This window comes from Rossellomorea sp. DUT-2 (assembly GCF_052665285.1).
Window position 1 is genome coordinate 345,402 of record NZ_JBQPEO010000001.1, and the last position, 56,291, is coordinate 401,692.

At 40.1% G+C, this 56,291-nt stretch carries 62 protein-coding genes and 4 riboswitches (2 of these 66 cut by a window edge); of the genes, 47 read left to right on the forward strand and 15 right to left on the reverse strand.

Annotation, left to right across the window (positions count from 1 at the left end; all coding sequences use genetic code 11):
* From ACOSV2_RS01810 to ACOSV2_RS01830, 5 genes are all read left to right on the forward strand, one after another.
* Window positions 1-359, forward strand: the 3' portion of a protein-coding gene (locus ACOSV2_RS01810) for a hypothetical protein (RefSeq protein ID WP_324747893.1). Its footprint begins 103 nt before the window's first position; only the last 359 of its 462 coding nucleotides appear in the window; the start codon falls outside the window, past its left edge; its stop codon occupies window positions 357-359.
* 63 nt (window positions 360-422) lie between these two features.
* A riboswitch (yybP-ykoY riboswitch) is annotated at window positions 423-520 on the forward strand.
* A 98-nt stretch (window positions 521-618) separates the two neighbouring features.
* Window positions 619-1,407 carry a TerC family protein gene (locus ACOSV2_RS01815; RefSeq protein WP_397553817.1) on the forward strand — a complete coding sequence of 263 codons (789 nt, stop codon included), beginning with the start codon at window positions 619-621 and terminating at the stop codon, window positions 1,405-1,407.
* A 200-nt stretch (window positions 1,408-1,607) separates the two neighbouring features.
* On the forward strand, window positions 1,608-2,774 hold the full coding sequence (locus ACOSV2_RS01820) for a hypothetical protein (RefSeq protein WP_428973714.1): 1,167 nt from the start codon (window positions 1,608-1,610) through the stop codon (window positions 2,772-2,774).
* Between the two features lie 198 nt (window positions 2,775-2,972).
* Window positions 2,973-3,728 (forward strand): RNA polymerase sigma factor SigI, encoded by a 756-nt coding sequence (gene sigI / locus ACOSV2_RS01825; RefSeq protein ID WP_428973715.1) that lies wholly within the window; start codon window positions 2,973-2,975, stop codon window positions 3,726-3,728.
* Window positions 3,725-4,804 carry an anti-sigma factor domain-containing protein gene (locus ACOSV2_RS01830; RefSeq protein ID WP_428973716.1) on the forward strand — a complete coding sequence of 360 codons (1,080 nt, stop codon included), beginning with the start codon at window positions 3,725-3,727 and terminating at the stop codon, window positions 4,802-4,804. The genes sigI and ACOSV2_RS01830 overlap by 4 nt, the downstream gene beginning before the upstream one ends.
* Before the next feature lie 79 nt (window positions 4,805-4,883).
* Here ACOSV2_RS01830 and ACOSV2_RS01835 read toward each other — a convergent pair whose 3' ends face one another.
* Window positions 4,884-5,084 (reverse strand): alpha/beta-type small acid-soluble spore protein, encoded by a 201-nt coding sequence (locus ACOSV2_RS01835; RefSeq protein WP_044337619.1) that lies wholly within the window; start codon window positions 5,082-5,084, stop codon window positions 4,884-4,886.
* Window positions 5,085-5,350: 266 nt separating this feature from the next.
* Here ACOSV2_RS01835 and ACOSV2_RS01840 point away from each other — a divergent pair, with 266 nt between their 5' ends.
* Complete coding sequence (locus ACOSV2_RS01840; RefSeq protein ID WP_428973717.1) at window positions 5,351-6,703, forward strand: TrkH family potassium uptake protein; 1,353 nt, start codon at window positions 5,351-5,353, stop codon at window positions 6,701-6,703.
* 27 nt (window positions 6,704-6,730) lie between these two features.
* Here ACOSV2_RS01840 and ACOSV2_RS01845 read toward each other — a convergent pair whose 3' ends face one another.
* On the reverse strand, window positions 6,731-7,255 hold the full coding sequence (locus tag ACOSV2_RS01845) for a CBO0543 family protein (RefSeq protein ID WP_428973718.1): 525 nt from the start codon (window positions 7,253-7,255) through the stop codon (window positions 6,731-6,733).
* A 164-nt stretch (window positions 7,256-7,419) separates the two neighbouring features.
* Between ACOSV2_RS01845 and ACOSV2_RS01850 the strand changes: the two genes are divergently transcribed.
* On the forward strand, window positions 7,420-7,581 hold the full coding sequence (locus ACOSV2_RS01850) for a hypothetical protein (RefSeq protein WP_428973719.1): 162 nt from the start codon (window positions 7,420-7,422) through the stop codon (window positions 7,579-7,581).
* The gene (locus ACOSV2_RS01855) at window positions 7,581-7,706 is read left to right on the forward strand and encodes a hypothetical protein (protein ID WP_258549568.1); all 126 of its coding nucleotides are present in this window, start codon (window positions 7,581-7,583) and stop codon (window positions 7,704-7,706) included. The genes ACOSV2_RS01850 and ACOSV2_RS01855 overlap by 1 nt, the downstream gene beginning before the upstream one ends.
* Before the next feature lie 27 nt (window positions 7,707-7,733).
* On the opposite strand, the gene ACOSV2_RS01860 is transcribed toward ACOSV2_RS01855, so the two are convergent.
* Both ACOSV2_RS01860 and ACOSV2_RS01865 read right to left on the reverse strand, forming a co-directional pair.
* Window positions 7,734-9,464 carry a B12-binding domain-containing radical SAM protein gene (locus ACOSV2_RS01860; protein ID WP_428973720.1) on the reverse strand — a complete coding sequence of 577 codons (1,731 nt, stop codon included), beginning with the start codon at window positions 9,462-9,464 and terminating at the stop codon, window positions 7,734-7,736.
* Between the two features lie 339 nt (window positions 9,465-9,803).
* Entirely contained in the window at window positions 9,804-10,829 is a 1,026-nt protein-coding gene (locus tag ACOSV2_RS01865; RefSeq protein ID WP_428973721.1) for an acyltransferase family protein, read from the reverse strand.
* Between the two features lie 170 nt (window positions 10,830-10,999).
* Here ACOSV2_RS01865 and ACOSV2_RS01870 point away from each other — a divergent pair, with 170 nt between their 5' ends.
* The 3 genes from ACOSV2_RS01870 to ACOSV2_RS01880 all read left to right on the forward strand — a co-directional run bounded on the left by ACOSV2_RS01870 (window position 11,000) and on the right by ACOSV2_RS01880 (window position 14,337).
* Entirely contained in the window at window positions 11,000-13,153 is a 2,154-nt protein-coding gene (locus ACOSV2_RS01870; RefSeq protein ID WP_428973722.1) for a PAS domain S-box protein, read from the forward strand.
* Window positions 13,154-13,167: 14 nt separating this feature from the next.
* Window positions 13,168-13,629: a methylated-DNA--[protein]-cysteine S-methyltransferase gene (locus ACOSV2_RS01875; protein WP_428973723.1), complete on the forward strand. Its 462-nt coding sequence runs from the start codon at window positions 13,168-13,170 to the stop codon at window positions 13,627-13,629.
* 120 nt (window positions 13,630-13,749) lie between these two features.
* Window positions 13,750-14,337, forward strand: coding sequence for a DUF2087 domain-containing protein (locus tag ACOSV2_RS01880; protein WP_428973724.1), 588 nt, complete (start codon window positions 13,750-13,752; stop codon window positions 14,335-14,337).
* A 55-nt stretch (window positions 14,338-14,392) separates the two neighbouring features.
* On the opposite strand, the gene mtnA is transcribed toward ACOSV2_RS01880, so the two are convergent.
* The 3 genes from mtnA to ACOSV2_RS01895 form a co-directional block, all read right to left on the reverse strand.
* Window positions 14,393-15,448 (reverse strand): S-methyl-5-thioribose-1-phosphate isomerase, encoded by a 1,056-nt coding sequence (mtnA, locus tag ACOSV2_RS01885; RefSeq protein ID WP_428973725.1) that lies wholly within the window; start codon window positions 15,446-15,448, stop codon window positions 14,393-14,395.
* Between the two features lie 16 nt (window positions 15,449-15,464).
* Entirely contained in the window at window positions 15,465-16,649 is a 1,185-nt protein-coding gene (mtnK, locus tag ACOSV2_RS01890) for an S-methyl-5-thioribose kinase (RefSeq protein ID WP_428973726.1), read from the reverse strand.
* 116 nt (window positions 16,650-16,765) lie between these two features.
* Window positions 16,766-16,922: riboswitch (SAM riboswitch) on the reverse strand.
* A gap of 102 nt (window positions 16,923-17,024) precedes the next feature.
* Entirely contained in the window at window positions 17,025-17,807 is a 783-nt protein-coding gene (locus tag ACOSV2_RS01895) for a carbon-nitrogen family hydrolase (RefSeq protein ID WP_428973727.1), read from the reverse strand.
* Window positions 17,808-17,929: 122 nt separating this feature from the next.
* On the opposite strand from ACOSV2_RS01895, the gene ACOSV2_RS01900 reads away from it, so the two are divergent.
* The 10 genes from ACOSV2_RS01900 (at window position 17,930) to ACOSV2_RS01945 (ending at window position 26,823) form a co-directional block, all read left to right on the forward strand.
* A complete protein-coding gene (locus ACOSV2_RS01900) occupies window positions 17,930-19,114 on the forward strand; it encodes a pyridoxal phosphate-dependent aminotransferase (RefSeq protein WP_428973728.1) in 1,185 nt (394 codons plus the stop codon).
* 50 nt (window positions 19,115-19,164) lie between these two features.
* A riboswitch (SAM riboswitch) is annotated at window positions 19,165-19,267 on the forward strand.
* A 111-nt stretch (window positions 19,268-19,378) separates the two neighbouring features.
* Window positions 19,379-20,593 (forward strand): 2,3-diketo-5-methylthiopentyl-1-phosphate enolase, encoded by a 1,215-nt coding sequence (locus ACOSV2_RS01905; RefSeq protein WP_428973729.1) that lies wholly within the window; start codon window positions 19,379-19,381, stop codon window positions 20,591-20,593.
* Complete coding sequence (locus ACOSV2_RS01910; RefSeq protein ID WP_428973730.1) at window positions 20,593-21,255, forward strand: 2-hydroxy-3-keto-5-methylthiopentenyl-1-phosphate phosphatase; 663 nt, start codon at window positions 20,593-20,595, stop codon at window positions 21,253-21,255. The genes ACOSV2_RS01905 and ACOSV2_RS01910 overlap by 1 nt, the downstream gene beginning before the upstream one ends.
* Entirely contained in the window at window positions 21,252-21,899 is a 648-nt protein-coding gene (locus tag ACOSV2_RS01915; RefSeq protein WP_428973731.1) for a methylthioribulose 1-phosphate dehydratase, read from the forward strand. Before ACOSV2_RS01910 ends, ACOSV2_RS01915 begins: the two co-directional genes overlap by 4 nt.
* On the forward strand, window positions 21,896-22,408 hold the full coding sequence (locus ACOSV2_RS01920; RefSeq protein WP_428973732.1) for a 1,2-dihydroxy-3-keto-5-methylthiopentene dioxygenase: 513 nt from the start codon (window positions 21,896-21,898) through the stop codon (window positions 22,406-22,408). The genes ACOSV2_RS01915 and ACOSV2_RS01920 overlap by 4 nt, the downstream gene beginning before the upstream one ends.
* Window positions 22,409-22,622: 214 nt before the next feature.
* Complete coding sequence (locus ACOSV2_RS01925; protein WP_397553837.1) at window positions 22,623-22,868, forward strand: aspartyl-phosphate phosphatase Spo0E family protein; 246 nt, start codon at window positions 22,623-22,625, stop codon at window positions 22,866-22,868.
* Window positions 22,869-23,106: 238 nt separating this feature from the next.
* On the forward strand, window positions 23,107-23,565 hold the full coding sequence (locus tag ACOSV2_RS01930) for a MarR family winged helix-turn-helix transcriptional regulator (protein ID WP_397553838.1): 459 nt from the start codon (window positions 23,107-23,109) through the stop codon (window positions 23,563-23,565).
* 181 nt (window positions 23,566-23,746) lie between these two features.
* Window positions 23,747-25,441, forward strand: coding sequence for a M3 family oligoendopeptidase (locus ACOSV2_RS01935; RefSeq protein ID WP_428973733.1), 1,695 nt, complete (start codon window positions 23,747-23,749; stop codon window positions 25,439-25,441).
* Window positions 25,442-25,599: 158 nt separating this feature from the next.
* Window positions 25,600-26,631, forward strand: a complete 1,032-nt coding sequence (locus ACOSV2_RS01940; RefSeq protein ID WP_428973734.1) for a YkvI family membrane protein — start codon at window positions 25,600-25,602, stop codon at window positions 26,629-26,631.
* Window positions 26,632-26,703: 72 nt separating this feature from the next.
* Window positions 26,704-26,823 (forward strand): DUF6254 family protein, encoded by a 120-nt coding sequence (locus ACOSV2_RS01945; protein ID WP_220154054.1) that lies wholly within the window; start codon window positions 26,704-26,706, stop codon window positions 26,821-26,823.
* Window positions 26,824-26,866: 43 nt separating this feature from the next.
* On the opposite strand, the gene ACOSV2_RS01950 is transcribed toward ACOSV2_RS01945, so the two are convergent.
* On the reverse strand, window positions 26,867-28,252 hold the full coding sequence (locus ACOSV2_RS01950) for a DUF2254 domain-containing protein (protein WP_428973735.1): 1,386 nt from the start codon (window positions 28,250-28,252) through the stop codon (window positions 26,867-26,869).
* A 955-nt stretch (window positions 28,253-29,207) separates the two neighbouring features.
* On the reverse strand, window positions 29,208-29,387 hold the full coding sequence (locus ACOSV2_RS01955) for a YkvS family protein (RefSeq protein WP_113968422.1): 180 nt from the start codon (window positions 29,385-29,387) through the stop codon (window positions 29,208-29,210).
* A gap of 165 nt (window positions 29,388-29,552) precedes the next feature.
* Here ACOSV2_RS01955 and ACOSV2_RS01960 point away from each other — a divergent pair, with 165 nt between their 5' ends.
* From ACOSV2_RS01960 to ptsP, 12 genes are all read left to right on the forward strand, one after another.
* Complete coding sequence (locus ACOSV2_RS01960) at window positions 29,553-29,747, forward strand: hypothetical protein (RefSeq protein ID WP_428973736.1); 195 nt, start codon at window positions 29,553-29,555, stop codon at window positions 29,745-29,747.
* 177 nt (window positions 29,748-29,924) lie between these two features.
* Entirely contained in the window at window positions 29,925-30,515 is a 591-nt protein-coding gene (locus ACOSV2_RS01965; RefSeq protein WP_113968420.1) for a cell wall hydrolase, read from the forward strand.
* Between the two features lie 106 nt (window positions 30,516-30,621).
* A complete protein-coding gene (locus ACOSV2_RS01970) occupies window positions 30,622-30,801 on the forward strand; it encodes a Spo0E family sporulation regulatory protein-aspartic acid phosphatase (protein WP_428973737.1) in 180 nt (59 codons plus the stop codon).
* A gap of 153 nt (window positions 30,802-30,954) precedes the next feature.
* A complete protein-coding gene (locus ACOSV2_RS01975) occupies window positions 30,955-31,701 on the forward strand; it encodes an SDR family NAD(P)-dependent oxidoreductase (protein ID WP_428973738.1) in 747 nt (248 codons plus the stop codon).
* 224 nt (window positions 31,702-31,925) lie between these two features.
* Entirely contained in the window at window positions 31,926-32,867 is a 942-nt protein-coding gene (locus tag ACOSV2_RS01980) for an AAA family ATPase (protein ID WP_428973739.1), read from the forward strand.
* The gene (locus ACOSV2_RS01985; protein WP_428973740.1) at window positions 32,864-34,057 is read left to right on the forward strand and encodes a DUF58 domain-containing protein; all 1,194 of its coding nucleotides are present in this window, start codon (window positions 32,864-32,866) and stop codon (window positions 34,055-34,057) included. The genes ACOSV2_RS01980 and ACOSV2_RS01985 overlap by 4 nt, the downstream gene beginning before the upstream one ends.
* Window positions 34,027-35,289, forward strand: a complete 1,263-nt coding sequence (locus ACOSV2_RS01990) for a hypothetical protein (protein WP_428973741.1) — start codon at window positions 34,027-34,029, stop codon at window positions 35,287-35,289. Before ACOSV2_RS01985 ends, ACOSV2_RS01990 begins: the two co-directional genes overlap by 31 nt.
* A gap of 94 nt (window positions 35,290-35,383) precedes the next feature.
* Complete coding sequence (locus tag ACOSV2_RS01995; RefSeq protein ID WP_428973742.1) at window positions 35,384-35,998, forward strand: ABC transporter ATP-binding protein; 615 nt, start codon at window positions 35,384-35,386, stop codon at window positions 35,996-35,998.
* Between the two features lie 18 nt (window positions 35,999-36,016).
* The gene (locus ACOSV2_RS02000; protein ID WP_428973743.1) at window positions 36,017-36,799 is read left to right on the forward strand and encodes an ABC transporter permease; all 783 of its coding nucleotides are present in this window, start codon (window positions 36,017-36,019) and stop codon (window positions 36,797-36,799) included.
* An 86-nt stretch (window positions 36,800-36,885) separates the two neighbouring features.
* Window positions 36,886-37,149 (forward strand): hypothetical protein, encoded by a 264-nt coding sequence (locus ACOSV2_RS02005; RefSeq protein WP_428973744.1) that lies wholly within the window; start codon window positions 36,886-36,888, stop codon window positions 37,147-37,149.
* Window positions 37,150-37,448: 299 nt separating this feature from the next.
* Window positions 37,449-37,715, forward strand: a complete 267-nt coding sequence (locus tag ACOSV2_RS02010; RefSeq protein ID WP_098440935.1) for a phosphocarrier protein HPr — start codon at window positions 37,449-37,451, stop codon at window positions 37,713-37,715.
* Complete coding sequence (ptsP, locus tag ACOSV2_RS02015; protein WP_428973745.1) at window positions 37,715-39,436, forward strand: phosphoenolpyruvate--protein phosphotransferase; 1,722 nt, start codon at window positions 37,715-37,717, stop codon at window positions 39,434-39,436. Before ACOSV2_RS02010 ends, ptsP begins: the two co-directional genes overlap by 1 nt.
* 167 nt (window positions 39,437-39,603) lie before the next feature.
* Here ptsP and ACOSV2_RS02020 read toward each other — a convergent pair whose 3' ends face one another.
* The gene (locus ACOSV2_RS02020) at window positions 39,604-40,278 is read right to left on the reverse strand and encodes a GNAT family N-acetyltransferase (protein ID WP_428973746.1); all 675 of its coding nucleotides are present in this window, start codon (window positions 40,276-40,278) and stop codon (window positions 39,604-39,606) included.
* A 352-nt stretch (window positions 40,279-40,630) separates the two neighbouring features.
* Here ACOSV2_RS02020 and ACOSV2_RS02025 point away from each other — a divergent pair, with 352 nt between their 5' ends.
* Complete coding sequence (locus ACOSV2_RS02025; RefSeq protein ID WP_172655616.1) at window positions 40,631-40,807, forward strand: hypothetical protein; 177 nt, start codon at window positions 40,631-40,633, stop codon at window positions 40,805-40,807.
* Between the two features lie 44 nt (window positions 40,808-40,851).
* Here the strand turns inward: ACOSV2_RS02025 and ACOSV2_RS02030 are convergent, their stop codons facing one another.
* On the reverse strand, window positions 40,852-42,003 hold the full coding sequence (locus ACOSV2_RS02030) for an aminotransferase A (RefSeq protein WP_428973747.1): 1,152 nt from the start codon (window positions 42,001-42,003) through the stop codon (window positions 40,852-40,854).
* Between the two features lie 132 nt (window positions 42,004-42,135).
* Here ACOSV2_RS02030 and corA point away from each other — a divergent pair, with 132 nt between their 5' ends.
* The 4 genes from corA to queE all read left to right on the forward strand — a co-directional run bounded on the left by corA (window position 42,136) and on the right by queE (window position 45,268).
* Entirely contained in the window at window positions 42,136-43,131 is a 996-nt protein-coding gene (gene corA / locus ACOSV2_RS02035; RefSeq protein ID WP_428973748.1) for a magnesium/cobalt transporter CorA, read from the forward strand.
* A gap of 151 nt (window positions 43,132-43,282) precedes the next feature.
* Window positions 43,283-43,327: riboswitch (PreQ1 riboswitch) on the forward strand.
* A 125-nt stretch (window positions 43,328-43,452) separates the two neighbouring features.
* Window positions 43,453-44,118 carry a 7-cyano-7-deazaguanine synthase QueC gene (gene queC / locus ACOSV2_RS02040; protein ID WP_428973749.1) on the forward strand — a complete coding sequence of 222 codons (666 nt, stop codon included), beginning with the start codon at window positions 43,453-43,455 and terminating at the stop codon, window positions 44,116-44,118.
* Window positions 44,115-44,549, forward strand: coding sequence for a 6-pyruvoyl trahydropterin synthase family protein (locus ACOSV2_RS02045; protein WP_428973750.1), 435 nt, complete (start codon window positions 44,115-44,117; stop codon window positions 44,547-44,549). The genes queC and ACOSV2_RS02045 overlap by 4 nt, the downstream gene beginning before the upstream one ends.
* Window positions 44,543-45,268 (forward strand): 7-carboxy-7-deazaguanine synthase QueE, encoded by a 726-nt coding sequence (gene queE, locus ACOSV2_RS02050; protein WP_428974266.1) that lies wholly within the window; start codon window positions 44,543-44,545, stop codon window positions 45,266-45,268. Before ACOSV2_RS02045 ends, queE begins: the two co-directional genes overlap by 7 nt.
* A gap of 39 nt (window positions 45,269-45,307) precedes the next feature.
* Here queE and ACOSV2_RS02055 read toward each other — a convergent pair whose 3' ends face one another.
* On the reverse strand, window positions 45,308-45,508 hold the full coding sequence (locus tag ACOSV2_RS02055) for a hypothetical protein (RefSeq protein ID WP_428973751.1): 201 nt from the start codon (window positions 45,506-45,508) through the stop codon (window positions 45,308-45,310).
* Between the two features lie 206 nt (window positions 45,509-45,714).
* Between ACOSV2_RS02055 and ACOSV2_RS02060 the strand changes: the two genes are divergently transcribed.
* Window positions 45,715-46,617, forward strand: coding sequence for a chemotaxis protein (locus ACOSV2_RS02060; RefSeq protein WP_428973752.1), 903 nt, complete (start codon window positions 45,715-45,717; stop codon window positions 46,615-46,617).
* A 94-nt stretch (window positions 46,618-46,711) separates the two neighbouring features.
* Here ACOSV2_RS02060 and ACOSV2_RS02065 read toward each other — a convergent pair whose 3' ends face one another.
* Window positions 46,712-47,179: a YkyB family protein gene (locus ACOSV2_RS02065; protein WP_428973753.1), complete on the reverse strand. Its 468-nt coding sequence runs from the start codon at window positions 47,177-47,179 to the stop codon at window positions 46,712-46,714.
* 780 nt (window positions 47,180-47,959) lie between these two features.
* Here ACOSV2_RS02065 and ACOSV2_RS02070 point away from each other — a divergent pair.
* The 6 genes from ACOSV2_RS02070 (at window position 47,960) to ACOSV2_RS02095 (ending at window position 54,218) form a co-directional block, all read left to right on the forward strand.
* Window positions 47,960-50,053, forward strand: a complete 2,094-nt coding sequence (locus ACOSV2_RS02070) for a sensor domain-containing protein (RefSeq protein WP_428973754.1) — start codon at window positions 47,960-47,962, stop codon at window positions 50,051-50,053.
* A gap of 208 nt (window positions 50,054-50,261) precedes the next feature.
* A complete protein-coding gene (locus ACOSV2_RS02075) occupies window positions 50,262-50,480 on the forward strand; it encodes a hypothetical protein (RefSeq protein ID WP_428973755.1) in 219 nt (72 codons plus the stop codon).
* Window positions 50,481-50,614: 134 nt separating this feature from the next.
* Window positions 50,615-51,382, forward strand: coding sequence for a 2,4-dienoyl-CoA reductase (gene fadH, locus ACOSV2_RS02080; RefSeq protein WP_113968403.1), 768 nt, complete (start codon window positions 50,615-50,617; stop codon window positions 51,380-51,382).
* Window positions 51,383-51,532: 150 nt separating this feature from the next.
* Window positions 51,533-52,756 carry an EAL domain-containing protein gene (locus ACOSV2_RS02085; protein WP_428973756.1) on the forward strand — a complete coding sequence of 408 codons (1,224 nt, stop codon included), beginning with the start codon at window positions 51,533-51,535 and terminating at the stop codon, window positions 52,754-52,756.
* Window positions 52,757-52,980: 224 nt separating this feature from the next.
* Complete coding sequence (locus ACOSV2_RS02090) at window positions 52,981-53,223, forward strand: hypothetical protein (RefSeq protein WP_428973757.1); 243 nt, start codon at window positions 52,981-52,983, stop codon at window positions 53,221-53,223.
* A 494-nt stretch (window positions 53,224-53,717) separates the two neighbouring features.
* Entirely contained in the window at window positions 53,718-54,218 is a 501-nt protein-coding gene (locus ACOSV2_RS02095) for a DUF3993 domain-containing protein (RefSeq protein WP_428973758.1), read from the forward strand.
* Between the two features lie 61 nt (window positions 54,219-54,279).
* Here ACOSV2_RS02095 and ACOSV2_RS02100 read toward each other — a convergent pair whose 3' ends face one another.
* Together ACOSV2_RS02100 and ACOSV2_RS02105 are read right to left on the reverse strand one after the other, a co-directional pair.
* Window positions 54,280-54,513 (reverse strand): glutaredoxin family protein, encoded by a 234-nt coding sequence (locus ACOSV2_RS02100; protein WP_113968399.1) that lies wholly within the window; start codon window positions 54,511-54,513, stop codon window positions 54,280-54,282.
* A complete protein-coding gene (locus ACOSV2_RS02105; RefSeq protein WP_428973759.1) occupies window positions 54,510-55,466 on the reverse strand; it encodes an MBL fold metallo-hydrolase in 957 nt (318 codons plus the stop codon). Before ACOSV2_RS02105 ends, ACOSV2_RS02100 begins: the two co-directional genes overlap by 4 nt.
* Before the next feature lie 153 nt (window positions 55,467-55,619).
* Here ACOSV2_RS02105 and ACOSV2_RS02110 point away from each other — a divergent pair, with 153 nt between their 5' ends.
* Both ACOSV2_RS02110 and cbpB read left to right on the forward strand, forming a co-directional pair.
* On the forward strand, window positions 55,620-55,865 hold the full coding sequence (locus ACOSV2_RS02110; RefSeq protein ID WP_034756109.1) for a YkuJ family protein: 246 nt from the start codon (window positions 55,620-55,622) through the stop codon (window positions 55,863-55,865).
* 156 nt (window positions 55,866-56,021) lie between these two features.
* Window positions 56,022-56,291: the 5' portion of a cyclic-di-AMP-binding protein CbpB gene (gene cbpB, locus ACOSV2_RS02115; RefSeq protein ID WP_113968397.1), read on the forward strand. Its footprint extends 171 nt past the window's final position; 270 of the gene's 441 nt are visible here — the first part of the coding sequence; the start codon lies at window positions 56,022-56,024; its stop codon lies off the right edge, out of view.

The window sequence follows — 56,291 nt, forward strand, 5'->3', positions numbered from 1 at the left end:
TGCTTCTTGAGATTATCATCAATGTCCAAAGTAACTTTAATCAAGGGATTATGTATAGTTTTTTAGGAGAAACCCATAAAGCAGCTTCTGTCATCGATTATCAATGGTTGATGTTTTATCCATGTCTTTATATGTTTGCCATGTGGGATGCTTATAAGCTTGCTCAAACCAAGGAAGAACCTTATATATTTTTACCCTTTGTGTTGTCTGCTTATATGGTGACCGTTGGCTTGATGTACTCTCCGAAGGTATATTTATTTGGTGAATTTATCGGACCTATCTTTTTGCCGATGTTGTTTGTGATTCCCGGGGTGGTACTTGGGCTAATCATTCGATCAATCCTCATCAGAATCCATTAAGTTTTATCTCTTTACGAAACGTCCTTTATGAGGTAAGATATGGCTATACAACTTAAACGTTTTCTACCTGTCAAAGGGGAGTAGCTATAGGTGTCATACCTAAACAAAGTCGTCAGTTCATGGATTACTCCATCGGCTTTGTTGGCATATTGATTATGCTCAGCAAGACCTTTGCCTTTTTTAGGCAAGGGTCTTTTTATTTTATAAAAATCCTTGCCTATTGGAAAACTAACTGTGTAAATAGGAGGGACTTACATTAATGGATGCTTCAATGTTATTGGAATATGGTTGGGTGCTGCTCATCCTTGTTGGTCTTGAAGGAATTCTGGCTGCCGATAATGCAGTTGTTATGGCAGTCATGGTTAAACATCTGCCGGTAGAGCAAAGAAAGAAAGCACTCTTTTATGGTCTGCTGGGAGCTTTTGTCTTTAGATTTGCTGCACTATTCCTCATTTCGTTCTTAGTGAATGTATGGCAGGTTCAAGCCATCGGTGCCATTTATTTATTCTATGTGTCGATTCATCATTTTGTTAAAAAGAGGAAAGATACGGGAATTGTCGAGTCAGAGTCTAACAAGGGCTCAGGTTTCTGGACGACGGTATTGAAGGTAGAGCTTGCAGACATCGCCTTTGCAGTTGACTCCATGTTAGCTGCCGTAGCTTTAGCGGTTACTTTGCAGCCAACGGGATGGTTTGATGTCGGTGGAATTGATGGAGGTCAGTTTATCGTCATGTTCCTTGGTGGAATCATCGGCTTGGTGATCATGCGATTTGCTGCAACTTGGTTTGTGAAGCTATTGGAGAAATATCCTACACTGGAATCAGCGGCGTTTTTAATTGTTGGTTGGGTTGGGGTGAAGCTGGCTGTCTTTACGCTTGCTCATCCTGATGTGGCGATCCTGGATCATCATTTTCCTGAATCGAAGCCATGGAAGCTCGTCTTCTGGACCGTTTTAATCCTTTTATCAGTTGGAGGATATTTATTATCACGAAAGAAAGCAAAACAGGAAGAAGCCAAAGAAGAAGCCAAAGAAGCCAAAGCCGAATAAAGAAAAATCGAAAGCTAACGTGAGAAAAATTCACGTTAGCTTTTTTTCTATGAGGAAGCATATGTTTACCATCCCGCTCCTTTATGAGAACTTTTTCAATTTTTATTTGTATAAACCCCCTCAAAAAAAATTCTCTTAACGTAACTCCTTTAATAAGGCGATCGATCGACCAATAAAACTTTAACTTCCGAGGTGTACATATGACAAAACATTCCAAATTAATGAAATCATCTTTAGCTGTATTAGTAGCAGGATCTATTAGCTTTTCAGGTTCATTGGCTTATGCGAATAACGATGAAAAAACGTTCGACACGGTTACAATTGAGCAAAAGGCCAGTACAGGCGTTGCAGTGAATGACGAAGCCATGATTGATTCTGCTAAAAAAGAAATTGAAGAACTGGAAAAGACTGAAACCCCATCATTACTTCCTGGTGATTTCTTCTATTTTGCTAAGCTTGCTTTAGAGAAAGTGAAGCTTGCCTTTACGATGGATGATGCGAAAGAAGCAAAATTACTTGCAGAGTATGCAGCAGAAAGGCTTGCTGAAGTAGAAGCTTTATTTGAAGAAGGAAAAGAAGAGGAAGCCATCGAAGCAATCAATCATGCCATTGAAATGATTCAACGTTCTGGAGACGAATCATCACACGGTGAGAAAGAAGAAGCTTCTGAGGATGATTCAATGGAAGAGTCAGCGGACGAAACCACAGATGAATCGAATACCGAAGAGGAAAACATTGAAACGGAAGAAACTAAAGAAAGTAATAAAGAAGAAACGGTAGAAGAATCAGATTCCGAAGAAAAATCGGATGAAATGACGGAAATGGAAGAATTAATGTCACAAAATATCATTGCACTTCAAGCTAATCTGGAGAAAGTGAAGAACCCTAAAGCGAAAGCCGCCCTTCAAAAAAATATTGAAAAAAGTTATATGAAATTAGCCGAAAAGCTTGCAAAACTTGAAGAGAAATCGGCTAAAAAAGCAAATGCTCAAGAAGAAACAGAATCCGATGAATTGGTAGTGGAAGACCCTGAAACACCAGTTGAGGAATCAGCACCAACCGATACAACAAATGATGAGAATACAGCTGAAAAAACAACTCAGGAATCTCCTCAAGCAGTAAAGACTGCTCCAGTAAAAGTTAAGCATGTAGAAAAAGAAGCGAAAAAAGAACTAAAGCAACAACAAAAGCAAGAGAAAAATGAAGCAAAAGAAGTTCGTAAACAAATGAAAAACGAGGAAAAACAAGCTCGTCATGATGTTAAAGAAGAAAAGAAACACCATCAGCCAGCTTCAAAACAGAAGGAACAACAGGGTCATAACAGTAAAAGCGGAAAAGAAAACGGCAAGGGTCACAATAAAGACTAAGTATAGAGCAATAGCTTCAGGATAGGCTGAAACTAATGATTCGTCAGTCTTGAAGGGGATGCTGAACTTAAAGTAATACTTCATTTGCTGAGTTGAATGCATCTGTAAAGATTACTTAAGCAGTACCCCTTCCTCTCTATTATCCTTTTAATATCAACTTCATATGAGTATAATAGTGTGCAGGATGGAGTGAGACTGATGCTAAATGTATTACTAATTTTACTAGCCAAACAAAAGAAGAAACAAACGCTCGAAGACATGGCGATACGAATACAAAATGGTGATGAACAATTACTGAACATAGTTCTGGAAGACTATAAGCCATTTATAAAAAAGACGGTATCTTCAGTCTGCAAGCGGTATATCTATGAAAGTGATGATGAATTCAGCATCGGTCTTATTGCCTTTCATGACGCTATCTTAAAATATAATCATCAGCGAGGGTCATCCATCATTAGTTTTTCTGAAGTAATCATCAAACGGAAAGTAATTGATTATATCAGAAAAAATGGAAGGTATCAGGATGTGAGCATCGACATGAGTCTGGTTGAGGACGATGAAGAGACTCCGAATTTAACAATCGAGCAAATCGTTTCTGTTGAAGAATATGGAAAGCAGCAAGTAGGAAAGCAGAGGCGTGAAGAGATCATCTCTTTCCAAGAACATCTTTCTCACTTCAAATTATCCTTCCATGAGCTGGTCGAACAATCACCTAAGCATGAAGATGCCAGACTGAATGCCATTGACATTGCTAAAACGGTGGTGAATTCCAAGGAATTATTGGAGTACCTCCTTGAAAAGAAACGATTACCTATAAAAAAATTAGAGAAACAGGTAAACGTTAGTAGAAAAACAATTGAGAGAAATAGAAAATATATTATTGCCATTACTCTTATTCTTATTGGAGATTATGTGTATTTACGGGATTACTTAAAAGGGCGGTTAGAGATATGAAAAATGGGATTATTATGGAAATTAGACGTGATATCCTCGTTATGATGACGGCAGAAGGGGAATTTCTGACGGGAAGAAGGCAGCCCAATCAACATTATACAATAGGAGATGAAATTCCTTTCTTTCCTTTGCATCATGAAACTGCTATCGCCAAACCATCTATTAAATGGAATTGGAAAGTATCGACTGCCTTATTAACAACTATAATCATCATCCTCACCCTGTTTTCAAGTGGATTCTTACAGAATAACCAGGCATATGCCTATGTGTCTGTCGATATAAACCCAAGTATGGAATTGACACTGAATGAAAAACAACAGGTGATCAAGATTACCCCTTACAATCAAGATGCCAAAGTGCTTCTAAAAGAGTTAGTTGACTGGGAAAACATGGATGTAAGTGAAGTGACAGAGGAAATCTTCCTCTTATGTGAAGAAATGGGATATTTAAAAGAGAATCAGAATGTTCTCATCACCTCTTCATTTATTGAGGCTTCAAATGGTCAGCATGAAGGTGATTTGGTTGCCGAACTAAATAAGTTTGTTCAAGAGTATAGCTCAGACCACAACATGAACATTACGGTGAAAGAAACATCGCAGGAAATGAGAGAAGAAGCTTCTGATAAAGGAATGACTGCTGGGTCTTTATTACGGGAAACTGAAAAAGTTGAAACACCGAAACCAGCAAGGGATCCTGTAGAGGATAGTAAAGAGCAAGATGTGCTCAAAGAGGGAATGAAGAAAGAGGGGAATTCAAAGGTCGAGAGTCAAAATGTGGAGGTACCATCTGAAGAGAAGAAGCAGAAACCATCGAAACCTGAGAACCATCCAAAAAATAATAAACCTCTGTCAAATGAAAATAAGCCTCAAGAAAAACCTGCACAATCCCAGGGCAAAAATAATTCCTCTGACCACCACAAATGGAATGAGTCCAATGGGAAACACAATGGTTCTTCTAAACAGGGAGATAAAGATCAAACCAAAGGCAAAGAAAACCGTGATAATCACGAAAAGAATAACGAAGAAAAGAAAAATGATCATCAAGAAAAAAAAGAGAATAAAAAAGATAAAGACTAATAAACAGCGACCCATTTATTGAATGGGTCGTTCTCATTTATAAGGGGTAGCTGGTTAATCCAGCTACCCCAAGCCAATATTATTTAGTTTGTTGTCCGGAAAGTTGAGATTGAGCTTGTTTAACCAGTCGTTTTGTAATTTCTCCTCCAACGGATCCGTTAGAGCGAGCTACTGTATCTGATCCGAGTGTCACACCAAACTCTTGAGCGATTTCATATTTCACTTGATCAAGGTATTGTTCAACACCGGGAACGAGTAATTTATTACTGCTTCTAGCCATGGTTGTTTCCTCCTTAGTAGTAGACTTGAAACAATGATGTTTCTGTAGTACTATTATTTGTCTTATTTCTTCCGAACATGAATGGTAATATTTCGCCGAAATTGTATAGTTTGTATGGGAGGAAATGAATCACTGATACTTGATGGTTTAAGCTGCTTTCCTTAAAGAAAGAATAAACATATAGGAAATTACCCATTTTTCCTTTCATTCTTCGTACATATTCATTAAGATAGAAAAGGAAATAACCTTGAAAGGGAAAAACAGATATGTGGTATAAACTTAGATTAAATTTGAATAAATTGACTCCAGCTCAAGTCATTGTGACCTTTTACCTTATCGCTGTGACTGTGGCAACGATTCTTTTGAGCTTACCATTTGCCCATAAACCCGGGGCAGAGTGGAGTTTTATTGATGCTATTTTCACTTCTGTCAGTGCCGTGAGCGTAACCGGCTTGACGGTTGTTAGTACTGCGGATACGTTTAACACAGTAGGGATTTTCTTATTGATATTTGTTTTACAGTTCGGTGGAATTGGAATCATGACCCTTGGAACTTTTTTCTGGCTCTTGGTAGGAAAGAAAATTGGTTTGAAAGAACGACGATTGATTATGATGGATCAAAATCAATCCAACTTGTCGGGTCTTGTTCATCTATTGAAACAAATATTATTACTCATTATTGTGATTGAATTAGTCGGTGCGTTTATATTAGGGGGCTATTTCCTGAGTTACTATCCAAGCTGGCAGGAAGCATTTACACAAGGACTATTTGCCTCAGTAAGTGCGACGACTAACGCTGGTTTTGATATAACTGGTCAGTCACTCATACCTTTTAAAAATGACTATTTTGTCCAATTCATCACGATCATCCTACTCACTTTAGGAGCAATTGGATTTCCGGTATTAATCGAGACAAAAGACTTTTTATTGAACAAGCAAAGAAGCAAACATCATTTCTCATTATTCACTAAAATTACGACCATTACATTCGGTATATTATTAATATTCGGTACGTTGGTTATATGGTTGTTCGAGTATGATCGATTTTTTTCAGGTATGACTTGGCATGAATCTTTCTTTTACTCCCTCTTTCAATCTTCATCGACGAGGAGTGGAGGGCTTGCTACCATGAATGTAGCAGAGTTTTCAACTCCTACTTTACTGGTATTGAGTGCCTTAATGTTCATTGGGGCCTCTCCAAGCTCAGTGGGTGGGGGAATTAGGACAACGACCTTTGCCCTGAATATTTTGTTCTTATTCCACTTCGCCAGGGGCAATAAAACGATCAAGGTCTTTAGGAGAGAAGTGCACGAACAAGACATCATTAAGTCCCTGGTCGTTACGATGGTGGCCGTCCTTATGTGTTTTGTGTCGGTCGTTATACTAACGATTACAGAAGACCACAGTCTGATTGAAATAATATTTGAAGTAGCTTCAGCCTTTGGAACCACAGGTTTATCATTGGGAATCACTTCTGATCTTTCTACAATTGGAAAGAGCGTGATTATAGCACTCATGTTTATAGGACGTGTCGGTATTCTATCCTTCTTGTTTATGATAGGTGGAAAAGAAAAAACAACCAAATATCATTATCCAAAGGAAAGGGTCATTATTGGATAAAAAAACGATGCATGCCGCATCGTTTTTTTATTTGAGCACAGAATAGGGGACATCAAAGTAAATCCAAAGGAAGAGAATGATGGGGAAGGATATAATCCATCCTGCCAACGGGTTTTTATGATGAACAATGAGTACGGTGAACATCATGATATTAAATAGGATATCCCATCCCAAATGCCAGCCGTTGTGATAGGTCATCATTCCAAGTAAATGGGATAAGCCTTCCGACACACCATAAATACCCGTCCACAATAGTATCCAGGCTATTTTTCCCCGGTATGTCGAGGGGAGCCTGCCGATAAAGATGGAAATGGTTGAGGTGTATTGAACAACCATTTTACATAGGGAAATGATCGTATGATTCAGGCTGATGTGATCCCCGAGTGCTGTAATCGCATGGAATTTCCACATAGAGTAGTCATACAAAAGAAATTGTGAAAGTAGATCTCCAATAATAAAAAACAACAATGTTGGATAATAGCTGTAAAAATCTTTCCAATTCCCGAATTTCCATCCAAGTAAAGCGTAACAAAATAAGAAGACAAGTATCATGTTATATCCTCGTTTAGCATTTTTGCATAGTTTTTGGTTAAATGCTTCATTTATTCAGACTTTTTCTTCTAGTAATGGAATACCTTTCGCAGCCAAAATCATATTTCTATTGGAATGGAAAGAGTATCGGGTGGGGAAAGTAAGGTTACAAAGGAGATGAGTTAATGATGAAACGTAAAGCTAAGCATAATGCTGCTGAAAAGAACAATCAAACACCTTTAAAGAATAAGCAAGAGGCAGAATTCTCCGCTGAATTTTCACAAGGAGAAGATCCAGCTAAGGGAAAGAATAGAAACTCTTCTAAAGGGATGAAGGGTAGAAGCTGATGAAGGATAAAAAACAATCTTTCCGTGAAGAATTTGGTCAGGAATTTGGAGATGTTAATGCGGCTAAGATCCTGGAAGTGACACAAAAACAGCCAAAAGCAAAAGAAAACAAGAAAAAATGTTAAGCGGTTCGCTTAACATTTTTCTCTTGTTTATTGTGAAACAGATTGTCGGTCAAACTCAAATACGGTAGATTGACCTGAGGCTGGCTCAAAATAAGCTAATACAAACTGATCTTGTCCATCCTTCGATTGAATCGTTTCAAGGAGTGTATGCTTATACATTTCCTTTTCATTTAAGTTTAGCCGAGCGAAAGATTCACCTGCGATAGATGGTTGTGACAGCAAGGTTTGATAAATTGCAGACCTTTCTTCTTTCGTCAATTCATGTGTCCACCAAGGCTTTCTTGGTTTGTACTTCTGATTCTCCAAATAATCCAGTTTCATTAGACCTTCAATAATCGAAATGTTGTAGTTTGTCTCTGTAAATAAGAACTCATGCAACCTTTTAAACAAATCCTCCAGTTGATGTCCGATTCTTGACCAACCACGATTTTCCCAGTAAGAGCCGAATAGTTGGAAGAAATCAAATGGTGTTTCAAAGCATTCGGTCACCAGATATTCGATCGTCCGGTCCATACGATGATCGTTCCAATACTTTTCTAATACATCTTCAACCTGTTTGATTCTAACGATATCATCAAAGGATAAAACATTGTTGCCGAGGATTTCATAAGGTGAATGGTCCATGTACGTATATTGATGATCGTTGGCACGAATCCTTAAGCCTGTACCGCGAAGCATCTTCAGGAATCCTAATTGAAGTTCCTCTGGACGCAGTTCAAATACATCATTGAAGGTTTTCCGGAATGAATTGTAATCCTCTTCAGGCAGACCGGCAATCAAATCCAGATGCTGATCGATCTTTCCTCCATCCTTGACCATCGTAACGGTTCTAGTCAGTTTCGAGTAATTTTGTTTTCTCATCACAAGATCATTCGTTTCGTCATTTGTTGATTGGATTCCAATTTCAAAGCGAAATAACCCTGCTGGGGCATTTTCGTTCAGGAATTCAATGACTTCGGGTCTCATGATATCGGCTGTGATTTCAAATTGAAAGACGGTTCCAGGTAAGTGTTCGTCGATTAGAAATTGAAACATTTCCATGGCATAGCTACGGCTGATATTGAATGTACGATCCACAAATTTAATGGTTTTTGCGCCATTTTTCATTAAGAATCGAATGTCATCTTTTACCTTTTCTCTGTCAAAGTAACGAACACCTACTTCGATCGAAGAGAGACAGAATTGACAACGAAATGGACAACCCCTGCTTGTCTCGATATACGTCACCCTTTTACCCAATTGAGGCAGGTCTTCTTGAAAGCGAAACGGTGAAGGTACTTCCCTTAGATCAATTTTATTCTGCTGTGGCTTGATGACCTGCTTTCCATCTGCTAAGTAAGCCACTCCATGGACCTTAGAAAAGTCCCTGTCACCATTCAGTTCATCCAATAACTGCTTAAAGGATTCTTCCCCTTCACCGATCACGATAAAGTCAACGTCTTCCAGCCGCTCCAACCAGTAGGGAACATCATATGTGACTTCCGGACCTCCCAGGACAATGGTTACCTCAGGCAGGATTTTACGAAGGATCTTAATCACTTTGATCGTCTCTTCGATATTCCAAATGTAACAGCTGAATCCTATAATATCAGGTTTTTTCGAGAACAAGTCACTAGCGATGTTAAGGGTGGGATCCTTAATGGTGTATTCAGCCAATTCTATCTCATGTTCGGGCTCTGCAAAGGCCTTCAGACAACGAATGGCCAGATTGGTGTGAATATATTTTGCATTTAACGTACTTAAAACGACTTTCTTCATAAATAAGCTCCTTTTATACTAACCTCACATGGATGAGCCATGTGAACCATTGTAAACCATATTTTCCAACATATACGAGATGTTCGTACATCTAATACAAACCGTACTGATTATCATTTTATCTAAGGAAGAGAGAAAGCTCAATGTTTGTCTGGAATGAAATTAAATTTATTGTAAGTATTAGAAGGAATTTAAGGAAAAGTTACGAATAGTATAATAAAATAGTTAGTTTTTTGAAAATTGTGTAGAAGGATGATCGATGTATACCTTAAGAGAATAGATACTCATGAAAAGGGACTGACCCGTGTCTGCTATTGGGTCAGCCCTTTCTAGTGAGGTTTATCTTGTTTTCATTTCTCTTTTTGAAAGAAGTTTCTGGAGTTTGGTTGATTTAAACTCCACTATCGGTTGCGTTAGGCTTGTGAATAGCTTTGTCGAGAAAATCATTGTCAGAACCAATGACACACCGAGTAAGACTAATAAACTCGTAGTGGGATCAATGGTATCCTTCAGCTGGCTTTCCCTGAATAATCGGATAAGAAAGCCGTGGAGCAAGTATACATAGAGCGTATTTTTGCCCCATTTAGTGAAGAACCTTCTTTTCGTAGGGACAAAGGTAAAGAAGCTAAAGACCATCACAACGTTCAGCAGGTAAACAAATGCCCTGACCGCTAAACTAATGGTGTTGTTCCCTTCGAAGTCTCCATACGGCTTAGAGCCAAGTAACCATTTATCGGAGAATTCAGGGATGAAATACATTCCCAAAAATACGAGAACAAATAATGTACCTGCCACTATACGAGCTTTACTCGTTTTAAAATATTCGAAGTGCTCCTTATCCAAATAATAGCCCATCAGGAAAATCGGAAAGAAAACAAATGTTCTGGACAGACTTAGATAGTTTGAAATTACATCAGCAAATCCTACAAGCAGCCCGATGGAAAAAGCGATTGTCAGACCGACGGCGGGCTTGAACTTAAACCACTTGATGAAAACATACAATAATGCGTTCCAACAGAATAAACTGATGAGAAACCATAATGACCAGTGCGGATTAAGTGGATCCACTTCAAATGTTGATTTCTGATAAAGAAAGTAGTAATACACCGTGTAAATCAATTGAAACGCAATGTAAGGAAGTATTAACTTTTTCGCCAGTTTTTGAATATATCCCTTTTTATAAAATCCTTTTGCGAAAAACCCTGCCACAAGAATGAAGGCTGGCATGTGGAAGGTGTAAAGCGTTTTGTACAGAGAAAGGATAAAGGGATCGCTTTCTATATAGGACCGGATCAAATGTCCAAATACAACCAGGAAGATCAAAATGAATTTGGCATTATCGAAGTAATAGTCACGCTGTTTCATATCTTCACCATCTCTTAGAAAAGATTTATCCTAATTCATTCTTACCCTAGGATACAATGAGTAAAACATGAATTTCACTGTTAATTATCACCAAAAGTATGGGAAGCTATGCGAACTCTATAATGACCTGAGCCAATAGTTGTCTTTTAAAATAGTAGGGGGATGAAGAAATGACTAATAGTAGTGAATTGGAGAAAGAGCTGAATAAGGAAGAATGTCATCCCGTCGATAGGGAAATTTGCTTAGCATCACCCATGCCGATGTTCGTGATCAATAAAGAGTTGAAAATAGTCTTTGCCAATGAAGAAGCATGTCAAACGCTCGAGACCTCAAAGGAAAGGATTGCAGGCACGCTGTTCAGTAACTTTTTTTCTTCAGTTCCTGCCCCGATTGTGGCTCATTATCAGGAAGTAATGGAATCAGGAAAGAACCTTGAAGATGAAACTTTGATGAATATTAGTGATAAGAAAATCATCCATATTGAACTATTACTTAAAAAATCGACCATTTCCCCTAATGCCTATCTGTATTTCAAGGATGTAACGGCACTAAAGGAAAAAGAGCGGAAAGATCATATGAATGTCCATTTGTTATCGAATATCTTTCAGAATGCATCAGAAGGAATCGTTCTCTTTGATATTGAAGGAAATATTAACGACGTGAATCAGGCGTTCAGTTCACAGGTCGGATTGGAAAAGGATGAAATCACAAACAGGAACATAAGCTCATTTATCCCTGAAAATGCCCATTATAAAGTTGAAAAGATAAAAGAACTGATTGCTCAAAACAAAAAAGCCCGTGGGGAAATTCCAATAAAGAAATCACACAGCATTTCAATTGTTGAATTTACGACAAGTCCGTATGTGCATCACAAGCTTCATATGGCCATTCTTAGGGATGTAACCGAGAAGAGGCAGATGGAGATTCAATTAAAACGGAACGAAGAGTTGTTTAAAGGTTTATTTGAAGAAGCGATTGATGCGATCGTGTTATGGGATCAGGATGGCAGAGTACTTAAAGCTAACACTTCTGCCTTGAAGATCTTTGAATGCTCCCTTTCAGAGCTTCTTTCCAAAAGGATTCGTGACTTTGTTTATCCTCTTGAAAGCCAAAAGTTTGATTTGGTCATGGAGCAGTTAAACAGGAGCGGTGCTGTAAGGGATGAGGTATTGTTTCTAATGCCTAACAATCAGTTGAAGCATTTGGAATTCACTTCTAAGCTTCATTCTGTTGATGGGTATAATATGACGATCTTCCGAAATGTCAGTGAGCGTTATCAAATGGAGAAGGAATTACGGGAAAGCGAGGAGAGGTTCAGGAAGATCTTCGAAGGTTCACTGGACGGCCTGATTCTTACCAATCACAATTATGTTGTCGTAGACGCAAATCCTGAAGTGAGTAAGATCATTGATATCGAGAAAGATCACTTAATTGGTAAAGATGTACGTGAAATATTGAATATAGAACCCGGTGAAGAATCATATGATGAATACTTACAACAATTGAAAGAAGACGGGCAGGCGACATTTTTAAAAACATTGACTTCTCATAGGGATAAGGTTCAATACATTGAGCTGTCATCCAAGTACAATTTGCTCTCTAATTTAAACTTAACGATCATTCGTGACATTACAGAACAAATTGAAATGCAAGAGCAATTGAGAAAGTCAGATACATTGAGTGTGGTTGGGGAGCTTGCTGCAGGGATTGCCCATGAAATCAGAAATCCGATGACCGCCCTTAAAGGCTTTATTCAATTGTTGGAAAATAGTGTGGGTCAAGATCATGAGATGTACTTTAATGTGATTACTTCTGAGTTTCAGAGAATTGAATCCATCATAACTGAGTTTCTGGTATTAGCAAAGCCACAGGCAATTCAATATCAAGAAACGAATTTAATCAGGATCATGAAAGATACCGTTGAACTATTAAGTGCTCAGGCAGTCATGCATAACGTTCAGTACGAGGAGAGCTACCAAGCGGACCTCCCGACCATCATCGCAGAGCCCAATCAGTTAAAGCAGGTATTCATTAATGTCATCAAGAATGCGATTGAAGTCATGACGGACGGTGGGTTCATTTCCATCCAGATCCAAGAGACGGATGATGAAATGATTCACATTCGCATAAAAGACCAGGGCGGCGGGATATCAAAGGATAAGATTAAAAAGCTTGGTGAACCTTTTTACACAACGAAGGAACGGGGAACTGGACTTGGTCTGATGGTAAGCTTTAAAATTATTAAAGAGCATAAAGGAATCGTTCAGGTTGAGAGTATCGTCGGGGAAGGAACCATCTTCCACATTTATCTACCTAAATCTTAAAGGAGTCCTGTAAAATGTCATTTCATGCAATTGTGATGGAGAGCCCGATTGGGAAATTAGAGCTTCATGCAGATCAGAGCCATCTTATTTCGGTACAATTTGTAGAAGATGAAGGGAAAGCGAATTCTGACACGGATCATCCGATATTAAAGGTTGCACAAGAACAAATCAGCCAATTCTTTAAAGGAGAGAGAAAAGAATTTGATCTTCCTTTAAAGATAGAAGGAACAGCTTTTCAGAAAGAAGTATGGAACATCCTGCAGGAGATTCCTTTTGGTGAAACCTGGTCTTACCAGGATGTAGCCCTAGCGATTCAAAGACCAAAAGCTGTAAGGGCAGTGGGACAAGCGAATAAAGCCAATCGATTTCCCATCATCATCCCATGTCACCGTGTCATCGGAAAGAATAACACACTGACAGGCTATGCCGGTAAGCAGGTGGATAAGAAACAAACCTTACTGTTGTTAGAAAAATAGATTCAGTTACAGGCATTTTCCATAAGGAGAAGGCCTGTTTTTTTATTAGTGATTGATTTTTCCCGCTATTTAGATTAGTATCTAATTAGATACTAATCTAAATAGAAAGGGGGGGACCTGTTGCAATTAAGTAAGCAGGTAGCTTTTCATAAAACGATGGGGGACCCGACCCGGATCAAGATTGTCTATTTATTGGCATCAGAAAGACTGCACGTAGGAGCGATTGCGGGAAAACTAGGACTCACCGCCCCTACAATATCCCATCATCTAACGAAACTCAAAGAGTGCAATCTTGTTTATTCACGAAGAGAGAAGAACACGGTTTACTACTATTTGAATAAAAAGGTACTGAGTCATCATGGGAGTGTTCTTCATCAGTTCGCTCATGATGAGAAAGGGGACAGTATGATGGAAGAAAAACGAATGAAAGAAAAGCAGAAGGTGATGAATAATTTCCTGGAGAAAAATGGGCGAATTAAAAATATTCCTTCGCAACAAAAAAAGAAATTATACATCCTCGAGCATATGGTGGAAGGATTAAAAGTGGGAGAAAAATATAAGGAGAAAAATTTGAATGAATATATTCAGCAATTTCATGAAGACTTTGCAACCTTAAGAAGAGAATTTATCATTCATCAGTTTATGTATCGGGAAAATAGCATTTATGAAGTGAATCCTAGGGAAATGTGGGCCTCGACAAAGTTATAGGGGTAATAATATGAAAGTCAAAAGAAGAGCAGGAATCTCGTGCTCTTCTTTTCGGCTATTGTTCAATACCTATGGTTTGTTGGATACTATCCTCGAAGCAAGGATACAGGACACCTTTTTCCGTGATGATGCCGGTAATCAGTTCATGAGGTGTAACATCGAATGCAGGATTATAAACATGAACGTTCTCTGGAGCGATCAACGTCCCGGCGATCATTGTGATTTCTTCCCGGTTACGCTCTTCTATGGGAATATCGTCTCCGTCTAAGCTGGAAAGATCGAAAGTAGAAGAAGGAGCAGCGACATAAAAGGGTATATTAAAATGTTTACATAAAATGGCAAGCGTGGACGTTCCGATTTTATTTGCCGTATCCCCGTTTGCAGAAATCCGGTCAGCCCCGACAATGACGGCCTCTACACCTTTTTCCTTCATTGTATGGGCAGCCATGCTATCTGTGATGAGGGTGACATCTACCCCTGATTGCTGTAACTCCCAAGCGGTCAGGCGGGCTCCCTGCAGAACGGGCCGTGTCTCACATGCATAAACCTGAAATGCTTTTCCTTTTTCTCTTCCTAAATGAAAAGGGGCCAATGCAGTACCGTATTTACTCGTTGCAATGCTCCCGGCATTACAGATGGTCATTACGATTTGTTTATCCTTCAATATACTCAATCCATTTTCCCCTATATGACGGCACACTGCCTCGTCTTCTGCATGAAGCTGGATGGCAGCATGGAGTAGATTGGTTTTCGCTTCATTAACAGAAGAAACTGTCTCTAATACCTTTTCCAACCGGTTCAAAGCCCAAACCAGGTTGACTGCTGTAGGACGTGAAGCGGCGAGATATTTTTTCTCGCGTTGAAACAGATCGATGAATCCCTCTAACGTTTTCACTTCATACTGACATGCAGATTGGGCTAAACCGTAAGCAGCCGTAAGGCCAATGGCAGGTGCACCTCTCACTTTCAGTGTGATAATCGCATCATAATACTCTTCAATGGTCGTCAGTTTAATGTATTCAACTATGTTAGGCAATTTTTGTTGATTAAGAATCAGTAAATAATCTTCATGCCATTCTAGTGAAGTTGGAATGGACAATGTTTGTGTCATGATAATCTCCTTTTGGTTATTCAGAATGGGACTTTATTACGGATAGGAGCTCTTCGATCGAATGGATCTGTTTTCGTTTAATAATGAGTTCCTTACCGAGTGTCAAGCAGGTCCGTTTTGCCTGTAATCTTCGTTCTTTATCCGGGATAGCATCCAAATCTTCAACATGAGCGAGGCCTATCGTTCTTCTGATGCATTCACATCCTGCAAAGCCGATGCTCTCCTGGAAGCTCTTCTCCAATACATATTCAAGGTAGCCATTCACTTTTGTGTAGGCGTCTCCGCTTTCTTTCCAATGGCGGGAGAACGCAGTGGAGAAGACGTTCCACGTATTCTCGATGTGATAGAGAATCGTTTCCTCCTCATCAGGTTTTGAAACGGCCTGGAAAATAAGGTTGGCAAGGAACTGCCCGATATCAAAGCCAATCGGTCCATAAAAGGCAAACTCGGGATCAATCACTTTCGTTTGATTCTGATCTACAAAGATGCTTCCCGTATGAAGGTCTCCATGAAGAAGGGCCTCTCCTTCAGTAAGAAAGCTCTTTTTCAATTTGGCCACTTCGAGTTTCAAGGTGAAATCATCCCATAAATGTTGGACGTCCCGGGAAAGCTCTTCTTCAAATTCATTGGTTTCACTATTGAAGAATGGATCCGTGAATACAAGGTCCTCCGTGATTTTGCACAGCTCAGGATTTGAAAATTCTTTCACGTATTCCTTTTTCTTAAAAGGATGAAGGGCATAATCAGAGGTGAAATATAAGGTATTAGCTAAAAATGTTCCAATGTCATGGGAGAGCTGGGGATACTTTTCTCCTTTGATAAGGCCGGCCCGGGCAATGGTCAGTGCGCTCAAATCTTCCATGACTGTAATCGCAAGTGTCGGATCAGAGTAGTACACTTCAGGAACGAGATCCCCTACAAATGATCGCTGAAGCTTTAGGGCACTCGCTTCTATTCTTGCCCGTTCGATTGTCAACGGCCAGCTTTCGCCTACAACCTTCGCATATGGAAGGGCTTGTTTGATGATGATTCCTTTACCTGATTCCCGTTCTAATACACGAAAGACCAGATTTAAATTCCCGTCTCCAATTTCTTCACACGTTAAGAGAGTGCTGTCTTCAAAAATCCTTAAGCCAATTGCCAGCGCAGTTGCCGACTTTTCAGTAAGTGGTTGATATGCATTGAGTTTCGTAATCGCCATTGTCGTTCCTCCTTATAGTACAGTCACATGGAGACTGTGTTGTGGAGGCTTTTCCGTGGCATAAGAAAAGCCTCTTTCCATGTTCGAAAGAGGCTTGAAGAAGATATCTTCGTCGCCTCTTATCTCTCAGAAAGACAATCTTTCTGTTGGAATTAGCACCGTGCCTTACTGGATCATTCAATCCGGCGCATGCTGCGCCCCGTTTTACAACGGAATTATGGTCGGTTGCTGGGCTTCATAGGGCCAAATCCCTCAGCCAGCTCTTGATAAGAGTTGCGTAAACTATTTAATTGAACTTTCAGAATGTTTCATTTGATTTGAATAGTACCATCGAAGTATTTTCCATGTCAACGTTTTTTTGAAAAAAGAACCTTTTTAATAAAAATCCGGTCTTCGATCCTGGAATATCGGAATCTGTTTTCGGACTCGATCCACTTCCTGTAAATTGATTTCAGCTGAAACCAATTCTTCCGTTTTTGATCCCTTTGAAAGAATTTCTCCCCAGGGATCGATGATGAGGGAGCAACCCCCAAATTCATTGTTCGGGTCGCTTCCCACCCGGTTGCAGGCGATCACGAAGCATTGATTTTCAATCGCTCTTGCCCTTAAGAGGGTCTGCCAGTGATCAATTCGTGCTGCCGGCCACTCTGCTACGACATAAACAACCTTGGCACCTAGTAGAACTTGTTTTCTGAACCATTCCGGGAAACGGATGTCGTAACAAATCAATCCGGCCATCTTTGTGTCTTGTAGGGTAAAGATGCCATCTTCATGCCCAGGAAGTAAATAATGATGTTCCTCCATCAGCTTAAACAAGTGGAGTTTCGAATACTTTTTCACCAACTCGCCCTTTGAATTCGTAACTAAAAGGGTGTTGGATACCCCATCCTGCGTTTTCTGTGCAACAGAACCACCTACAATGTGAATGGAATATTTCTTTGACAGGGCAGACAGGAAGGAGGTTGAATCCTTTGCTCCTTCATCAGCGATTTCATCCATTCTTGTAAGGTCATATCCAGTCGTCCACAGCTCTGGGAGCACAACCGTATTACAGCCGTCGTCACTTGCTTTTTTCACCCAGTTCTCTACTTTTTTCTTGTTTTCTTCCGGGTGTCCGAACACAATATCCATCTGAGCAAGACCTATCTTTTGAATCATTTCTTTCACCTCATTAATGACTTTTTGGAATTTAATCCTTTACATTCTTTATTTCCCGTTATATCATTTGTGACTAGAATTTGAAAGTAATTAATTTTCAAAAAAATGTAGTGGGTGAGTGTATGAAAACCTTTGGTAAGGCAAAACGATTAGATTTATTACCTGAACAATTTTTCGCATCCCTCGCAAAAACAGTGAATGCTGTGGTCAAAGAGGGACATGATGTCATTAATTTGGGCCAGGGAAATCCGGATCAACCGACTCCTCCACATATTGTGGAGAAATTGACAGAAGCAGCAGCTTCCCCGTCCAATCATAAGTATCCTCCATTTCGCGGCTTATCGTCCTTTAAAGAGGCGATTGCGGCTTTCTACCTGCGTGAATATGGTGTGGAATTAGACCCGGAAACAGAGGTAGCCGTTCTGTTCGGAGGAAAAGCCGGGTTAGTTGAAATCCCTCAATGTTTATTGAATCCTGGTGATGGGGTATTGGTGCCCGATCCCGGTTATCCCGATTATTTATCAGGGGTAGCATTGGCAGAAGCTCGAATGATTAAAATGCCACTACGAGAGGAGAATGGATTCCTGCCTGATTATCGTGAACACTCCCGTAATGAGCTCGAAAATGCGAAGCTAATGTTTCTGAACTACCCTAATAACCCTACTGGAGCTATCGCCACAAAATCATTCTTTGAAGAAACAGTCACTCTTGCCAATCAGCATGATATATGTGTTGTACATGATTTTGCCTATGGAGCTATTGGGTTTGATGGAAATAAGCCCATGAGCTTCTTGGAAACTGATGGAGCAAGGGATGTGGGGATTGAGATTTATACATTATCGAAAACGTATAATATGGCTGGCTGGAGAGTGGGGTTTGCAGTAGGGAATAAAAGTGTCATAGAAGCGATCAACCTCCTGCAAGATCACTTATATGTGAGTCTGTTCGGTGCTATTCAAGAAGCGGCTACCACTGCCCTTTTAAGTTCCCAGGAATGTGTAGATGCACTGGTTTCAACATACGAAGAAAGGAGAAAACTATTAATCTCCGGACTTCAGGATATAGGGTGGGATGTAAAAGCTCCACAAGGTTCCTTCTTCGCCTGGTTAAAAGTACCTGATGGATTCAGCTCTGTAGAGTTCTCTACTTATTTACTTGAAAAAATCAAAGTCGCTGTAGCCCCGGGTGTAGGCTTTGGAGAATTCGGAGAAGGGTATGTACGTGTAGGACTATTAACCACAAACGAGCGGATAAAAGAAGCGATTTCGCGTATAGAAAATTTAGAATTGTTCCACAAAAGGGATTGACAGAAGTTGAAATTGGTGCAATAATCCAACTGAAATAATGAATAATGAAATTCTTATCAAGAGCAGGCGGAGGGACCAGCCCAATGAAGCCCGGCAACCGACTTATTCAAGCACGGTGCTAATTCTTGCAGCGATAATGCTGGCAGATAAGAAAGAGTGACTTTATCAAACCTCTTCTTATTTGGAAGAGGTTTTTTTGTTTGCCCAGGCTTATGAAATCAACTTGCGGCTAAAAATAGCATTATAAAAGGAGGCAGGACATCAATGAGTGAAGTGATAGCTACATATGAACTGAAGGGAAAGAGTGGTTCATTCGAGAAAAAGGCAGAAGGGATCGCTCTGGGATTGACGGTCGGTTCATGGACGGACTTACCTCTCCTGGAACAGGATCAATTGCGGAAGTACAAGGGGAGAGTCGTTTCCGTGAAGGAGAGGGAAGGGGAAGGTGGCTCCCGGGGTGAAGTGCAGATTGGCTATCCCGGTCATAATTATTCCAATGATATCCCGGCCATCCTTACGACGGTATTCGGCAAGCTTTCCCTGGATGGTGAAGTGAAATTAGTAGATATAGAGTTTTCCAGTGAATTGAAAAAAGCCTATCCTGGACCACGGTTTGGAATAGAGGGAATAAGGGAGCTGACGGGAGTACAAGATAGACCGCTGTTAATGAGCATCTTTAAAGGCGTAATCGGCAGGGATCTTACCTACCTTGAAACTCAATTAAGGGCACAGGCTCTTGGGGGAGTTGACCTAGTAAAAGACGATGAGATTCTCTTTGATAATTCACTGACACCTTTCACTGAGAGGATCAGTATAGGGAAAAAAGTGTTACACGAGCTGTATGAAGAGACAGGTAAGAATACATTGTATGCTGTAAACCTGACAGGAAGGACTTCAGAATTACGTGATAAAGCAAGAAGAGCACGTGAGCTTGGAGCCCAAGCCCTTTTATTCAATGTGTTTTCTTATGGCCTGGATGTTCTCCAGGAATTGAGGGAGGACCCTGAGATCAGGTTGCCGATTATGGCCCATCCTGCATTTGCAGGTGCTGTTGCTTCATCTCCTGCATATGGTGTGAGCTATTCTTTATGGTTAGGGAAATTCCTACGCATGGCCGGAGCTGATTTTTCTTTATTTCCATCTCCATACGGAAGTGTCGCATTAGATAAGAAACAAGTCCTGTCCCTCAGCCATGAGTTAACGAAGGATGATGATCATCTAAAAAGAGCATTGCCGGTACCGTCAGCAGGCATTCATCCTGCGCTTGTACCGCAGTTGGTGAAGGATTTTGGAGTAGACTGTGTCATTAATGCAGGGGGTGGCATCCATGGCCATCCAGATGGGGCAATTGGAGGGGGAAAGGCATTCGTCCAAGCAATTGCGGCAGTTTTAAGGGGAGAGACTCTCACAGATGCTGCAGATACCCATGGTGAGCTTCGTAAAGCACTATCTCTATGGGGAGAGGAGGTAAGGGTATAGTGACGCGTCCGATCATTTTTTGTGATTTTGATGGAACGATTACAGAAACCGACAATATCATCTCGTTGATGAAATCCTTTGCCCCTCCAGAATGGGAACCTATCAAAGACGGCATCTTGAATCAGTCGTTGTCCATTAAAGAAGGGGTAAGCAAGCTGTTTTCACTTATTCCTTCATCACAGAAAGAGGGAATTATTCAGTATCTATTAGATACAGCAATCATACGTAAAGGGTTTAAGGAGTTTGTAGAGTATACAAAAGAACATGAGATTCCTTTGTATATCGTGAGCGGTGGAATAGACTTCTTTGTTCATCCTTTACTAAAAGATTATGGGCCTTTTAATGGGATTTATTGTAATGAAGCAAATTTTAACGAATCAACCATAGAGATTCATTGGCCACATCCTTGCGATGATCACTGTGAAAGTAAAGGATGTGGATGCTGCAAGCCTTCCATCTTGAGGATGCTGTCTTTAACAAAAGGTACGGAGATCATTGTGATAGGGGATTCTGTTACAGATATCGAAATGGCGAAGCTTGGAGATACTGTGATCGCCAGAGACTATTTGGCACATACATGTGAAGAAAAAGGAATACCCTATCATCCGTTTGAATCATTCCACGATTGTATGGACGTCATTGAAAGAGGAGTGAAAATATGAATTCCTATCAATCTCAATGGGAAGAACTCGCTGATATTAAAAAGGAACTGGCAGCGAGGGATTGGTTTATGGGAACGAGCGGGAACCTTGCGATCCGAGTGAGTTCTTCCCCGGCTACTTTCCTGGTTACGGCAAGTGGAAAGGATAAAAGGAAGCAAACCGAAGAAGATTTCCTGCTCGTAAATGCACGTGGAGAGGCCATCCAGGATACTCCTGTACGACCATCAGCCGAAACATTGCTGCACAGTCATGTTTTTACAGAAAGCTCAGCAGGATGCAGCTTACATGTCCATACCGTAGCGAATAATGTGATCAGTGAACTGTATGGGGATGAAGGTGTCGTCACATTCAGAAACCAAGAATTAATTAAAGCGTGGGATAAATGGGAGGAAGATGATTCTTTGGCCATTCCAATCATTCGTAATCATGCTCATATCCCATCGCTTGCCGAGGAGTTTCGGTCCTTTATTAAAGCAGACAAAGGGGCAGTGCTCATTCGCAACCACGGGATTACAGTATGGGGAAGAACCGGTTTTGAAGCGAAGAAACTATTAGAAGCTTGTGAATTTATGTTTCAATATCAACTCACTCTTTTATCTATAACGAACGCGGGAACAATTACTAAAGGAGGAATACGATTATGACGACAATCAAAATCCAGGGAAAAAATCAGGTCATTGATAATCAGGAAGAAGTAGTGAAGTACTTAAGTGAACAAGGAGTCATTTATGAGCATTGGAATATCGAAAAGCTGGAGGAAGGACTAAGGGACCGATACGCTTTATCAGAAGATGATAAAGTGGAAATTCTCTCTGTTTTTCAAGAGGAAATAGAAGATATTTCAGAGCGAAGAGGATATCAGGCCTGGGATGTGATTTCCCTTTCCGAGCGAACACCTAATCTTGAAGAGCTTTTAAGGAATTTCCAACAGGAGCATCATCACACAGATGATGAAGTCCGTTTTATTGTAAATGGACATGGTGTATTTGTCATTCAAGGAAGTGATGGTGATTTCTTTGAAGTGCATCTAAACCCGGGTGACTTAATTTCTGTTCCTGAAAACATCCGCCATTATTTTACATTGAGTGAAGACAAGCAAGTAGTTGCCGTCCGTATTTTCGTCACACAGGAAGGCTGGGTACCAATCTATTAATATAACTTTTGGGTAGGCGAAAGGTGGAAACCATTGTCTATCCTTTTGTTTTTAGTAGAAGAGATATTTGGCGGAAAATGTCTAATTAAGATACATTTCTAGATATTTTGTCTTGTTTTGCGAATCTATTTACTTTTCTGATAATACTTGCGATAATTCTCAAGTAACGATTTTACTTAAAAAAGGCTAGGAGCTAAAAAGGAGTTTATAAGAAATGGGTCGTCTACTAAAACAGAAGTGGTTATTAATGAGAATTAATCAGAAACGTTCAGAAATGATTGGGTTGGGAGAGAGTTTAGGGTTGTGTGCAGCGGAGACGATCAAATGCAGTCAGCAATTAGACCAGCTTTTGAACGACTATGAAAAGTGCACAAATAAAGTAGTGTCATTAACCCTCCAAGAAACATCAAACGAATTTGGGCAATACATTAAGGGCTTATTAAAACGAACTGCTTCTTGAGACTACTCACCAAGGTTTTCCCTCACCATTCAAGGTTTACAAGAGACAATAATCTCCAACAATATCCACATTTAAACCAAGACAATCAATTTAATTTGTCGTTATCTCAATAAACGAAGGGCGGTTCGCTATATGCGTAACGCCCTTCGTTTATTAACTTTTGAGCAGTGATTCCTGTTTGACAATGATAGGGATTAGCTGTATAATATTTTGAAACTGAGATATTTATTTAAAAGGAATGAATGGAATGAACGAAACTCCAGACACAAAACAATCATTAAAACTTTTCATTGTCCTGTCAAGAGCTTTCAAAGCCTTAAATGAAGAGATAAATAAAAACATCCAGGAGAACGGTTTAAACCCTACTGAATTTGCCGTCCTAGAGCTTCTTTATCATAAGGGAGATCAGCCTTTGCAACAAATTGGCGGAAAGATTCTATTAGCCTCCGGCAGCATTACGTATGTAGTGGATAAGCTTGAACAAAAGGGCTACCTAAAGCGGAATGCGTGTCCAAAGGACCGTCGGGTTACTTATGCTCAAATAACAGAAAACGGCAGAAAGTTAATTGATGAGATATTCCCCAATCACGAAAATCGAATTCATGAACTGATGTCAGCTCTATCTCCTGATGAGAAGAAAGAAACGATAGAAATGTTGAAGAAATTAGGATTATCGATTAAAGACTTGTCTTATTGAGTCGAACTTCCTTCGCCCCGTCTCTTATGAGATGGGGCATTTATTTTGTCTTAAGGGCACGTCCCTTTCACATCGGTTCCAATATTCCTATTTCTTGAAATTCGATACTACAATAAACAGGAGAATTTCTATCAAAAGTCGAATAACTATAATCGGGATTATTTTATGAGGAGGCAATGGAATGAAGTTTGATCAGTTTACATATGAAAGGCCAAATTTAGAAGAGGTTAAACCTGTTTTCCAACAATTACTTGGGAAATTCAAGTCTGCGTCCAATGTGCAGGAACAGGTGGATGTCATGAAGGAACTGAATGATATACGGCTGAACATCGATACCATGCAAAATATATGCTATATCCGCCATTCTATCGATACCAATGATGAGTATTACAAAAAAGAGCAGGATTATATCGATGAAATGATGCCTGAGGTTCACGGAATGGTGACGGAATATTACCAGGAACTCGTAAACTCTCCTTATCGTAAAGAATTAGAAGAAAAGTGGGGAAAGCAGCTATTCGCTTTGGCAGAAAGTGAAATGAAGACTTTTTCACCTGACATCGTGACTCTACTCCAGAAGGAAAATAAGTTATCTTCCCAATATACAAAGCTGATGGCGTCTGCAAAGATTCCCTTTGAGGGGGAAGAAAGGACATTGGCTCAGATGGGTCCTTTCACACAATCTGTCAATCGGGATACAAGAAGAGAGGCCGCTCAAGCAACCGTTGCTTTCTTTGAAGAGAATCAAGAAGAATTGGATCGTCTGTTTGATGAGTTAGTCAAGCTGCGTCACACGATTGCGACTACATTAGGGTATAAGAACTTTGTTGAACTCGGATACTATCGCATGACGAGGACGGATTATACGCCTGATATGGTAAAGGTTTTCCGCGATCAAGTGAAGAAGCATATCGTCCCTCTGGCTACAGAGCTTAAAGAAAGACAAGGAAAGCGCATTGGGATAGAATCCATGAAGTTTTATGACGAAGGGTTTAAGTTTACTTCCGGAAACGCGGTTCCTAAGGGAAGTCCTCAGTGGATCATAGATAATGGCAAAAAGATGTACGAAGAGCTGTCACCGGAAACAAAGGAATTCTTTGATTTCATGATTGAGCATGATCTCATGGATCTGGAAGCGAAGAAAGGAAAAGCTGGAGGCGGCTACTGCACATATATTGCAAACCATGAGTCTCCTTATATCTTTTCGAATTTCAATGGGACCTCAGGGGATATTGATGTATTGACACATGAAGCAGGTCATGCGTTCCAGGTTTACTCCAGCAGAGGATTCGATATCCCTGAATATATTTGGCCCACATATGAAGCGTGTGAAATTCATTCCATGAGCATGGAGTTCTTCACGTGGCCATGGATGAATTATTTCTTCGAAGAGGATACAGACAAGTATCAATTTTCACATTTAAGTGAAGCACTAGAATTCCTTCCTTACGGGGTGGCAGTTGATGAGTTCCAGCATTTTGTGTATGAGAACCCTGAAGCTTCCCCGTCTGAACGGAATGCCGCCTGGAGAAAAATTGAAATGGAATACCTTCCCCATAAGGACTACGACCATATTTCGTACTTGGAAAATGGGGGGTTCTGGCAGCGCCAATCCCATATTTATAATTCTCCATTCTATTATATCGATTACACATTGGCTCAAATTTGTGCATTCCAATTCTGGAAGAAGATGAATCTTAATCGTGAGGAAGCGTGGGGTGCCTATGTTGACCTTTGTAAACTGGGAGGGAGCTTTTCATTCACCGGGCTTGTAGAAGCAGCCAAACTGGATTCTCCATTCCAGGAAGGGACAGTTGAAAAAGTCATTGAACCGATCAGACAATGGCTGAATGGAATAGATGATCAATCACTATAAACTAAAAAAAGGGCAGTCGCATACGTTGCGTCTGCCCTTTTTAGCAGGTACTCTCCTACATACAGAATTCATTGGGTTCCGGAAGAATTATGTTTTTTTGCTTCTGATTTTCCCTGCTTGTACATAAGGTGAAGTAGAAGGTTGTCAGAGGTGATGGGATGAAAAAATTAGCTGGTTCGTTTCAAATAGCTGCTGTTTATGTAGGTACTGTGATAGGAGCCGGGTTTGCCACCGGCAGGGAAATTGTAGAGTTTTTCACCCGATTTGGCTTTGTCGGGTTTATTGCGATTTTATTGAGCGGTTACTTATTTATTACAATGGGAACGAAGATTATGTTGAAGTCCCATGATATTAAAGCGAAGTCCTTTGAAGAGTTTAACGAATATCTTTTTGGGAAATGGTTTTCTAAAATCATGAATATCGTCATGATGATTATGCTGATCGGGGTTTCTGCGGTTATGCTTTCAGGAGCCGGGGCTGTTTTTCAAGAGCAGCTTTTGTTACCTAAGCAAGTAGGGATACTGTTGACGATCGGACTCGGTTTCATCACGATGATGGTAGGAATCAAAGGGCTTTTTGCAGTCAATACGTTCGTTGTTCCTCTTATGATTGTCTTTAATCTCTTTTTGATGGTTTATTCAGTTCGAAACGCAGCTTTTTTAGACGCATTTCTTATGATACCGCATGCTGAGGATGGATGGAAATCTGTGGTAGCACCATTTTCATACGTGGCCTTTAATCTGGCCATGGCTCAGGCTGTTCTCGTTCCGGTTGCCGGAGAAGTGAAAGATCGGGATACCATTAAGTACGGAGGATATCTTGGCGGTTTCTTCCTTACACTGATTCTCATTTCCAGTCATATTACCTTAGTCATGATCCCGAATGTGACACAATACCAAATTCCGATGGCAGTGGTGATGAAATCCTTTGTTGCCGGCTTTTATATGATTTATATCATCATCATTTATGGGGAAATTTTCACTTCCGTGATCGGGGGGGTATTTGGTTTGGAGAAACAATTAACGAATTATTGGAAGGGTTCTTCCCTAATGACCTTTACGGGTATCTTCCTCGTGATCTATTCGTTAAGCTTTTTTGAATACAGTGAACTTCTGTCCTATCTGTACCCGCTTTTTGGATATATGAGCTTATTATTCATCGTTCTTCTTTGGATGAAACCCAATAAATAATCATGGAGGTGAGAGTAAAATGCGGGTCTGCTGCTCATGTTAATAGAGACTAATGAAAAAGGAGTGGTGAACATGACCCAATCAAAACACGAAAAAGAAAGACAGTGGAATGTAAGAAAACAGGAACAGCATCCTCATGGCAAAGTATCATCCTTCAAGGAGCTTTCAGAAGGGAAAAAAGGAAAAGAATAAGAAAAAACGGATGCCTCGGGCATCCGTTTTTTCATGGCTCCAATTACTCTTCTTTCTGATGATGGTAAGAGTCGCCTGTCTTATATTGTTCGGGGAAATATTTATTCCGCACTTCATCCTTATCCCAATTTGTTTGTCTGCAAGCTGCAGCCAATTCATCCAGATGTCTCATAATGTACTGCATGTCGAGGTTTTGAAGGCTGTCATAGTCGATTCCTTCGAGAATATAGTCTTTAAACGTCCAGACCATGCGCTTCGTTTCTTCGCTGTTGTTTTCCCCAATCATTCTCAGTGAACGGAGGATTTCTGTAATAATGGATATGTCCTGCTTGCCGTAATGCCTTAACTGGTAAAAACTCTTGTATAGAAAATCGCCAAAGGTCGGCTGCTCCAATATGATTCGCACATTGTTTTCTTCATCCGATAAATAAGAGCTTGGAAGCTTGTGTTTAGCCAGCTTCGATAGAATGATCCCGATTTCTTCTATACAGTTTTTTGCTGTATTCGGATCATTGATGGCGGGGGAAATGGCTCTTAAGGCTATTTCAACCAGCTTTCTTATCCCAAGTTCAATGTCTTCCATGGGCTCTTTATCAGGTCCGAATACGAGATATTCCAAGTAGTCTTCTACATCAATCTCTTTATTCGTCGTCCAGGCTGTCATGACAGGGGTTCCTTCAAGTAAGTATTCACCGGGTGTTTTCACCATGCGGATAACTGCTTCATCCTTGGCGGCTTTATTGATCATCCCTTCAATATTGATCTGTTGTAAGTAACCCGATTGCTCACTATACACCAAAATGGGCTCCGTCTCGTCAAAGAGCGCCTCATTAAAGGTTGAAGGCTGTTCATTGATGGCATTCTTTCTATATAAATAACTATTATCGATTTTTTGATTCGTTTTGATTGTTATATTATGTATTAAATTACTTACCTTCACCCAATTGGAAACATGATGAACAAAGTAGACGAAAACAAATAAACAAATAATCGCCACTATACCGGCAAAGGCCGAAGAAATATATAATTTTTGTCCGGACTCGTCCTGAAGGAGAATCAACAACGTGATGCAGTAGACCACACCCGAAACAAAAATGGCTAGAACCCGTTGTGTGGGACGGTCATTAATGAAGTTCTGCAAGGTCCTGGGTGAATATTGGGACAAAAAAGTGGTTAATACGACCATAATTGTTGAAAAGGTAATCGTCGTCATGGTCATGATCGAAGACGCAATCGTACTAATGATTGTCATGGATAAATCAAAATTGGAAAACAGTACCTTAGGGAACAAAGGATACTTATGCTGACTCAACCACCAATCAAAATAGAAGGTGATGAGAGCAAGTGCTAATGAGATGAGTGAAAATAAAAAGGGTACAAACCAAAAGCTTTTCCTGGCTTTGTTAACAATGTGAATATTTAAATTCATGACGGGGGTCCACCTTACGATACAGTATGCTATAAGAGTATCCTTAAAGACATTTCCGTAAACCTTTCTCTTGTTTAAGAGCTCAATTTAATAGGGAATTTTCGTAAACACTATTGCTATTTACACACAGTAAGTACGGCCGGTGAGCATCCTTATATCTGATTTGGAATCTCTTCCACCTATAAATGCGCGAAATACAAAATAAGAAAATACGTTTTGAATGAGTGGTAGTGTGAAAACTTGGACCGTTCCTTTCCGCTCCAGGCACTTGCTTTCCGCGGGGAGGAAGTCAAGTGCCTTCCGCTCCAACCCACTCTGTGCTACACATTCTACATGCATATCAGAATAGATAGAAAAAAACGAAATAGCTTCTATTGTTTGTCCATGTAGAGAGCATCAAGCAGGCATATGGAACAAAATATTTATCGTCATGATTGCCTAAATTTGTAGAAAGTCTTTTTGCTCGCAAGGTAAGCAACCTCTTGTGAAAAGAGAGGTGGTCCTTTTTCTATAGATTGTTTTTGTAACTTTTAAGCTCTATCACGAAATTTTGTTATAGATGATGAGGGGAAATGTCTAGACTCCTGCGGAAGTAAGCTTATTTATGCCAATAAAGAATTGAAAGAAACAGTATTTCTACTATGACAAGCTAAAATCGACTGTACATATTTGAAAATATTGTATTCTAAACGTGTATGATATTTATATTAGTCTATAGTAAGAAACTCACACTTAGAAGGTTGATTGGAGTGGAAGGTGCTCGACTCCTGCGGGAATAGCGGGAAAGTTGAGACCCCGCAGGGCAAAGCCCGAGGAGGCTCAACTCACGCCCCGCGGAAAGCGAGCACCTGGAGCGGAAATCAACCACTACTCGCTTTTTCAAAAGCAACAATGTTTACGAAAAGAGCCATTTTAAAAAGGTGGAGTTTTATTCTCCACCTTTTAGATGATTGTACTATGCTTCAACTATTTTATAGTTTTTATGATTAACAACTGTTTTTTCTTCCAGTTCAAGGTCTCGATAATTTTTCATATACGTCAGATCAACGATAACCGAGTTTTCATTTACTTTCTCTACAATACCTTTTAAACCTTTTCTAAATTCAATCACATTTCCAATTTCTGCTTTTTTCATTAGAGGTCGCCCCTTTTTGCCAAAATTCTACAAACGATTACTAATATTCTGACGTAAACTCCAGAAAAGGTAAAGAGTTTTCTAAAAATTTCATCAAAAAAATTACTCTTGAGGTTTACATCCTTTTAAACCTACAATAGAGACATTCAGGATGGAGGTTTGGATATGAATGAAACAGAAATTCTTGAACAATTAAATTTATTACGCACAAAAGAGATTGAAGAAATAAGAGTGATGAAAGAAGACTTTCTTACCTTTCGATCTGTACTCGTTAAACAAGAGGATTTTAAACAGTTTCGTGGAGTGGCTCAGCATGGCGGTAATATTCTTTATCACTATTTAGATACACCAAGAAGTTAGAAGAAGCGGGGGATTTAGATCCTCCGTTTTTTTTGTTCATTTCCAATATATGTAGCACTATGGTTTTTTAGAATGCCTTGGTAGGCTACAAAAAACGGAAGGTGGTAACCATTACCTGATGAAATCCTGTTTATTCGTTGTTATCTTAATGGGGAGCGCTAATTAGGAGGTAGAAATATGATTAAGAAAAGCTTACTAGTAGGGATTGCAGCACTTTCGATTGTTTCATTCTCTACTCAAACTATTGCAGCTAAAGGAGTACACACTGTAGAAAATGGTGAGTCTCTTTGGGATATAGGTAAGGAGAAATCTGTATCTGTCCTTCAACTCAAAAAAGAGAACGACTTGAAAGCGAATGAAATTCATCCAGGTCAAACGTTAGCGATACCGGAAAATGAAGTAACGGTTGAAGATCGCGAGTTACTGGCAAAACTGGTTCATGCAGAAGCCAAAGGAGAACCATATGCAGGTAAAGTGGCTGTCGCAACCGTTGTTTTAAACCGAGTGGATTCCACTGAATTCCCTAACTCTATTAAAGAAGTAATCTACCAGGTAGCAAACGGTCATTATGCCTTTTCACCTGTTCAAAACGGGGAAATCAACAAAGCGCCTTCTCAGGAAGCGAGAGACGCTGTTCAAGAGGCTTTGGCTTTCAGAGGACAGGGACAAGGTTCTCTCTTCTTCTATAATCCCGTAACATCTACAAGCGATTGGATTACCAATAGAGACACATTGCTAACCATTGGAAAACACCGCTTCGCAAAATAATCATTACGCAGGATTTCACTCAATATAAAATAGCGTTCGGATACTTTTTTCTTTTCTCTACGTGGAATTAATAGTAAAATAGAGGGAAGAAAAAGAGGTGATGTTGATGAATGGGACCATTGTGGCTCGAATTGAAACGGTAAGATGGAAGATGATACAGTCAGGCGTTCGTTTTGGGCTTAGCAGTCCAGCCACCATTCAACTTAGTAAAGAGCTGGATGCCTTAATCAATATTCATCAGCGTAATGATCGTAATAAACCTACAAAAAATAAGATAGTTCAATAAATAAAAGGATTAACCTTGGAATGTCCCGGCATTTCCACAGGTTAATCCTTTTCTATATGTCTGAGAGAGGGTTGAGGGCCACGTGGAAAGGGTATGCTTTTTAGGAAGAATGATCAGTAAATCGTAAATGAAAATAATTGAAGATAGAGGGAGATGACAAGGTTGAATGATAAAATTGTCTGCATAACAGGTGGAGCGAATGGGATCGGTAAAACGCTCGTAGAAGAATTTGCGAAGCGAGGCGCAGCTGTTGAATTTATGGACATGGATGGGGATAACGGGGAGGAATTATCCCTGCGGCTTAATTCAGAAGGTTATTCAACACGGTTTCATAAGGTGAATGTAGGAGTCTATCAACAAGTGAAAAATGTCTTTTCAAAGATAAAAGAAGATCATGGCGTGGTGGACGTACTTATTAACAATGCAGGTGTTTCGAAGTTCATGTCATTTTGGGAGATGGATCCCGGGGACTGGGACAGCATTCTATCGTCAAACTTAAGCAGTGTCTTCTATTGCAGTAGAGAGGGGGCCGCTTTAATGAAGAACCGAGGAGCTTGCATCATTAATATGGCCTCTACCAGAGCTTCGATGTCTGAGCCGGATACGGAAGCCTACTCTGCAACAAAAGGGGGGATTGTCAGTTTGACTCATTCAATGGCCATAACACTGAGTGAAGTTGGGATTCGGGTGAATTCAATTAGTCCCGGGTGGATTCAAACCGATGATTATGAATCATTACGGGACAAGGACCATGACCAGCACCCTTCGGGCAGAGTCGGAAAACCCGAAGACATAGCAAGGGCATGCTTATTTCTGGCTCATCCTGATAATGATTTCATTACTGGGGAAAACTTAGTGGTGGATGGTGGAATGACACGGAAGATGATCTATGAGCATTAACATAGTTCTGGGGATAGGATAAGTATTGATAAAAATTTGTATGAACATAGAAGACCTACCGGTTACGAATCCAAGAAAGGGATGGTGACCGGTTTTTTATCGTTCGGGAAAAGGGATATTTTAACAACATACTATGGTATAATGAGGATGTTGTATTTCAAGAATATTCGATAAATATTGACTACTGTTTTAAAGATCAATAGATAAATAGAGGGGGAGCAAAGGTGTCAACTATACAAAATATAAAAAAAGAAATGAGCAAAGTCCTGATTGGAAGGGAGAAAGAAGTGGATCTTCTATTGATTGCCTTACTTCAGGAAGGGCACGTCTTGCTGGAGAGTGTACCGGGGACCGGTAAAACATTATTGGCTAAGACATTTTCACATTGTATTGAAGGAGATTTTAAGCGAATACAATTTACACCGGATGTATTGCCGAGTGATGTCACAGGCATTCAGTTTTTCAATCCAAAAACCCAGGAATTTGAATTGAGGACCGGACCAGTTGTCACTAATGTGTTATTAGCAGATGAAATTAATAGAGCTACTCCCAGAACCCAGGCAAGTTTACTTGAAGTGATGGAAGAGAAACAGATCACCATCGATGGAGAAACGGTATCATTACAGCCTCCGTTCATTGTGGTAGCGACGCAAAACCCGATTGAATCACAGCAGGGGACATTTCCTCTACCTGCAGCCCAGCTGGATCGTTTTCTGTTGAAGATTCCATTTGCCTATCCAAGTTTCGAAGAGGAGCGCAGTATTCTTAATCGATTTAAATCTTCACAGCCTTTACATACTGTAGAAAAGGTGATGAGCCTGGGTGAAATTCAATCTCTTTCAAGTCTCGTTAAAGAGGTACATATCTCTGAGGATATCGAATCTTATATCCTTCAGATCACAAGGGCGACAAGGGAGCATGAATGGGTTGAAGTAGGGGCGAGTCCACGTGCAAGTTTAGCTCTTTTAAAAGCATCCCAGGCTCAGGCATTCATAGCGGGGAGGGATTTCGTCAGACCCCAGGATGTCGTAGCGGTAGCGCCATTTGTCCTTCAGCATAGAGTTCAATTAACCATTGAGGCATCCCTTACTAGGACACCTGAAGAATTGATTGACAGAATAATAGAGATGGCCATGCTGCCTGTTGAAGCGAGGAAGGCGCAGTGAACTGGAAGCGCGAAGTAGTAGAAGACCCTTATATATCCATAAGTTTAGTGCTCCTTGTCATTGTCGGGGCAGCGAGCTTCTATGTACAATCGTATGTTGGATTGGGGATTTTCCTATTGATCATCCTCTATTTTCGCGTTCATCAATGGTATCTGCTAAAAGTTGGAGAGGGAGTCATGATTGAAAGATCCCAACGCAGATTAAAGCTTCATTGTGACGAGGAAGATAATTGGGTGTTTAAACTTGAAAACAAAGGACTTCCCATTTGGGGAGCAACATTGAAGATGACATTTAAAGATATTGTAGAGCCTACAAAGCATCCATATTCATTGGGAATTGCGAACGAGATCGAGGTATGCATCCCATTCTCCATTCGAAAAAATGAAGAGGGGCAGATTTCGCTGCCGGTCAAAGGCAAGAGAAGAGGATTATGCCGTATTACCAATATGCAACTTGAGATCCCTCATCTTTTCGGAAGTGGTAAGGTTCTCCTGAATCTGCTCGATTCAGTTCCAACCACCATTATGGTTTTCCCTTCTTCATCACCTGTTAAAATGGAGGAACAACAGCTTACATTAAGGCAAGGGGACGTATCTACCCCCCATTCTTTGTTTCATGATGTGTTCCACCCCGTAGGTACAAGGGGCTATGTACAGGGAGACCGATTTCAGGACGTTCATTGGAAGGCTTCTGCGCGAACCGGCGAGCTGCAAACGAAAATCTTCGCGCCTGCTACTCAAAATGAGTGGATGATTGCCATCAATATCTCGGATCGTTTTGCCATTACAAGCAAATTGGAGGGAATCATCAAGCATGCAGCTTATCTTATGCAACTTGCCGTGGAACAAAACATCTCTTTTTCCCTGGTCTTAAATGTGAGAACACCGGGACATACACCTTATTATTATTTGCCGCCAGGGACAGGAAGGAAGCACAGGCAGAGAGGGCTGGAGCTTTTAGCGACCTTATCGACCGATGAATTCACCATGCCCTTCCACATCGTCCTCCAGCATTTATATCTACGTCGACTGGTACCGTCCGTCTTTATTGTCGCCGGTTCGCTTGGGTCAAGGGAAGAGGACTTATTGCAGAGTATCGGCAAAGGCCATCCACATATCTTTAAGCTGAGCTTAGAAGAAGAACAAGGAGTCGTCACATTATGGAATCGTTCATTGAAAATTCCTTCCTAGCAAAACATAAAAAAATGCATTTTATCAAAATGGGGCTGTATGCAGGAATTGATCTTTTGTTTGTCCTGCTGGCCATTACGTTTCTATTTACTGGAGACGTCGTATTGAACCAATACGTGCCCGCTTTTGCAATGATGTTGGTCTTGATACTGACTTACACGGCCATATCCTTCAAAGTGCAGAGCTTCAATCCCCTCCTGTTATTTGCGGTGTTTGCCCTGGGGGTTGGAATTGGGATCCTATTATTCTCGGCGTCCTGGTGGGTTTTGTTTCCCGCTGCGATCTTTCTGCACTGGAGAATCAGCTCCTATCTACAGATCAAGGACCCCTCAATTGAAATCAGCAGTGGGAACGTATTGATTTTTCTATTTATCTCTGCTGTTTCTTTATTCTCGGGATCCATAAGACAGTTGGAAAACACATATCTGGTTTACAGTCTGCTATTTCTATTATTCGCGTTCATTGGGACCTTCACTTCGTTTCAAAGGATGTTGGCCAGCGATAGTAAAGGAGTAAAGAAGAGTAAATACAAGCCTTTTGCCCTCCTGCTCATCGTGTTTGTCAGCGGTGGGATACTTGCAGCGGTTAGTTCAGTGGTCAGCCAAGGAGTCTATTGGCTCCTTGAAAAAGTGTTTTGGTTATTCTCCTTCTTGATCGACCCGATTTTTAATATATTGATTAAATTAAGGGATTTGATTATGAAGTTTTTTGAAAGTAATCCGGAAAAGGGAGACGGAAATGAGATTGAACAACAAACGTATGATGAATCCCAGCTCAATACCCTTGGTGACGGACTTTCGTTTTCATGGGTAGATGAGGCATTGCTGGCCCTATTGGTTTTTTTTGCAATCATTTATTTGTTCAAGAAAAGAAAAACGTCTTTACATTTATCCTTGAATGAGGGGACAACCCCTGTCATGATGACCCGGGCAGGAGGAGAGGCTGATACGCATAACCAAAAAGAGCAGGTCGAATATTCTAAAGCAAGGGACGCAATCAGGAAATCGATGGGAATGTTAGAAGAAGAAGCTTACAAGAAGGAAGTGGGCAGGCTTCCGAATGAAAATGTCCAAGCATGGTTTGCTAGAATTGATTTGAAAGAAAATGCCCAGTTTTTCACTATATACGAACGTGTGAGATATGGACGTGGAGTTCCGGAACAGGACGAAGTGAATTTATTTACAAAACGAATCCGTGAACATATCGAATCCTTGAATACACGACATGAATAAAGCTGGTGCCGGAAGTTCTCCTTTCGGGCACCAGCTTCTTTATTTCATGCTCCTTTAGGGTATGATAAATGTAAATTTAGGAGAGGTGGAGCTAATGCTGTTTCAAATAGAAAACGTAATATTTAAAAATATAGTAAGCATCGATCATATGGAGATATCCTCAAACCAAACAACCTGCCTCATCGGTGAAAGCGGTGCGGGAAAATCTACTCTTCTAAAATTGCTGAATAAAATGAATCTACCAGATGAAGGAACGATTTATTATAATGAGACTCCTTTACAAGAAATGGACTCTGTAAAACTACGTAGAGAAGTAGTGATGATTTCACAAACGCCCTTGTTGTTCGGGGATACAGTAGAAGAGAATTTGCAGAAGGGTCTTATTTTTTCGGGAAAGCCCCTTGCAAGTCGTGAGGAGCTCATGAGGACACTGGAAATCGTAAAGCTGGATAAACCTTTGGATGGAATTGCTGAACGGTTATCCGGAGGGGAAAGACAGCGCCTGTCCCTTGCTAGGGTGCTATTGATGAAGCCACCTGTCTATTTATTGGACGAGCCAACGTCTGCCTTAGATGAGGAAACAGAGATTGAAGTGATGAAAAGCTTTATCGAAACTGCCAAAGGTCATGGAGCAACCATCGTCATGGTCACTCATTCGACCAACGTTGCCGAGCAATATGGTGAAGAGATCATTACCATAGCAAAATAAAAGAAGGAGAGAGTAATATTGGAAAAAGGCATTATTGATATTGAGCTGTGGAGATTTATAGCAGCATACGTCTTCGTTCTTCTATTGTTATTCATTGTGAAGTGGAGAGGGATTTCCAGGGAGAAGCAGATCATCCTGGCCTCTTTTAGAATGACCATTCAGTTAATCATGGCAGGTTACATACTAACTTATATTTTTGATCACCCAAGTCCGTGGCTTACGATAGGCATCATTGTAATTATGGAAGCCTTTGCCGTCAGGAATGTATTTAAACAGGTTAAATACGAGATGGATAAGAAACTGAAAGGGATTGCGGCCTTCTCTTTACTAATTGGAACACTCATTAGCTTATTCTACTTTAATATGGTGGTGATCCATTTCTCCCCTTGGTACGAACCGAGATATTTCATACCCATTGCGGGAATGATTGTGGGGAATTCCATGACGGGCATCACATTGGGGATCAATACTCTATTAGGGGGATTAATGGATCAAAGAGAAAAGGTAGAAGGTGCCCTCATGCTCGGAGCAACCCCAAAAGCAGCCTCGAAGAAATATGTAGATAATGCCTTTGATGCAGCGATTCTTCCCACTCTCAATAATATGTTAGGGATGGGCATCATCTTTTTACCTGGAATGATGACAGGGCAGATCCTTTCAGGGATAAGTCCATTAGTGGCCATCGAGTATCAGATTGCCATACTTTTAGGCATAGTGGGGAGTGTAGCCTTAACAGTCATCTGCTTTATATTAATGGGATATAAGCAATTATTTACGAGAGATGCCCAATTAAATGTATAAATACCATATAGCACTCCTGTTCTAATCTAGTTTTTTCCTGCATATGATAGAAAAGAATGGAAGGAAAGGAAAGGGGATAGTGCTATATGAATTACCAAACAGAACAGGCGCTAAGAGTGAAGAGTTTAGCCATGGATGTCTTAGAAGAACTAATGAAAGAGGACGGCAAGCATGAGGTACAGGAATTAAAGCAACTCTCAGAATTATTCTCTCGCTGCATATGTGACTTAGTAAACGTATATACAAACACCTCTGAAGATCATGAAATGACACTGAAGGGGACCATCATAAAAGCAAAAATCGGCTACAATATCATGAAGACTAAATCAGAACCGGTAGAAAGAAAATAGTATTATTTTGAATAAAATGACTCATACTAAAGATTCCCTCCCACATTGCTGAGGGGGATTTTTTTTTGATTAAGGTACATGAAATTTTACATAAATAGGTTCATAACAGTGGGAAATTTATGAAATACTAAAAAAATCAAGCTTTACAATTGTGTATCTCTTCATTGCATGCTATTCTTTTTTATTGAACAGCTTTATAGTAGGAATGGATTATTTACTAGAAATAGTTGACGTATTCTACATAATCCATTACTTTAATGAAGCAACCAAAAACAAGATAAATTAAGGAGTCGATTTACATGGCACAAAAAACATTTACAGTTACAGCTGAAACAGGAATTCACGCTCGTCCGGCAACTCTATTGGTTCAAACGGCAAGCAAATTCGACAGCGATGTACATCTAGAATACAAAGAAAAGAAAGTAAACTTGAAATCAATCATGGGTGTTATGTCTTTAGGTGTTGGTAAAGGTGCAGAAATCACAATCATTACTGAAGGTAGCGACGAAGATGAAGCGTTAAACAGCTTACAGGAAACGTTGAACAAAGAAGGTTTAGCTGAGTAATGTCCAGTCTCTTAAAAGGAATTGCGGCATCAAATGGTATCGCCATAGCGAAAGCGTATCGCTTAGTTGAACCCGACTTAAGCTTTGAAAAGAAAAACGTAGACAATGCTGAACAGGAAGTATCACGCTTCCAGGAAGCCATTGCGACGTCAAAGTCAGAGCTTGAAGCGATCCGTGATAAAGCAAGAGAAGATTTAGGTGAAGATAAAGCTCAAATCTTTGAAGCGCATCTTCTTGTCCTAAGCGATCCAGAACTACTGACACCAATCGAAGACAAAGTGAAATCTGAAAATGTAAACGCTGAATTCGCCCTTAAAGAAACAGCGGATATGTTTGTATCCATGTTTGAATCCATGGACAATGAATACATGAAAGAACGCGCCGCGGATATCCGTGACGTGACGAAACGTGTCCTTTCACACCTCTTAGGCGTGCAGATTGCGAACCCTAGCATGGTGACAGAAGAAGTGATTGTGATCGCAGAGGATCTGACACCATCTGATACGGCACAATTAAACCGTGAATTTGTTAAAGGATTTACAACAGATATCGGTGGAAGAACATCCCACTCGGCCATTATGGCCCGTTCAATGGAGATTCCAGCTGTAGTGGGAACGAAATCCATTACTTCCTCTGTTGAAAATGGTGACATGATCATCGTTGACGGATTAAATGGACAAGTACATATTAATCCGACTCCGGAAGTCATCGAAGAGTATAAGAAAGAGCATGCCCGATATGAAGAACAAAAAGCTGAATGGGCGAAGCTTGTCAATGAACCAACGGTATCCAAGGATGGGGAGCATGTTGAACTTGCTGCCAACATTGGGACACCTAAGGATCTTGAAGGGGTGAAGAATCACGGCGGAGAAGGTGTAGGCCTGTATCGTACAGAATTCCTATACATGGGTCGTGATGAATTACCGTCTGAAGACGAGCAATACGAAGCTTATAAGGCTGTATTAGAAGGTATGGAAGGGAAACCTGTAGTGGTTCGTACCCTTGACATCGGTGGAGATAAAGAGCTTCCTTACTTAAATCTTCCGAAAGAAATGAACCCATTCCTGGGGTATCGTGCGATCCGACTTTGTCTGGACGAACAGGATATCTTCCGTACTCAGCTTAGAGCGTTATTAAAGGCCAGTCCATTTGGAAATCTGAAAATCATGTTCCCGATGATTTCAAATCTTCAAGAGTTCAGAGAAGCGAAAGCTATCCTTGAAGAAGAGAAAGAAGCTCTTCTTAAGAATGGTACAAATGTAGCGGAACATATTGAAGTGGGAATCATGGTAGAAATTCCATCCACAGCCGTCATGGCGGATGTTTTTGCCAAGGAAGTAGATTTCTTCTCTATCGGAACCAATGATCTGATTCAGTACACAATGGCTGCCGACCGCATGAATGAGCGGGTTTCCTACTTATACCAACCGTATAACCCTGCCATTTTACGTCTAGTCAAAATGGTGATTGATGCGGCTCATAAAGAAGGCAAATGGGCAGGTATGTGTGGTGAAATGGCCGGAGATGAGATTGCAGTACCGATCTTACTTGGATTAGGTTTGGATGAGTTCTCAATGAGTGCAACGTCCATTTTGAAGGCACGTTCTCAGATCCGTCAGTTGAACCGTGCTGAAATGAAAGAACTGGCAGAGCAAGCACTACAATTAGACACCAATGATGCTGTTATTTCTGCAGTGAAAAAAGCGACATCAATGGAATAAATGTAGGTTTAAAAGGTTGAAATGAGGGTAATATATCTGTGAAGAATAAGGCACACACCCTTTGGGCCTTTTCATTCTCATTTCCCCCTTTCTTGTGGATTGAAGGAACAATATTGTTCTTTCAATCCCTTTTTCTATTTCAGGGAGTACATCATTTTGTAAACGTGCTAGAACCTTGAACTTTTAAAAGGATTTTTCCATTCCATTAAAATCCCATAGTCACATGATTCTTCATCCTTCAGGTACCCTTTAACCGCTTTTAATGGAGTGCGTCCTGTTTGCAGAAGAAACGTAATGACGGGATCCTTGAATTCTCCACTCGTTAATTTCTGAATATATTCCTCAATCGAAAAATCATCGGCCACTTTATGATAGGAAGGAATCCGACCGCCGCCGAGTAAGCGATCCAACTGTAAATGCACCACAATCTCAAACATGGCATTCATCAAGACTTTTCCAAGCTTAAATCCCCTGTAATCAGGGTCGATACATAGATCCACCACATACAATGTATTTCCATTCTCATTGTGAGTCCGGATATATCCATCATCCGTTATGTCTTCCCATGTATGATGCGGCTCTAACGGATCAAAGTCGACAATTAAGCTTGTCATACTCCCCACTAATTTCCCGTCCACTTCCACACACATCGCCCCCAGAGGGAAATGAGACAAATGATGGGCGAGCTGGTCCTTATTCCACCATAATTCTGATGGGAAGGGAGGTGGGAATGCTCTTTTTTGAACGGAAATCAAGTCGTCGAAATCATCCTTGCCATAATTTCTGATAACGGCTTTATAAATTTGATCGTTTCTGAAAACATACTGTTCTTTCATATACATGTCAGAACCTCTCTTCTCAGAATTTACTTGTTTATTATACGTTATGAAAGCGCTTTTTTAAAGTGTTTTACTGAAATAACTTTTCATCTGAAAAAAAGTGAATTTTTTTCAGATGGGCGGTTTATCATTCTGGAAAGCGGGTATTCTATAATTAAGCATGAAATTGGAGATTAATTTCTCACTAACACCCCCTTTTCCTTTTTTTGAACCAACTCAGCTAACTGGGTTGGTTCTTTTTTTGCTATTTTTATACCGGGAGTTGATTCGTATAGCGAAAAAGAAGAAAGCGAATAATAATCTTATGCTGATCCATTGAAGGATAAGCATGATCAATAAAAGGGGTGTAAAAGCAATGGCGAAACGTACAAAAAAGAATGATCCACAACAAAAGAACAAAAAAGGGTTCGATTCTTCTAAGATCAATGCGGAATTTGCCCACGAAATCGGAAGTGCGGCAACAAACAAAATACACAAAGACAAAGCCAAAAAAGAAAAAGCATCTAAAAATAACGGTGAATATAAAGGGTGACATGAAGAGGGACGGACCTTGTTATGCAAGGTCCGTCCCTCTTGTCAGGTTAGGATGAAGGAGTGGATACGGTCGAGTCCTTCTTTCAGCTGTTCCATGGAGCAGGCATAGGATAGTCGGAAGTAACCTTCTCCGAGTTCTGAAAAGGCATCCCCGGGTACGACAGCCACCTTTTTCTCTTGGGCAAGTGCCAAGGAAAAATCAAATGAACTCAAAAGAATCCGATCAGGTATTTTGACGAAAAAGTAAAAGGCTCCGTCAGGTTTGACGATTCCTTCAAATCCCATCCCAACTAATCGGTTGTATACATAGTCCCTTCGTTTTTTATATTCTTTCTTCATATCTACAGCATCATCTTTTCCGGCTGTAAGAGCTTCATAGGCAGCTTTCTGGGAGACGGAAGAAGCACAGGAAACATTGTACTGGTGAACCTTTAGAAGATGCTTAGCAATCGATTCCGGAGCGAATACCAGCCCGATCCTCCAACCGGTCATACTATGTGATTTAGATAAACCATTGACGACGATGGTTTGTTCTCTTAAATATTCGGCAATCGAATAATGCGAATCATCAAAGGTAAGCTCGCTATAAATTTCATCAGCCAACACAAAGATATTTCTATTCTTTAGCAAGTCGGCAATCTCTTTTAATTCTGCTTTTGACAGGCTTACCCCTGTTGGATTGGATGGATAAGGTAATATAATACATTTTGTAGAAGGAGTTAAGCTACCTTCAATAAGAGAGGCATCCAACTTGAAATCATTTTGTGTGATATCAATATGTACGGGATTAGCACCGCAAAGTTTAATGATCGGTTCATAGCCTGGATACACGGGTCCTGGGATAAGGCAGTCATCTCCTTCGCATAATAGCGTTCGAAGGATCACATCGATCCCCTGAGAAGCGCCGTTTGTGACTATGACCTCATTCACAGGGTTATAATGTACATTATATTTTTCTTTTACAAATGAAGCCGCAGCTTCTCGTAATTCGAGGAATCCAGCATTATGGGTATAGGTAGTGAAGTCATCATCAATGGCAGCCTTACCAGCGTCCTTAACATGTTGTGGGGTAGGAAAATCCGGCTGACCGATTGTCAGGGAAATGATGTCGTCTATGTCTGCCACCATATTAAAAAACTTTCGTATACCCGATATCTGGATGTCCTTGACCCGAGGGTTAATATACTGTTCCAATACGTACACCTACTTTAACAATTTGATTCATATTTTATCATTAATTCCAGCTTTTACGTAGTGATTTTGTTTGAATGGTGAAGAAAAAGGGAATGGATAAAAAATAAATAAATGTCAGTTAGGGAGAGCCATATGATTCGAACGAGTATTATTATGGAAAATGGGGAAATAGAACAGAACGTTCCCTTATCCAGAATAAAAGAAAAGGGGGTTAAATGGTATTGGGTGGATTTTTCAGAGCCGACCAGCAAGGATATTCGGTTACTTAAGCTGTATTTTCGATTCCATCCACTTGCAATAGAGGATTGCCTGGACGATTTCAGTCAGCGGGCTAAGCTCGATTTTTATGATCAGTACATATTTGTCCTATTGCATGCCATTAATCAGAAAACCCTTGAATCACACGAAGTAAATATGTTTGTGAACTCAAGTTTTATCGTTACCTTCCATAAACAGCCTGTAAGGGAATTAAATAGTGTATGGGAAAAAGTTCAGCAGGAAGGGGATCAGCTCAGTCCTTTTAAGATCATGCATGGAATCGTTGACCGGTTAGTGGACGATTATTTTCCGCTTGTATATGGGATTGAAGATCGCCTCAATAAAATTGAAGATAACACGAATGAAGAAGCTGATAGTGATTTGATGGATGAATTATTCGATATTCGTCATGATATGTCAAAGTTAAGAAGAACCCTCGTTCCCATGAGGGATTTATTATATCGAATCAGCAATTCTGGCAGATTGAATGCACTCAAAGAAGAGAAGCTCTATTTTAATGATGTGTACGATCATTTAATTAAGCTTGTCGAGATGCTTGAATCGTATCGTGAATTTTCATCTGATATCCGGGATAATTATTTATCCATTAACTCGGATAAAATGAATAATATCATGATGACTTTAACCGTCATTACGACGATTTTTATGCCTCTTACGTTCATTGCGGGCCTGTATGGGATGAACTTTGTCTATATGCCGGAACTCGATGAGCGAAGCGGATACTTTATCGTTCTCGGGGTTATGGGTATCATCGCACTGATCATGTTTGGTTTCTTTATGAAAATCGGCTGGCTCAGGTTCAGCACGAAAAAACGGAGAAAACGAAGAAGGCTCCTTCGTTTAAAATAAGCAGGCTAAAAAGCACGACGGCCGGTTAGATGGAGTCCTGGTCACGATGGAGATAATTTTCCTATGAAATTCCCGTAAACGGTAGATTTTTTTGAGAAAAAACGTTATATTGGTTGATGACAAAAGAAGAAGAATTGGGATTATAGATTAGTCTCGAGAGGTTCTAGCACAACCCTCTATAAAAAACTAAGGAAAACGGCATCCTTAGGTGTCGTTATTTTTTGTTAATGACGGCTTTAAAGCCAATGTTATAGGGTATCACAGAATCTCTTTCTTCTTTTCATGGCAAAAGAGCCTGTAGAAAAGAAAGGAGAACCTTTTATGAACACAGAGAAAGCGTTAGTCGTATTCAGCGGAGGTCAAGATAGTACAACGTGTTTATTTTGGGCAAAGAAAGCATTTAAAGAAGTAGAAGCGGTGACATTTAACTATGGTCAGAGGCATGTTGCAGAGCTGGATTGTGCAAAAGAGATTGCAGAGGATCTGGAAATCCCTCACCATGTATTAGATATGAGTTTATTAAATCAATTGGCACCAAGTGCTTTAACACGGGCAGATGAAGAAATCACTCATCAGGAAGGTGAATTACCGTCTACATTCGTTCCCGGGAGAAATCTATTATTCCTGTCATTTGCGGGCATACTAGCGAAGCAAATCGGAGCGAGGCATATTGTAACAGGTGTATGTGAAACGGATTTCAGCGGCTATCCTGATTGCCGGGATATTTTTGTGAAATCATTGAATGTTTCCCTTAATCTATCCATGGATGATCAGTTTGTGATTCATACTCCACTTATGTGGATCAATAAGGCACAAACGTGGGAAATGGCAGATGATTTAGGTGCTTTCCGTTATGTACAGGAAAATACACTCACTTGCTATAATGGGATTAAAGGCAGTGGGTGCGGTGAGTGCCCTGCATGTGAGCTTAGACAAAAAGGGCTGGAAGAATATAAAAGGGCAAATAAAGGGGGAGAGGGAAGATGATACAACAAATCTACCCGACTCCTGAGCACACTTATGAATTTGAATTAAATAAAGATATGCATTTTGCGGCAGCCCATTATATTCCACATGTGGATGCAGGAAGCTGTCAGGAGATCCATGGTCATACGTACTTTGCCAATATTACGATTGGCGGGGATCAGCTTGATGATTCCGGGTTCCTTATTAATTTCCAACACATTAAAAAGCTGATTCATAAGCGCTTTGATCATAAGGTCATGAACGAAGATGAATTGTTTTCTGCAGAGAACGGCAATGTGTTCCCGACCACTGAAGTTGTAGCGAAAGTGATGTGGGAAATCATTCAGGCTCATTTAGATACACTGCCTCACCAACCTAAATGCCTTCAAGTATTTTTAAGAGAAACACCGACAAGTTACGTCATTTACAGACCAAAGGTGAGACAATCATGAAGAAAATCCCCGTTTTAGAAGTATTTGGTCCAACCATTCAGGGGGAAGGTATGGTAATAGGTCAAAAGACGATGTTTGTTCGAACTGCGGGATGTGATTATAGTTGTTCCTGGTGTGATTCTGCCTTTACGTGGGATGGATCTGCCAAAGAGGACATTCAGCTTATGACGGCTGAAGAAGTGTGGAACAGGCTGAAAGAAGTCGGTGGAAACAAGTTCTCTCATGTAACCATTTCCGGTGGTAATCCTGCTCTGTTGGCTCATTTGAAGGAGCTTATCGACCTCTTAAAGGAGAATGGCATAGCTTCCGCCTTAGAAACGCAAGGAAGCCGCTGGCAGGATTGGTTCTATGATATAGATGACCTGACACTTTCTCCAAAGCCTCCAAGTTCGAAAATGAAGACGGATTTTGAAAAGTTGGATTTCATTGTTCAGCGTTTAATTGAAAACGGCTCACAATTCAGCTTAAAAGTTGTGGTGTTTGATGATAAAGACCTGGAATACGCCACAAAGGTTCATAAACTCTATCCTGATGTTCCATTCTATATTCAGACTGGTAACCCTTCTGTTTACGAAGGAGATACACCAAAGCTTGTGTCAAATCTATTATTGGATTATGAAGCGCTCATTGAAAAGGTTTGTGAGAAGGAAGAATTAAATCATGTGAGGGTACTCCCGCAGCTGCATACTTTGGTATGGGGAAACAAGCGCGGAGTGTGATTGGAAAGCGATTGAAGGAATGTCTTCAATCGCTTTTTGTTATTTTTGAGGGTTTTCACGGTGCTCCTGACTTATTCTCCTTTGTCCTTCGAAATAAGAAAGTTCATCTGGTTCATCTTTTCCATCAGCATTCTTCCCAAAAGCAATAATGGGAAGATTGTTTTGTGAGGGAAGGATGTGGTCACTAATTTCATCAAAATCAGGCAGGTTCCGGTTCTCTAAGTCCCTACGATCGGTCATATATACACCTCCTCCCCTTAGTATGCATAGGGATTCTTTTTCTATAACCACTTAGTTCACGGTATGGAAAGTGAGGGTTGAAAAACGTCTGTTTCCCGGACGGGTGTTACGACTTTTTTCATGATTACCTGTAAACATGTTCCTCGATTGTTCGATATAAGAAGAGTAAGGCAAATACTCATATTTGTATGGAAGGACGAAATTAATTGAATCAATCAAACAGTATTCTTCTTGAAAGCGGGACCAATGAACTTGAGATTGTTGAATTTGAAGTTCATCACAATACATTTGGTATCAATGTCATTAAAGTGAAGGAGATCATTCAACCAACTCCTGTCATCCCTATCCCCCATTCTCATCCTCATGTGAAAGGACTCATTCAATTGAGGGGAGAGGTACTTCCAGTAATTGATATGGCAAGGGTACTGGGAGTGGAAGAGGTGGAAACATCCAAATCGAAGTACATTGTAGCTGAGTTTAATCAACAGAAAGTCATTTTTCATGTACTTAACGTTACTCAAATTCATCGCATTTCCTGGAATCAAATAGAGAAGCCTTCAGAAATGTATTCTGGTGTGCATTCCGGAATAATAGGGGTCATCAAGCGAAACGAATCAATGATCTTGTTACTGGATTTTGAGAGTATCATGCTGGAAATCAATCCTGATACAGGGATCCGGGTGGAACAAGTGAAGAAGTTAGGACCAAGGGAGAGAAGGAATAAGAAAATTGTCGCTGCTGAAGATTCCCCTTTACTCCGCAAGCTTTTGAATGATACGTTGAGTGAAGCGGGATATGATGAAGTTGAGTTTTTTGAAAATGGAGCCGATGCATTCAACTATCTGGAATCACTTGTTGAGGGAAATCATGATATTCAACAGTCAGTTCAGCTTGTCATTACAGATATTGAAATGCCGCAAATGGACGGACATCATTTGACAAAAAGAATCAAAAGTCATTCTAAGCTCAATAAACTCCCAGTCATCATTTTTTCTTCACTGATTACAAATGATTTAAAACATAAAGGTGAGATGGTCGGAGCAGAAGATCAAATCAGTAAACCCGAGATTGCAGATCTGATTTTAAAAATTGATCAACATATATTGTAGAGTCAATTGAGATCGAGGATAATCATAAAGGGTTCAGACATTTGTCTGAACCCTTTATGACATATATGCGTTAATCTGCTAAAATCTTTGAGTATTAAAAGAAGCTATCGCCCAACTTTTTAAAAACAGGTTTTTGATAACTACTCTTCCCGTGCTTAGGTGGCTGTTCATTACGATCAGACATCCCTGTATAATGTTCTAAAATCCCTTTAGCCTGATGAAGTCCCATTTTACATTTAGGATTCCTTAACGATTGATCAAGTGAACCCAGGTGAGGCAGTTCCTTGAAATCTTCTTTTGTTGGAGGGATATGAAAGGTATACTCTCCGCAATCAATCAATACGTCAGATTGTTGTTGACTATTCCTTGGGTTGTTGGAGAAGTGAAGTCCAACTTTCTTCGCCTTACCTTCGCGTATCATCTTCATTAAGGCTCGTTTTTTTAATGAATATAAGTATTTTGGGTTACCTGCTGTTTTCGCATGACGATTCACAGTGAAAATAGCTTGAGAGAGGGTGATTACGGATGTGGAAGAAGGGGTAGATTTACTAGTATTCCTCAAGTTATTGGCTCCTTTCCATTGTATTAATCTTCATTATACCTCCTTTTTAAGGGATTGGAAAGGTACGGTGGGGAGTTTCTTGTTGAAAGTTAGTAATATTTTGACAGGTCCATTTCTATAATAGGAGGAATTATACGTCCCTTAAGAGGATAACACGGGGTACAAAGGCCTTAAAGTGAATGCTGTAGAGAGTAAAAATCATAAAGGCTCTACCTAAAGAATGTAACACATACATTTTCAGGTGAGCCTTATGTTTATCTTTGGGGGTATATATTAATATTCTCTGTAAAGTTGTACGGTGAAGATTGGAAATTGTTTCCTCCGTAGGGTTGTTGGTAAGGAGGGTAAGGATACCCCCCGTAAGGCGGATAAGGTGGATAGCATGCAGGACCGTAGCAAGGTCTGTTGAAAAGGAACGGGCTAATGGCCAACCCAGCTAATCCGCCTACTAAAAACGGTAATCCAAAGAAAGGGAAGAAGCGCTGATCTCCTCCTCTATACTGTGGATAACGGTGATATGGGTAATATGCGTGTTGATACATATACAATAAACCTCCTCTCTCTATTCACATTAGTGTATGGTTCATATCCGAGCTGCGCGCCTGTCTCACCTATAATGGGCAGACGAATGCAGTGGAATGTAGGTATAAAGTAATGTAAATTAAAGAAAATAACGAATATTCTTATAAGAATGTAGGAAATTCTTGGATTAACTAGTAAAATATAATTAGGATACATTATATAGAAAAAATGACAGAAGGCTAAAAGGATGACGAAGCCATGAAATGGACTACTATTATAGACACCAACGGTCAAGATCAACGGGTCCTTGACACGGTATTGAAAGAACTTATTTTGGATCATATACATGATATGATTTTCATTATGAAGGTTGAAGAGGGACCTTCTTTCAGGTACCTATACATAAATGAATCAGCCAAAAGGTACACATCCATTCAGCATGGGGATATGGGACGCCTTTTGGAAGAAGTGGTTTCATTCGAGATGGCCACGGATTTACAGGAGAAATACACCCAACTTGTTCAAAACGGTGAGAGCGTTACCTATCAGGATACTTTTTTTCATACGAATGGAAGTCAGGTTGTGAACGAATCAATACTGACACCCATCAAGGATGGATATGGAAAGGTAGAGTACGTTGTTTCCATTACGAGAGATATAACTTCGTCCATTCTGGAGAAGAAGAAATTAATGAAAGCGAAAGAACGATACAAATCCATTATCGAGCATAATCTGGATGCCATATTCATTCTGGACGGACAAGGTATCATCAAGGAATCTAACGGAGCAGGCTGCTCATTAACAGGCTATTCAAAAGAAAACTTGGTAAATATGAATATCTATGATTTATTTCACTCTCAAAATGAGAAACTCTTGACAGAATCACTAATGCAAACACTAATGGGAACTCCTTCAACGATTGATTATAGTCTTCTTCTTAACGAAGCCGGAGAGGAGAAAATAACTCAACTGAAATTGGTTCCCATCGTCGTAAAAGAAAAGTGTGATGGCTGCTATATTATCGTGAAGGATATAACCAAGCACCATGAACAGAATGAAATGATCCATTATATGGCTCTGCATGATCAATTAACGGGTCTATGGAACAGGAAAGCACTGGATGATCATGTCCCTTTGATCATTCATAATATGGAAGAAAGAGGGATAGAGCTCTCCCTTTTATACCTGGATCTAGATCGGTTTAAATTTGTAAATGATACCCTTGGTTTAAAGGGAGGAGACCGGTTCCTCAAAAAAATCACAGAGCGTTTGGTAACCCTCACGAATGAAGAATGTTTATTATACAGACAAGGAGGGGATGAATTTATTTTTCTGTTGAAGAATAGCGGTTTTGAAGATACCAAGACGAAAGCGAAGGAAATCTTGGCACTTTTCATTGACCCTTTCACTATAGATGAGCAGGAATTTTACATCTCTCCTTCGGTTGGAATCAGCCGTTATCCTGCAGATGGATATGATTCTAATTCACTCATTCAAAAAGCTGCTCAAGCACTCTTTGAAGTAAAAGAAAAAGGACGAGCCCATTATCGATTTTACCAAACGCATATGAAATCAAGTTTTCCGAATTATATCATCATGGAAGCTCATCTGAGAAGAGCCATAGAGAAGGGCGAGCTATACGTCCACTATCAGCCACAGGTAAACTTAGCGACAGGTACCATTGATAGTTTCGAAGCGTTAGTCCGCTGGAACAACCGTAAATTCGGGTTTGTATCCCCTGCACAGTTCATTCCGTTGGCAGAAGAAACAGGCTTGATTCATCAAATTGGCGAATGGGTTCTGGAGCAGGTGTGTATTCAGCTTCAAAAGTGGCGAAACAAAGGATATAAGACGGTACGGGTGGCCATCAACATTTCTCCCAAACAATTTCTTCAAGAGCAATTAGTAGATACCATTGATTTCTATTTATCAACGTATAATCTTCCCGCTTCTTGCATAGAAATTGAAATTACGGAGGGAGCCATGCAGGATACCCAACAAACATTAAAAATGCTGAGAAAGCTTAAAGAGCTTGGTGTGTACATTTCTGTGGATGATTTTGGAACAGGATATTCCTCTCTTCATTATCTGAAACGATTTCCCATTGACATACTGAAGATCGATCAATCGTTTGTGAAAGAGATTGGTTTGAATCAGAAGGATTCTGCCATAACGACTACCATCATCCATCTTGCACATAGCCTGGGTCTTGAAGTGATTGCAGAAGGTGTGGAAAGAGAGGGACAAGTTGACTTTCTTAAAGAGGCGAACTGCCAAAAAGCTCAAGGCTATTTCTTTAGTAAACCGATCGGCCCGAAGGAGATCGAGCAGCAGCAATTTGTTCTTATGTAACGTTCTTGCCCCACTATTTGAGGTAGCCATGATGATACGTTTTATTTTCATTCTTTTCCCATACGTCTGGAAATAGCGATGAAATGTTTGACAGAGTAGTTCCTATGACTTATTTTAAAGTGAGGAGAGTAAAAGATTCATAGACAGGCATAAAAGATCGAAATCCATGTGAATCAGAGTTCCGAATGCTTTATAAAGGAGAGGGATTATGAAAAAGACAAAACGTATGGAAATCCTATTTCTCCCTACCGAAAGAGGAACGATTAAAGCATATATTTATGGCTTTAAAACTCCTCGATCTTTAGGTCGGGTAGTCGTTTCATATAATGATGTTTCTATTGAGGCAAAAGGATATAGAAGAAACAAAACCATTATTAAAGCGTTGGCACAATTACACGATACCATTGTTAACAATCCGGATAGCTGATTTTTCAGACTGATTTTTAAGAAGAAGATATTTTCTTAAAAATCAGTCTTTTTTATATTTAAATTGGTTGCAATGCATCACTATATGATAAAATTGTGAGTGAACATTCATTCATAAATAAGGGGGAGTTACATATGGGAGAGCAACAAGTTGTAATTGTAACAGGCGGTTCGAATGGTATGGGGAAATATATGGCGAAGCACTTTGTAGAGTCTGGCGCAAGCGTCGTCGTAACAGGGAGAAATGAAGAACGACTACAATCGGTGAAAGATGAGTTTTCGTCTCTTGATGGAAAGATTGAAGTATTCCAAATGGATGTCAGGGAACAGGAACATGTAAAGGCCATGGTTGAATTTACGGCTGAGAAGTTCGGCAAAATAGATGTACTCATTAACAATGCAGCTGGTAATTTTATTTGTCCTGCTGAAAAACTTACACCTAATGGCTGGAAATCTGTTATTGATATCGTTCTAAATGGAACGTTCCTGTGCTCACATGCCGTAGGGAATTATTGGATCGAGAACAATCAAAAGGGGTCCATCATTAATATGGTTGCCACTTACGCTTGGAATGCAGGTGCAGGCGTGGCTCATTCAGCGGCTGCCAAAGCCGGAGTCCTATCGTTAACCCGCACTCTTGCCGTCGAGTGGGGCCATAAGTATGGTATTCGTACAAATGCCATTGCACCAGGACCGATTGAAAGAACCGGCGGGGCCGAGAAGCTTTGGATTTCTGAAGAGGCGGCGAAAAGGACGATTGATAGCGTCCCGTTAAAGCGATTAGGAACACCGGAAGAGATCGCGGGCCTTGCTTACTTTATTGCGTCAGATCAGGCGGCGTATATAAACGGAGAATGCATCACAATGGACGGGGGACAATGGCTGAATCAATTTCCGTTCTAATATAAGGATGAACTAAGGATTAAAAGCTTTCCCCCCATATGTCTGGACGACAGGGCAGGGGAAAGCTTTTTTGTTTATGTCTTTTCGATTCCACTTTATAGTTGTGTTATAATTATGCAAAAAAACATGAGTAATGGTGGGGGAGTGCGCATGGACGCATTAGAGGTGTTAACCAATATAGAAAAAGTGATTCCGTACTTTCAACCGATTTTCAGTGCGGATGAACATAAAATCATCGGCTACGAGGTATTAGGGAGAATAGGAGTGGATGAAGGAACGATCGAGAGTCTTGGTCCATTTTTTGGAGATGAAGAGATACCGGATGAGTATAAAGTGGAAGTGGACGAACGAATAACCAGACTGGCTTTAAGTAAGTTTTTAGATGAGGAACAAGAGGGATATATCTTTTTGAACCGTGATGCAAGGCTATTGATGCTTGACCACGGGGAATCTTTTCTGGAACTCCTTCAAGAGTACGAAAAAAAGGGTTTGAATTTGAACCGGACGGTCATTGAGCTGTCTGAAAAAACGTTTATTGGGGACTTTGATCAGCTGGTTCATTTGCTTCTGTATTACAAAACTTATGGAATTAAGATTGCGATTGATAACGTGGGCGGAAACAGTGGTCAGTTAGATCGGCTATCTCAATTCTCACCTGATATTTTGAAGGTGGATTTATACCAACTGAGAAATGATGCGGGGAATAAAGTTTATAAAGATATATTGTACAGTTTGTCAATGCTTGCGAGAAAGATTGGGGCGTCCCTCTTATTTGAGAATATCGAAATCAACTTTCAACTGCAGTTTGCCTGGTTGAACGGTGGTCGTTATTATCAAGGATATTATCTGCAGCACCCGTCAGACTCATTTTTGGAGCCGGATATCCTTAAAGAAAAATTGAAGGAAAAATGTCAGGATTATATTCGATATGAGAAAAAGCATCTTGAAGCAGGGTATGAATTCGCAGATGTCCTACATAAAGAAATCAGTCAAAAGTTGATTATGATAAAAAAACAAAGCATCGAGTTCGATGACATACTCTTTGACTTGGGGAAGTATTTTACCGACAAATGCTTCCGGCTATACATTTGTGATGAAAATGGCTTCCAAGTGACTAGTAACGTAGTAAAAGCTGATCAAAAGTGGCTGATAGAACCAAGGTACAAAGGAAAGAACTGGAGCTGGCGCCCGTACTTTCTGGAAAATATCATTCGTATGAGGATCAATAAGAAAGGTCTATTATCGGACATTTACAGCGATATTGATTCAGGAGAATCCATCCGGACGTATTCCTTCCCATTCGGCAACGGCTTGTATTTATTTATGGATCTTTCGTATGAATTTTTATTTGAGGAGGATGGTTTGATCTTTTAAATCCTGGGCGCCTCTGGTCAAAGCCCTTCCGCTTTTCTTGATGTTCAGCTACAGGGCTTAGAGGCTCGAGGTCATAAGCCAAAACTGACATAAAGGCAAAAAAGCGCCTTTTTGTCAGTTTCGACTTATGCTTGTCGCCTCTGGTCAAAGCCCTTCCGCTTTTCTTGTATAGCCTTTTCCTATTGGGACAAATTATTCTTAAGGACATTTTGTAAGGAGGGGCTATGATGAGTATATATATGATTGTGCTTGCCCTGCTTGTTATAGGGATAGCAGGTTATTCGTTGGTGTATACCTTTAAACTGGCTGGACAGGAAAAGCGGCTGAAGGGGCAATATGACACAGATATACCGGATGTTGTGAAGGAGCATCCATATATTCGAAATCCTATTTTCTTATCTATCTTAATTGCCACCATTCTCATTACACTGTTTATTATATATTGGTCCGTTCGCTATTTATCATAATCAAAAGAGACTGGGACATAAGTGTTTTGGTCTAAGTAAAACCCGAACAGATCTGCTTCCTAGTAGGCAGATCTGTTCGGGTTTATTATTTATTTTCGGTACATTTGATTTTAGCTGTTTCCAGCGGTTGATTGGAGTGCAAGACGAAGACTCCTGCGGGAAAAGTAGCTTATGTGAGACCCCGCAGGCTTGCCGAGGAGGCTCACGGGCTACCCGCGGAAAGCGTAGTCTTGCACGGAAATCATTAGCGGTATTAAGAACCTACACTTCTATTGTTCGTCTTAATATCGTGGCATTTTAGATTTGTCCCTGCCGCTTTTTTGGTTAAAAGTACCATTGATATTTGTGTTTGACTGTCACCAATAGGGGGAATTTTACAACCAAACCAAAATATATGTCAGTCTTTGTTAGGATTTAACGAACAAATGATAACCAATCGACAATTTTCCATTGCTACAATAATTTCAACAAGTTTATTAAGGGAGGGAAAGCAAATGGAAATGAAAAAATTATGGCTATTATTACTTATTGTAGGGCTCGTTACTGCGGCATGCGGGCAAGTCAGTCAAACCCAGGCATCAGAATTTACTGAAGACAATGCATTGTCTCTTGTGGAAGATGCCTTTCGTACCCAAGTATCACTAAGTGAAAAACCACAATCGAAGAAACAGATTAATGACAAGCTGTCACAGTATTTCACAAAGGATCTAACAGCAAGCTTCATAAAGGAAAATGTATATGAAGTTGAAGGCGGTTATATCACATTTGGATCGGACTTCGCACCACACTATGTTCCATTTTTTAAGTATGATGAATCTACTAACGTAAAATACATAGATGGGAAATGGTACGTATGGGAAGAACGAACAGCTGAGGAAGAAGGCCCTGTGTCCCAGGTTTCAGGTATAGAAGCTGTCGTATTAAGTGAAGAAGAAGGTACTTGGAAGATTTCATCCATTACTTACGAGGTACCAGAGGATATTCAATCCGAATAATCAAGAAAAGTTGGCCGTGAAAAGTGAATGGGCCAACTTTTTTTGTTGAATATCTTACTGTTTATTTGTTTAATGCTTCCGTTAGGGCTTCTAGATTGAAGCCTGAAATCACTACAGAGTCCACTGTGATTGTCGGAGTGGAATAAGACTTCAGCTCTTTTACAAGGTAATCTCTTGCTTGTTCATCTTCTTTGATATTGATTTCTTTGTATTCAACATTGTGTTCCTTCAAATACATTTTGACCACTTCACATGGTGGGCATTCTGGTTGAGTGTATAAGGTGACTTTTTTCATGATGGTTTTTCTCCTTTTCTTTGCCTTAGGAAATAATCTGCTATTCCCATTGCAGAAACGTTCGTATCCAGAGTTAATAATTTGAAAATCGGGTTGTCAGGATCAACGCCCTTTTGGACCATTTTACTCTTTGTAAGTTCAAAAAGTACAGCGGATATCGATTTTACGTTCTCTTCCACTGTTCTTGTGGAAGAGAACTGTTCCTCACTTTTTTCCATGAAAAGATCAAGCCATCTTTCTACTTCCCCTAATGCAAATGATACTTCTTCAGTGACACCGTAGTGCCCAAAATACAACCGATCGAGCTGCAGATCCCTATACATACGTATGGAATCCTTCATGTTTTCAGGGCTAAATTGATTGGGAGAAGTAGAAGGGATATAGAAGTGCTTTGACCCCACAGTATACTGGATTCCGCATGTGTCCCCGGTGAACATCCCATTTGATACAGGATCAAAGATACTTAAATGGTGATTTGCATGACCAGGGGTGTGGTAAAACGTTAATGTACAGTTTTCGCTCAAAGTCAGTTTTTCTTCATGCTCCATCACTATCATCCGGTCATCCGGAATTGGTACGATCGGGTGGAAAAGATCATCGAATTTCTCTCCATATACCGCCCTTGCTCCTCGGATCAAGCGTGTGGGGTCTGAAAGGTGACGACGTCCTTTCGGGTGAACGATGACCTTTGCATTGGGGCATTCCTTCAGGAAAAGACCGGCACCCCCTGCATGATCAAGATGGATATGAGTTAAAATTATGTATTGAATATCTTTAAGATTAATGTTTAACTTAGAGAGACCTTTTTTTAGATGAGGTATAGAAGGACTGGCAGATGTTTCGATTATGGTAAGGGACTCTTCGTTTATAATATAACTTCCTGTACGTTCCTGTAGTGATAAATCCATTAGATCGACTAACGATATTCGCGAATCTATACGATAAATACTCATCAGATCCATCCTTTCGGGGAGAATATATTTCTACCCTTCCATTATAAAGGAATTTAAGTAGAAAAAGGACAAAACATTAGATTTTACAGGATAGAATCTGGTACAATGCAAAAGCTATGACCAAGAATTAGAACAGGAAAGGAGAGACCAGTTATGTCTCAGCTTCTTGGAATTATACAAAGATTAAAATCATTACAAGAACAAGGTGAACAAGGGGAAACTCAACAACGATTCTTCGAATACAATGGAAAGAAAATTTGTGAGGTAAAGTATTTACCAAAACAAGATACATTCGAAATTGAAGTCATGAATGAAAAAGGAAACAGTTTTCCTTTTGATAACATAGACATTACAGCTATTGAAATTTTTGAACTTCTACAAGAAGCTCAACAAGATTAATGTACAAAAAAGGTAACCATTCGGTTATCTTTTTTAGTCTTTAAACCAATCGTCAAAACATACATTTTTCTTCCAATATGTTAAGATGGATAGTGTCTGCTTATTTTGTTTAAGATTGGCACGCAAATTCTTATTTATTAAAATGAGGGGTTATACATGATTTCATTGAGTAGCAAGGAGTTATTAGAAACGAATATTAAAGATTTCATTATTCCTTCTGAGAAGGTGGCTCATGTTCAAGTGGGGAATTCCTTGGAGCATGCGTTACTATTACTCACTAAGAGTGGTTACTCAGCCATCCCTGTGCTTGATCCGACATTTCGATTTCAGGGCTTAATCAGTTCCAGTTTAATCACAGATTCCATTCTTGGTCTTGAACGCTTTGAGTTTGAACAACTTGAAGCAAAGAAGGTAGAGGAAGTCATG

Bases quoted from the DNA above. Each gene is read 5' to 3' on its own strand.
- ACOSV2_RS01815 (WP_397553817.1), top strand. From the start codon at position 619: ATGGATGCTTCAATGTTATTGGAATATGGTTGGGTGCTGCTCATCCTT.
- ACOSV2_RS01820 (WP_428973714.1), top strand. From the start codon at position 1,608: ATGACAAAACATTCCAAATTAATGAAATCATCTTTAGCTGTATTAGTA.
- sigI (WP_428973715.1), top strand. From the start codon at position 2,973: ATGCTAAATGTATTACTAATTTTACTAGCCAAACAAAAGAAGAAACAA.
- ACOSV2_RS01830 (WP_428973716.1), top strand. From the start codon at position 3,725: ATGAAAAATGGGATTATTATGGAAATTAGACGTGATATCCTCGTTATG.
- ACOSV2_RS01835 (WP_044337619.1), bottom strand. From the start codon at position 5,084: ATGGCTAGAAGCAGTAATAAATTACTCGTTCCCGGTGTTGAACAATAC.
- ACOSV2_RS01840 (WP_428973717.1), top strand. From the start codon at position 5,351: ATGTGGTATAAACTTAGATTAAATTTGAATAAATTGACTCCAGCTCAA.
- ACOSV2_RS01845 (WP_428973718.1), bottom strand. From the start codon at position 7,255: ATGATACTTGTCTTCTTATTTTGTTACGCTTTACTTGGATGGAAATTC.
- ACOSV2_RS01850 (WP_428973719.1), top strand. From the start codon at position 7,420: ATGATGAAACGTAAAGCTAAGCATAATGCTGCTGAAAAGAACAATCAA.
- ACOSV2_RS01855 (WP_258549568.1), top strand. From the start codon at position 7,581: ATGAAGGATAAAAAACAATCTTTCCGTGAAGAATTTGGTCAGGAATTT.
- ACOSV2_RS01860 (WP_428973720.1), bottom strand. From the start codon at position 9,464: ATGAAGAAAGTCGTTTTAAGTACGTTAAATGCAAAATATATTCACACC.
- ACOSV2_RS01865 (WP_428973721.1), bottom strand. From the start codon at position 10,829: ATGAAACAGCGTGACTATTACTTCGATAATGCCAAATTCATTTTGATC.
- ACOSV2_RS01870 (WP_428973722.1), top strand. From the start codon at position 11,000: ATGACTAATAGTAGTGAATTGGAGAAAGAGCTGAATAAGGAAGAATGT.
- ACOSV2_RS01875 (WP_428973723.1), top strand. From the start codon at position 13,168: ATGTCATTTCATGCAATTGTGATGGAGAGCCCGATTGGGAAATTAGAG.
- mtnA (WP_428973725.1), bottom strand. From the start codon at position 15,448: ATGACACAAACATTGTCCATTCCAACTTCACTAGAATGGCATGAAGAT.
- mtnK (WP_428973726.1), bottom strand. From the start codon at position 16,649: ATGGCGATTACGAAACTCAATGCATATCAACCACTTACTGAAAAGTCG.
- ACOSV2_RS01895 (WP_428973727.1), bottom strand. From the start codon at position 17,807: ATGATTCAAAAGATAGGTCTTGCTCAGATGGATATTGTGTTCGGACAC.
- ACOSV2_RS01900 (WP_428973728.1), top strand. From the start codon at position 17,930: ATGAAAACCTTTGGTAAGGCAAAACGATTAGATTTATTACCTGAACAA.
- ACOSV2_RS01905 (WP_428973729.1), top strand. From the start codon at position 19,379: ATGAGTGAAGTGATAGCTACATATGAACTGAAGGGAAAGAGTGGTTCA.
- ACOSV2_RS01915 (WP_428973731.1), top strand. From the start codon at position 21,252: ATGAATTCCTATCAATCTCAATGGGAAGAACTCGCTGATATTAAAAAG.
- ACOSV2_RS01920 (WP_428973732.1), top strand. From the start codon at position 21,896: ATGACGACAATCAAAATCCAGGGAAAAAATCAGGTCATTGATAATCAG.
- ACOSV2_RS01925 (WP_397553837.1), top strand. From the start codon at position 22,623: ATGGGTCGTCTACTAAAACAGAAGTGGTTATTAATGAGAATTAATCAG.
- ACOSV2_RS01930 (WP_397553838.1), top strand. From the start codon at position 23,107: ATGAATGGAATGAACGAAACTCCAGACACAAAACAATCATTAAAACTT.
- ACOSV2_RS01935 (WP_428973733.1), top strand. From the start codon at position 23,747: ATGAAGTTTGATCAGTTTACATATGAAAGGCCAAATTTAGAAGAGGTT.
- ACOSV2_RS01940 (WP_428973734.1), top strand. From the start codon at position 25,600: ATGAAAAAATTAGCTGGTTCGTTTCAAATAGCTGCTGTTTATGTAGGT.
- ACOSV2_RS01945 (WP_220154054.1), top strand. From the start codon at position 26,704: ATGACCCAATCAAAACACGAAAAAGAAAGACAGTGGAATGTAAGAAAA.
- ACOSV2_RS01950 (WP_428973735.1), bottom strand. From the start codon at position 28,252: ATGAATTTAAATATTCACATTGTTAACAAAGCCAGGAAAAGCTTTTGG.
- ACOSV2_RS01955 (WP_113968422.1), bottom strand. From the start codon at position 29,387: ATGAAAAAAGCAGAAATTGGAAATGTGATTGAATTTAGAAAAGGTTTA.
- ACOSV2_RS01960 (WP_428973736.1), top strand. From the start codon at position 29,553: ATGAATGAAACAGAAATTCTTGAACAATTAAATTTATTACGCACAAAA.
- ACOSV2_RS01965 (WP_113968420.1), top strand. From the start codon at position 29,925: ATGATTAAGAAAAGCTTACTAGTAGGGATTGCAGCACTTTCGATTGTT.
- ACOSV2_RS01970 (WP_428973737.1), top strand. From the start codon at position 30,622: ATGAATGGGACCATTGTGGCTCGAATTGAAACGGTAAGATGGAAGATG.
- ACOSV2_RS01975 (WP_428973738.1), top strand. From the start codon at position 30,955: ATGACAAGGTTGAATGATAAAATTGTCTGCATAACAGGTGGAGCGAAT.
- ACOSV2_RS01990 (WP_428973741.1), top strand. From the start codon at position 34,027: ATGGAATCGTTCATTGAAAATTCCTTCCTAGCAAAACATAAAAAAATG.
- ACOSV2_RS01995 (WP_428973742.1), top strand. From the start codon at position 35,384: ATGCTGTTTCAAATAGAAAACGTAATATTTAAAAATATAGTAAGCATC.
- ACOSV2_RS02005 (WP_428973744.1), top strand. From the start codon at position 36,886: ATGAATTACCAAACAGAACAGGCGCTAAGAGTGAAGAGTTTAGCCATG.
- ACOSV2_RS02010 (WP_098440935.1), top strand. From the start codon at position 37,449: ATGGCACAAAAAACATTTACAGTTACAGCTGAAACAGGAATTCACGCT.
- ptsP (WP_428973745.1), top strand. From the start codon at position 37,715: ATGTCCAGTCTCTTAAAAGGAATTGCGGCATCAAATGGTATCGCCATA.
- ACOSV2_RS02020 (WP_428973746.1), bottom strand. From the start codon at position 40,278: ATGTATATGAAAGAACAGTATGTTTTCAGAAACGATCAAATTTATAAA.
- ACOSV2_RS02025 (WP_172655616.1), top strand. From the start codon at position 40,631: ATGGCGAAACGTACAAAAAAGAATGATCCACAACAAAAGAACAAAAAA.
- corA (WP_428973748.1), top strand. From the start codon at position 42,136: ATGATTCGAACGAGTATTATTATGGAAAATGGGGAAATAGAACAGAAC.
- queC (WP_428973749.1), top strand. From the start codon at position 43,453: ATGAACACAGAGAAAGCGTTAGTCGTATTCAGCGGAGGTCAAGATAGT.
- ACOSV2_RS02045 (WP_428973750.1), top strand. From the start codon at position 44,115: ATGATACAACAAATCTACCCGACTCCTGAGCACACTTATGAATTTGAA.
- ACOSV2_RS02055 (WP_428973751.1), bottom strand. From the start codon at position 45,508: ATGACCGATCGTAGGGACTTAGAGAACCGGAACCTGCCTGATTTTGAT.
- ACOSV2_RS02070 (WP_428973754.1), top strand. From the start codon at position 47,960: ATGAAATGGACTACTATTATAGACACCAACGGTCAAGATCAACGGGTC.
- ACOSV2_RS02075 (WP_428973755.1), top strand. From the start codon at position 50,262: ATGAAAAAGACAAAACGTATGGAAATCCTATTTCTCCCTACCGAAAGA.
- fadH (WP_113968403.1), top strand. From the start codon at position 50,615: ATGGGAGAGCAACAAGTTGTAATTGTAACAGGCGGTTCGAATGGTATG.
- ACOSV2_RS02085 (WP_428973756.1), top strand. From the start codon at position 51,533: ATGGACGCATTAGAGGTGTTAACCAATATAGAAAAAGTGATTCCGTAC.
- ACOSV2_RS02090 (WP_428973757.1), top strand. From the start codon at position 52,981: ATGATGAGTATATATATGATTGTGCTTGCCCTGCTTGTTATAGGGATA.
- ACOSV2_RS02095 (WP_428973758.1), top strand. From the start codon at position 53,718: ATGGAAATGAAAAAATTATGGCTATTATTACTTATTGTAGGGCTCGTT.
- ACOSV2_RS02100 (WP_113968399.1), bottom strand. From the start codon at position 54,513: ATGAAAAAAGTCACCTTATACACTCAACCAGAATGCCCACCATGTGAA.
- ACOSV2_RS02105 (WP_428973759.1), bottom strand. From the start codon at position 55,466: ATGAGTATTTATCGTATAGATTCGCGAATATCGTTAGTCGATCTAATG.
- ACOSV2_RS02110 (WP_034756109.1), top strand. From the start codon at position 55,620: ATGTCTCAGCTTCTTGGAATTATACAAAGATTAAAATCATTACAAGAA.